Source organism: Brevundimonas sp. (assembly GCF_031412435.1).
Taxonomy (GTDB): domain Bacteria; phylum Pseudomonadota; class Alphaproteobacteria; order Caulobacterales; family Caulobacteraceae; genus Brevundimonas.
On record NZ_JANODA010000036.1, the window covers coordinates 1 to 57,385 of the forward strand.

A 57,385-nucleotide genomic window follows, 5' to 3' on the forward strand; every position below is an offset into this window, starting at 1 on the left:
CGGCGGCGGCCTTGGCCCCCACGACGACAGTGCCGGCGCGCTCGGCGCCTTCAGCCGTGCGTTTGACCGTGGCGGTGATCTCGTCCAGCGCAGCCGCCGTCTCTTCCAGCGTGGCGGCCTGCTGTTCGGTCCGGCGCGACAGGTCGTCAGAGGCCTGGGCGATCTCGCCGGCGCCCGAGCGGATGGCCGAGACGTTGCCGGCCACCACCGACATGACGTCCTTCAGCTGGCGGATGGCCGCGTTGAAGTCGTCCTTCAGCTTCGCATAGTCCTCGGGGAAGGACTGGCTGATGCTGAACGTCAGGTCTCCTCGCGTCAGGTGATCAAGGCCTTCACCCAGTGCCGAGACGATTGCCTGCTGTTCGCGAGCGGCGGCGTCGGCGGCGCGCTGGTTGCGGGCGCGCTCCTCGTCCGACTGACCGCGCAGGGCGGCGCCCTCGGCTTCCAGACGGACCTTCTCGATCAGGCCGTCGCGCCAGGCGACGACGGCGCGAGCCATCTCGCCGAACTCGTCCTTGCGCACCACGCAGGGCACTTCGAAGCCCGTGTCGCCGCCCAGGAGGCGACGCATGTGGCCGATCATCAGATTGGTCGGCCCGACGATGCCGCGGGTCAGGATGAAGGCCGCACCGCATGAGATCAACAGGGCGGCGACGAGACCGACGATCAGGGCGATCAGCGCCGTCTGGGTGGCTTTGGTCTGGGCTTCTTTCGTGGCCTGAAGCGCAGCAAGGTTCTGGGTGTTCAGGGTGTCCAGAGCCTCCTCGACGACATTGGTGAAGTTATCCGCCACACCGTCCCGGCCGACCATGGCGACGGCCTGGGCGCGGGTCGCCGGGTTGGCGGCCAGCGCGACGCCGACAGTTATGACGTTATCGTACCAGGCGTCAGCGCCTTCCTCGATCACATCGGCCAAACGGTCGGCTTCAGCACCGCCGTCCCGGCGCAGAGCCTCGAGTCCTTCCTTGAAGTCGGCGCGGTGGGAATCCAGCCGCTCCAGATAGTACCGGTCACCGGAAATCAGGAAGCCGCGATAGCTGTTCTCCTGACGCGCCATCTTGAACTCAAGTTCCGCCGTGTCGCGCACGAGGGCGTTGGTGGTGCTTCGCGCCTCACCGGCCTTGGACAGGGCCTGAAGGTTCAAGAAGATCGTGGCGCCCATGGCGCCGATGGCCAGAAGGACGGCGGCGAAAGCGATAACGAGCTTTTTGCCGATCGGGAGGTTGGTAAAGAACACGGCGGATTTCCTTGACGTACCGGAGGTGGAGGTCGGCGGGATATTCAGAGGGCGAGGCTGAGCGAGGCGACCAGACGGCCCTCGTAAGGTTCACCGAGGTCATGGGCGTCGGTGTCGTACCAGCGGAGGTCCAGAGAGACCTGGTCGGTCAGCTTGCGCTTCACGCCTGCATTCCAGGCCACATACTCCGCCCCGCCATCGGCGGAACGATCTGCGAGAGCGACACTGGCCTTGGTCCTGGAGTCCAGCGCGGTCGAACCCTGCAGTTCGATCCACCAGGCTTCCCGGGTCGCGGCGAAGCCGTCAGGCGTATAGTTGACGCGCAGACGGGTGCTGACGCGACCGAAGGCGCGCGTCGCGTCCGCCTGGTATTCGAAATAGTTGCTGTCGACACCGGCGCGGGTGCCGGGCAGGTCGCGGTTCAGGATGGCGAGATCGAGCTTGACGTCGCCGACGCTCGGCCGCCAGCCGAGGGTCGTGATGGTCTCGGCGTCGGCGCCCGAGGAGATTTCCGCCGTCGAGGCGAAGACGCTCGCGTAGACTTGGCCGGTGCTGACTTCGACCGAACCATACGGCGCGATCTCGCCGTTGCTCTTGCCTGCGCCCTTGCCCATGTATTCGCTGGCGACGCCGACGGTCCAGTTGATGTCCTGGGCGGAGGCGGTGTCGGGGACGGCCATGGCGAACAGACCGCCGACAGTCACAGCGACCGTGGCGAAATCGGTCCGACGCAGGCGGCTCCGAACAAGAGAGAACATGAAGGCGGCTCCTTGGATGATGTTCCAAGGATGGCCAGCGGCAGCGTATTATTGATGAATTTTTGTCTAGGTAGGAATACTTACACCCCGGACGGCCGGCGATCCGGGCCGGACCTCGCCACCCACGCAGACGGGTTATTCATCTTCTGATGAAATTTAACTTCCTAGGTTGACGCTGATAACTGCGGATCGCCGCCTCGAATCGACACAGAAGAATCGGACAGGGCTCGACTTCGCCCCAGGTTGATTGAGGCGGCATCATGTCGCGAGAGAACGCATTCGCGTTCATCCAGACCAGGACGGCGCAGCTGCTTTGCGCGCCGTGGGCCGGCTATACCCTCGCGATCGTCGCCGTGCTGGCCTGCATCGGCATCGGGGCCGCTCTGGAAGGGTTCGGCGCCTTCTACTATCTGCCCATGGTGCCCGCCGTCATGGTCGTGGCCCTGCTGGCCGGGCGGCGCGAAACGGCCTTCGCCATCGTCCTGGCGATCGCGGCGAATGTGACCCTGGTCTCCCGGGAAAGCCTGACGGACACGATCGCCAACGCACTGTTGTTCGCGGCTGTAGCCTGGTTGATTTCCGAGGGATTCGGGCGGCTGCGCGCCTCCCTCCGCCATGCCCGCGAACTGTCACGGCGGCTCGCCCGGGGCGACCACATGCTCCAGACCATTCTGGTGTCCGTTCCGGTCGTAATGCTGGATCGGCGGGGCGTCATCCGTTCGCTGACGCCGTCCGCCTCGGCCTTGCTGGCCGCGCCGGGCGCGCTCGCGATCGGCGAACCGTTCAACCTGTTCGTCGAGGATTTCGATGTTGAGACTTTCGCCCCCCGCGGCACGGGCGCGGCGGCGTCAGGGTCGTGGGTCGCGCGCCGGGGCGACGGCCAGCGGCTGCATCTCAGTATCCAGCTGGGCATCAACGGGGATGAGGGCGATCCCGACTACGCCATTCTGACGCTGACCGACCTGACCGCGTCCCATACTGCAGACGCCCAGGCCCGGGAACTCCACGCCCAGTTGAACCGCGTCTGGCGCCTGAACTCACTGGGGGAGATGGCGGCCTCACTCTCGCATGAACTGAACCAGCCGCTCAGCGCGGCCGCCACCTATCTGCATGCCGCCCAGACCGACATGAAGCGCGCGGGACCGGTGGCGGATAGCGCGGGCCGGACCGTCGACATGGCCAAGGCCCAGTTGCTGCGCGCCGGCGAAATCATCCGGCGGATGCGCGAGCTTCTGGCTCATGAAACCCGAGGGCTGGATGTCGAGCGCACCGGCAAGATGATCGACGACCTTCAAGGCGTGCTCGAGATGATCGGACGCACGGGCGGTGCGACGATCGAATTCCTGATCGACGAGGAGGACGACAGGGTCTGGGCCGAGCGGATCCAGTTCCAGCAGGCCATGGTCAACCTGGTGCGCAACGCCGTCGAGGCCCTCGAAGGGCGGCCGAACCCCCGCGTCATCGTGTCCGGCCGGGCGATCTCGGCGGAATGTTATGAGGTGCGCGTCGAAGACAATGGCGCGGGCATTGCGACAGCCGATATGGAAACTATCTTCCGCCCCCTTATGAGCACAAAGTCCGGCGGCATGGGCCTGGGTCTTTCCGTGACCCGGACCATCATCGAGAGTCATGGTGGCGTACTGAAGGTCGAGGCCAGCCCGTTTGGCGGGGCCGCCTTCTCGTTCTGTCTGATGCGCGAGCGGGAACTGGTGGACGCATGAATACGATCGCGGTCCTGATCGCCGAGGATGACGACGCCGTACGCGACGCCCTGGTCATCCTTCTTCGCAGCGAGGGCATCCGCGCTCGCGCCTTCGCGACCGGCGCTGATCTCCTGGCCAACCTGCCGGAAGTGGAGTCAGCCTGCGTGATCACCGATGTGCGCATGCCCGACATGGACGGCGCCGAAGTCGTTCGCCGCCTCAGGGGACTTAAAGGCGAGGCCTGGCCGATCATCGTGATCACCGGCCACGCCGACGTGTCGATGGCCGTTCAGATGATGAAGTCCGGCGTCGTCGACTTCATCGAGAAGCCGTTCGATCCCTATCGCCTTCTGGAAGCGGTGCGCGGCTGTCTGGGCCATCTGTCGAAACAGGAGGGCGAGCGCCAAAGCCGGCAGGAGCTCGCCGACCGGATCGCCCAGTTGAGCCCACGCGAACACCAGGTGTTCCGGGCCCTGGTCGAAGGGCGCTCCAACAAGGAGATCGCCACTGAACTGGCCATCAGCCCGCGCACCGTCGAGATTTTCCGCGCCAAGGTCATGAGCAAGATGCAGGCGAACAGCCTGTCGGCCCTGGTCCGGATGGGACTGGCGTCTCCCGCCGAATAGGGTTCAGGGCGCGAAGCCGATACGCCACGACAGGCTGGCGCGGTCTTCGATCTCTGCCCGACAGCGGATCACGGTCCGGAACGCGCCGACCGGGCTGGCGTAGGTGGCGGCGTCGAAATCCCCGGTCGGAGCGCAGGTCATGCCGGTCGCCTCGAACGAGGCCACCTCGCCCTGGGCGAAGCGGATGACGGAGCCGTCGACCGTGGCGCCGCGCGAGAAGACGGGGAACTCCAGATCGACCACGGCGTCGCCGTCAAGGACGATGTCGTCGTGGCGGGTGACGGCGCCGGGTTCGAGGACGTAACGGGTCTCGATCTGTGCGCGCTTATCCGGTCGGGGCGCCTCCTCCCCCATCCGATCCAGTTCGTCCTGGCGGTACGAGACCGTCGTTCGGGCTCCGTCCTCATCGACGACGACATTCTTGAAGTACGACAGCGGCATCAGCGTCGATCCGTCCGCCAGAGTCAGCCGGGGCGCCAGCTGGGGGAAGGTTTCGTCCGCCGCGCCGGACAGCACGCCGGGCGAGAAGGGGATCGGGAAGTAGGGAGTGTTCATATGCTGGGTCGGACCGCCGTTGATCAGCGGCAGGCCGATGACCCGGTCGCCGTCGCGATAAGTCACCAGCACCCGGTCATGGTCGCCCCGCGCGAACCAGGTCGTTCTCGACCTCGGGCGGCGGTCCAGCCAGGCCTCGAACCCGGCGTCCGGGGTCGCGTCCGTCAGACCCAGCCGGTTCCAGATCGCGTTGGTGTAGATCAACTGGTGCGCCAGGCTGAGGTTCTCGCCCAGGATCCGGTGCTTGCCGCGATAGGCGTCGGTCTTGCGCCCGTGATCCCACAGGTTGACCGAACCGGTCCCGCTATCCTGCCAGAAATCGACATAGCGGACCGCGACCCGCGACGAGAAGGCATAGGCCATGGCCTGCTCCTCATCGGTCAGGACGTCGAGCGCGGCGGCGGCGGTCAGGACTTCGAGGAAGGCCGTCTCGCCATAGACGCCGATGCTGCGCCCGTATTCGAACCCCTCGCCGCGCAGGTTCAGGCGCGGCAGCATCAGGTCGACCGACTTGCGCAGCCAGGTGCGGACCTCCGGCGGCGGCTCGACGCCCGTCTCGATGAAGCGCTGGGCGATCTCGCCGATCAGCAGGACCGAATAGCGGTCGAACCGACCCTCGCCCGAGGTCTCGTCGGCGAAGCCGTATTCGCCGGAATAGTCGCGGAAATGCTGGAGCGTCTTCGCCAGCAGCGCCTCGGAGGCGGAGGCGTCCTCCCACCCCAGCAGGAAGCGCAGCCGGGCGATGCTGAACGCCACGCCGTAGTAGTTGTTGGGCAGGTTGATCAGGGTCAGTTCGGGCTCGCGCACGAAGGCGCGCCAGTCCAGCCGCTCGCGCAGCCGCCCCAGGATTTCGGGGCTGACCGCCTCGTCCAGCAGGCCTGCGCTCTCAAGCGCGTGCAGGGCCGAAATATAATAGTAGATGCCCCAGCTGTCGTTCGTGTCCTCCAGCGTCAGCTCGGACAGGCGGCGGAAGGCCGCCAGCCGCTCGGCGAAGGCGGGGTCGTCGCGCGATGTGGCGACCAGGACGTGCGACATGCCGCTGGCGATCTTGCCGGGCAGGAACCTGTCCTGGGCCTCGAACACCTCAACGCCGTCCAGCGTGAAGTCGCGGCCCTCGGCCGCCAAGGTTTCCAGCAGGGCCTCGATCTGCGGGCGGACCCGGCCCTGGACCGTCTGGTTCATTGGCGGCGGGGCGAGATAGATCGCGCCCCTTTCCTGGGCGGAGGCTGCGCCGGGAAGGGCCGAGGCGCCGAGGATGAGCGCGGCCAGGGCGGAAACACGACGCATTGGGAACTCGCGAATAAAAAAGGGGGACGGCCAGCGGCCGCCCCCCGAGAAGGCGTCTGCCTTAGGAGAGCAGAAGGTGACGGTATGTTGGCCTGACCAGCACGTCAACTGGCCTTACCAGTCCCCACGCAGGGCGACTTCGGATGCGGCCATCAGCAGGGCGCCGACGCCGTACAGCTGGGTGTCGGTCGCCGCGACCTGATCCGGCGCATAGCCGACCTGCTGCACCCAGCCGAGCCGGCCGTGGGGCTGGACCGCGCGGTCGAGGGCGGCCCAGCCGGTCCGGATCGCGGGGCCGTAGGTCGCCTTGTCCAGCACGCCGTTGTTCACGCCCCAGGCCATGCCGTAGACGAAGAAGGCCGTGCCGCTCGTCTCTGGCGGGCCGCCCGGATCGAGCAGGGAGACCGGCCAGTAGCCTTCGGCGCCCTGCAGGCCGCGGATGCGTTCGGACATCTCGCGGAACAGGTCCACATAGCGGGCGCGCGACGGGTCGTCGGCCGGCAGCACCTCGAGAATCTTGGCGAGGCCCGCGTAGGACCAGCCGTTGCCCCGGCTCCAGAACACCTTCTTGCCGGTCGGCCCGGTGCGGCCGATGAAGCGGCTGTCGCGATAGAAAAGGTGGTCGTCGGCATCGTAGAGGGCCGCGATGGTCGCCTGCAGTTCGCGGTCGGCATGGCGCCAGTAGGCTGGTTCGCCCGTCGCCCCGGACAGGGACGCCCAGACCGGCGGGGCCATGAAGACAGCGTCGCTCCAGCACCAGCGGACCTGGCAGGCACGCTCGCCACGCTCCTCGCCGAAGATCATCGACACGTCGCTGGGGGCCGCGAGCACGGCGTCGAAGCGGGCGCGGATCGGTTCGAGTCGCCGCACCCGCGCCTCGCCATCGACCTTCGACGCGGCCCAGACCCATGTGTGACCGATGGCGTCCGCGTCAGCGTGCCGCGGCCGATCTCCGAACGCCCAGCCCGCCGCTTCCCCGTGTGCGATCACCGCGTCGGCGTAGCGGACATCGCCTGTCAGGTCGGCGAGGTCGGTCAGGCCGGCCCAGAAGGTCGCCTGGATCCAGTCGATGGGATCCTCCGTGTGGTCCCGGAACGTCGAGACGTAGTCGAACGAGCCCATGTGCGCGAGCTGCCAGTCCGCGACGCGCCGCGCCTGCTGGACGACCGCCGTATCCGCTGGAGCCGGCGTAGCGTGAGCGCAGCCTGCGATGACCAGAAGCACCGTCGCCTGCGCGATGACGAGCGCCTGTTTCAATCCGAACATTTTCATCTCCCAAAGCCCCATCGCGGTTGATCCGTGAAATTTTGGCCAGACCAATCTTGCCACCGGTGTCATATCTGGTCTAGCCTCTTCGCAAGGTCATCCGGGAAACGGGTGCGCGACGAAACGTCCTAGAGGGGAAACCAACATGACCACACTATCGCTCCTCGCGGGCCGCGTCCTGCTTATGTCGTCCGTCGCCGCGATGGCGATGGCGACGACCGCCTTCGCCCAAAGCACGTCCGGGACTGAGTCCGACACGCCGCCCGCGCCGCAGGATCAGGAGTCCTCGGTCGACGAGATCGTCGTCACCGGCATCCGCGCGACGCAGCGCAACTCCATCGCCGTAAAGCGCGAGACTGCCACGATCGTCGACGCCATCGTCAACGACGAGATCGGCTCCCTGCCCGACAACTCCGTCGGCGACACGCTGGAGCGGATCACGGGCGTCACCGCCGACCGGTTCAAGGGCAACGCCAACGAACTTTCCGTCCGGGGCCTGGGCCCGACCCTCTCCTTCTCGACCTTCAACGGCCGCGAGGTCTCGACCGCCGGTCCCGACCGCTCGGTCGCCTTCCAGCAGTTCCCGTCCGAGCTCGTCAACGGCGTCCTGGTCTACAAGACCCAATCCGCCGAGTTTCTGGACGGCGGCATCGCCGGGGTCATCGATCTGCGCTCCATTCGCCCGCTGGAAGCCACGCCCCGCCTGCAGGCCGAATGGCGGTCGGTCTTCCTGCCCAAGGACGCGGCCATCGAGGGCCGGGACGGCCTGGGTTACCGCGCCAACATCTCGGTGACCGAGCGGTGGGAAGACACCGGGCTGGGGGATTTCGGCCTGAGCATCGGCTATCAACGCCAGGACCAGGCGGCGCCTGAAGATTATTACATCACGAACTCATCCTTCATCCCCTGCTCGACCGCCGCCAACAACCCCGGCCTGATCACCGGCACGGCCGCGCAGCAGACCGCGGCCGGAACCAGTTTCAACTGCGCCCTGCGCCCGAACCTGAGCACCGCCAACCAGGCCGGAACGACCGAGACCCCACTCTATTTCGCCACCACGAACCGGGCCTTCCAGCAGAAGTCGACCAGCGAGATCCGCGACGGTCTGATCGGAGCGTTCCAGTGGCGTCCCAATGACCGGCTCGATTTCGTCCTGGACGCCCAGTATTCGAACCGCGAGAGCCTCGAGAGCCGCAACATGCTGGCGATCACCGAGGCCGCGCGGGGCATCCGGCCGGACATCATCGGCGGTCAGGGCAATGGCTACAGCGACGGCGCGCTGATCCGCTATTCGGGCAACTCCAATATCGAGGTCCAGCTGGAGGACCGTCTTCGTGAGGAGGAATACATCGGAGGCGGCCTGGCGGCCCGCTGGACCGGCGATCGGCTGATCGTGAATGCGGACCTGTCCTACTCCCAGTCGCACCGTACCGAGCTGCAGAAGGCGACCAACATGCGGTCGGGTCGGCGGGTGGCCTACACGCTGGACGCCACCCGCGACGAAGTACCGAGCATCGAGTTCGTCGGCTTCGACATCAACGACCCCGCCAACTTCCTGGTCGCGACGCCGGCTTCGAACACCAACTACGCCCGCTATCGCCTGACCACGGACCGGGAAGATGCGATCGCGGCGGCGCGTGTCGACGCAACCTACGATCTGGGAGAAGGGCTCTTCGAGCGCATCGCGTTCGGCGCTCGCTATTCGGAACACACCCGCACCAACGACGCGAACAACAACAGCGATGTCGCCATCCCGATCGCGCGAGACGGTCTGACCGCCGCGCAGATCACGGCGCGCGCCAATGTCGATTGCCGCACCCCGTTCCAGAGCGACGACTTCATGGGCGGCGCCGACACCAACATCCGGTCCTGGGCTCTCTTCAATAATGACTGCCTGTTCCGCGCCTACACCGGCCGGGACAGCAATCCCCTGCTGGCGGATTCCCGTGGACCGGAAGACACCGACGTCACCGAATCGATCGCGGCCCTCTATGGCGTCGCCAGCTTCCGCACCGAATGGAACGGCATACCCGTCAGCGGCAATGCCGGTCTCCGTTACGTGTCCACCCAGGTCGATGCGCGCGGCTATCGCTCCCAGGTCCTGGTCGTCCCGTCCACGGGCGGGGCGGCGGCGACCTTGACGGTCGTGCCCGGGACCATCAGCGAAATCACCGGGGAGGGCGAGTACGACTACTGGCTGCCCAGCCTGAACGTGAACTTCGACCTGAGCGAAACGACCCGGCTGCGCTTCGGCGCCTCGCGTTCCATCGCCCGGGTCGGGATCGAGGAGTTCAACGTCGGCATCACCCCGATCGTCGATGCGGACGCCACAACCGTCCAGGGCGTGCTGGCCAACTCCCAGACCGGCAATCCCCAGCTGAAGCCGCTCGAGGCGACCAACCTGGATGCATCGCTGGAGTTCTACCTCAACGCCGACACCATCTTCGCGTTCGCGACCTACTACAAATGGATCAAGAACGCCGCCTTCGACGCGGTGCAGCCCTTCACCACCTCCATCATCGCGAACGGGCAGCTGGTTTCGTTCAATGCCGTGGCCCCCGCCAACGACGCCGAAACCCGGCATCTGTTCGGCCTGGAGGTGACCGGAAGCTATGTCTTCAGCCAGTTGCCGGCTCCGTTCGACGGCATCGGCGTCACCGGCGGCTACAACTATGCCGAAGCCGATTTCGAATTCCCCGATCCGTCGGCGGCGGCGCCCTATGTCGATCCGGCCAACCTGCGGGGCCTGTCGAGACACAACGCCAACGGCTCCATCTACTGGGAGGGCGACCGGCTGCAGCTGCGGGCCTCCTACCGGTACCGCTCCTCGTATTCCAAGCCGAACAGCGGAACCAACCGAAGCGTGGCCGCGGCGGGTTATCTCAATCTGTCGGCCCAGTACGACCTGACCGAAAACGTCCAGCTGAAGGTGCAGGCGCTGAACGTGCTCGACGAACGTGACGTAATGTACAAGCCGGGCGAAGACGCCATCACCGAGGTCAGCGAGAGCGGTCCGCAATACTATGCGGGCGTCCGCTTCCGCTTCTGATGCGTAGGCTCGTCGTGGCCCCGCGCCGCGACGAGCCGTCCCCTCCTGGACCCTTCATCATCATGCCCAGACATCTGCTCGCATCCGGCGTCCTCGCCCTCCTGACCGCTTCCATGCCGGCCGCTTCGGCCGCCGCAGACTCCGGGACGCCGGTCTGCGAGGGGTCGATGGGTTACGCCTCGGCCTTCGACGGCCGGCGCACCTTCCTGTGGCGACCCGACTGGCTGGAGACGGTCAAGGCGAGACTCGCGACCGACCCGACACTGCAGCCCGCGCGCGTCGCGATGCTGGCCCGCGCCGACGGCGCCCTGACGCGCGGCCCCTACACCGTCGTCGACAAGACGCAGATGCCCGCCAGCGGCGACAGGCACGACTATATGAGCATGGGCCCCTACTGGTGGCCGGACCCCGCCCGGCCGGACGGCCTGCCCTATGTCCGGCGCGACGGTCAGTTCAATCCGGAGCGCGCCACCAACGCCTTCGATCTGTCCGACCTGGAGGCCATGAGCCAGGACGTCCAGGCCCTGTCGCTGGCGTACTACTTCACCGGCGACGAACGCTACGGGGCCCAGGCCGCCGCCTTCATCAAGACCTGGTTCCTCGCGCCCGAGACCCGGATGAACCCCAACTTCAATCACGGCCAGGCCGTGCCCGGCCGCGTGTCCGGCCGCGCCGAAGGGGTGATTGACGCCACCCGTCTGGTCCGGGTGGTCGAGTCCCTGGGTCTGCTGGATGCGTCGCCGGCCCTGACCGACGCGGAGCGCGCGGCGCTACGGGACTGGTTCGCCGCCCTGGTCGAATGGATGGCGACCAGTCCGATCGGGCGCGAGGAGAAAGCCGCAACCAACAATCACGGCGTCTACTACGACATGCTGATCTCGGAGTTCGCCCTTTACGCCGGCATGGACGAGGTCGCGCAGACGGTGGCCGAACGCTTCAAGCAGGCGCGTATCGCTCCCCAGGTGGCGCCGGACGGCAGCCTGCCGCTAGAGCTGACCCGCACCCGCTCGCTGCACTATTCGACCTGGACCCTGACGGCCGCCTTCGACCTGGCCCAGCTCGGCAGTTGCGTCGGCGTCGACCTGTGGAACTGGCAGAGCGCCGACGGGCGATCCTTGCGAAGTGCGACGCGATTCATGGCCGGCTGGGCGGGGCGCGAGACCGAATGGCCCTGGCCCGAACTCGACAAGACCGAAACGACGGGCCTGTACGAGGTCTTCCAGCGCGGAGCCTGGGCGTGGAACGACGCCGATCTGGCTGCGGATGCGGCCCTCTATCGCGAGCGGAACGCCGAACTCGACCTGAACCTGAGACTGCCGCCCTATGCGCCCTGAGCGATCAGATCGCCGAGCGGCGGGCCAGTTCCTGGCGTCGCGCCTCGACGTCCGAACGGGTGCGCGCCAGGGCGTCCATCTCGGTCGCCGTCAGCAGGCCTTCGATCACCCGTCCCAGATGGCTGTGCATCGCCGCGCGCGCCGCCTTCGGGTCGCGCCGGGCCAGGGCGTCCAGTATCTCGCGGTGATCCTCGATCAGAGGGCGCACCCCGACCTGACGCGCCTTGGCCAGCATGGCGGCGCACAGGGGCGAGCGGTAGCGCAGGTCCCACAGGTTCTCGACGACCATCACGATGGCGGAGTTGCGGGTCGCCTGGGCGATCAGGGTGTGGAAACGCCGGTCCGCCTGCTCGCCGATCGGCGTGGCCAGGGTGTTCTCCCCGACCATCTGGGCCAGGACGACTTCCAGCTCGGCCAGTTCCTCGTCAGTGATGGCGCTGGCCGCCAGGGCGCAGGCCTCCCCTTCGAACAGACGCCGCGCCTCGGTCAGTTCGAAGGCGCCGATGTCCAGCTCAGGCGCCGGACCCGTGGCCTGAACCTCGGTCACATAGATGCCGGAGCCCGGACGCGCCTCGACCAGGCCCCGGATCTCCAGCGCGATCATGGCCTCGCGCACCGTCGGGCGGCTGACGCCGAACTCCTCGGCCAGGTCCCGTTCGGACGGCAGGCGCGCACCCACGGTATAGCGCCCGGATGCGATCCCGGCCGCAACCGAGCTAGCGACCTGTTGATAGAGTTTGCGGGTGTCTGCGGTCGATGTGGTCATGCCGCTTTCGTTGTAATGTCCTTGTCCGGGTCAGACCAGTGCGACCGGACTGATCCCTGTTCTTTGAGTGCCCGATGATCGACCGATCCCTCGCCGCCGTCCCCTCGATGCCGCAACGCCCCGCCCGCGCGACAGCGACGATCACCGATGCCCGCGTCATTATGACCTGCCCGGGCCGCAACTTCGTCACCCTGAAGATCACCACGGCCGACGGGACCTATGGGTTGGGCGACGCGACCCTGAACGGGCGCGAGATGGCCGTTGTCGCCTATCTGGAAGAGCACATCGTTCCCCTGCTGATCGGCAAGGACGCGCACCGGATCGAGGACATGTGGCAGTTCCTCTATCGCGGCGCCTACTGGCGCGGCGGGCCGGTCGGGATGACGGCCATCGCCGCCGTCGACGTCGCCCTGTGGGATATCAAGGCGAAGATCGCGGGCCTGCCGCTGTACCAGCTGCTGGGCGGCGCCTGTCGCGACGGGGTCACCGTCTATGGCCACGCCAACGGGTCCAGCATCGAGGAGACCGTGGCCGAGGCCCTTCGCTATCGCGACCTCGGCTATCGCGCGATCCGGCTGCAGTCGGGGGTGCCGGGCCTCAAGAGCACCTACGGGGTGTCGCGCGACAAGATGTTCTACGAGCCCGCCGACGCTGATCTCCCCACCGAGACCGTCTGGTCGACCGAGCGCTATATGAAGACGGTGCCGGAACTGTTCGCCGCCGCGCGCGAGGCGCTGGGCTGGGACGTCCACCTGCTGCACGACGTGCATCACCGGCTGACGCCGATCGAGGCGGGGCGGCTGGGCAAGGATCTGGAGCCCTTCCGTCCCTTCTGGCTGGAAGACGCGGTCCCGGCCGAGAACCAGGCCGCCTTCCGCACCATCCGCCAGCACACCACGACGCCTCTGGCCGTCGGGGAGATCTTCTCCTCCATCTGGGACTGCAAGACCCTGATCGAGGAGGGGCTGATCGACTTCGTGCGGGCGACCGTGGTCCACGCGGGCGGCATCACCCACCTGAGACGGATCGCGGCCTTCGCCGACCTGCACCACGTCCGGACCGGCTGCCACGGCGCAACCGACCTGTCGCCGGTGACCATGGCGGCGGCCCTGCATTTCGGAATATCGATCCCGAACTTCGGCCTGCAGGAATACATGCGCCACACGCCGGAGACCGACGCCGTCTTCCCGCACGAATACGGCTTCCAGGACGGCATGCTGCATCCGGGCGATGCGCCGGGCCTGGGTGTGGACATCGACGAGGCGCTGGCCGCCACCCACCCCTATCGCCGGGCCTATCTGCCGGTGAACCGCCTCGAAGACGGGACCATGTTCAATTGGTAGGCCGGCCTCTTCTCGCGACCAGCGTCGCCGCCCTCGCCCTCCTCGCCGCGCCCGCCGTGGCCCAGGATTCGGCGGCCCACTGGCCGACGTCGCAGAGCCCGGCCGCCCTGACCGGTCCCGCGACCGAGGCCCGCGTCCGTGACCTGCTCGCGTCGATGACCATCGAGGAGAAGGTCGGTCAGCTGATCCAGGCCGACATCGGTTCGATCAGGCCCGAGGACCTCGCCGCCTACCCCATCGGTTCGATCCTCGCGGGCGGCAGTTCCTCCCCGAACGGCGACGAGCGGTCGGGGCCCCAGGCCTGGCTCGACCTGTCGCGCGCCTTCCGGGTCGCAGCCGCCGAACGGCCGGGCGCGCGCGTGCCCCTGCTGTTCGGGGTCGACGCCGTCCACGGCCACGCCAACATCGTCGGGGCGACCATCTTCCCCCACAACATCGGCCTGGGCGCCGCCCGCGACCCGGCCCTGGTCGAGGCCATCGCCCGCGCCACGGCCGAGGAAGTCGCCGCGACCGGCGTCGACTGGACCTTCGCCCCGACCCTGGCCGTGCCGCGCGACGACCGCTGGGGCCGGACCTACGAAGGCTTCTCCGAAGAGCCTCGCATTCCCCGCGACTACGCCGCCGCCCTCGTCCATGGCTTGCAAGGCGGGCTGCGCGACGGCGCCGGGCTTGCCAGCAGCCGCGTCATGGGATCGGCCAAGCATTTTCTCGCCGACGGCGGCACGACCGACGGCCGCGACCGGGGCGATGCGGCCATATCCGAACAGGAGCTGATCGACGTCCATCTGTCCGGCTACCGCGAGGCCATCAACGCGGGCGTCCTGTCGGTCATGGTCTCCTTCTCCAGCTGGAACGGCGCCAAGCACACGGGTAACCGGTCGCTGCTGACCGAGGTCCTGCGGGGGCCGCTCGGGTTCGACGGCCTGCTGGTCGGCGACTGGGACGCCCATGCCGCCCTGCCCGGCTGCCGGTCCGACAGCTGCCCCGACGCGATCAACGCCGGGCTCGACATGTTCATGGCCCCCAGCGTCTGGAAAGCGCTCTACGACAACACCTTGGCCCAGGCGCGGTCGGGCGAGATTTCGGCGGCGCGGCTGGACGAGGCGGTCGCCCGCATCCTGCGCGTCAAGATCGCAGCGGGCGTGTTCGACCCGGCCGATCCGATCGAGGGCCGGTTCGAGGTCATCGGCTCGGCCGATCACCGGGCGCTGGCCCGTCAGGCCGTGCGCCAGTCCCTGGTCCTGTTGAAGAACGAGAGCGACGCCCTGCCCATCCGCCCCGGCGCGCGGGTGCTGGTCGTGGGCGAGGCCGCCGACGACATCGGTCGGGCGGCCGGCGGCTGGACCATCGGCTGGCAGGGCGTCGGCAACACCAACACCGATTTCCCCGGCGGGACCTCGATCTGGGCCGGCCTGCGCGACGCCGTCTCCGGGGCGGGCGGCGAGGCCACCCTGTCTCCCGACGGCGCCTGGGAGACCAGACCCGACGTCGCCATCGTCGTCTTCGGCGAGACGCCCTACGCCGAATACTACGGCGATCAGGACACGCTCGATTTCGCCCCGACCGGGCCGCTGGAGACCCTGCGTCGGCTGAAGGCGCAGGGCGTGCCGACCGTCGCCGTCTTCCTGTCCGGCCGTCCGTTGTGGACCAACCCCGAGATCAACGCCGCCGACGCCTTCGTCGCCGCCTGGCTGCCGGGCAGCGAGGGTGACGGCGTCGCCGACGTGCTGGTCGCCGGCGCCGACGGCGAACCCCGCCACGACTTCACCGGAACCCTGAGCTTCTCCTGGCCCCGCAGCGCCGCCCAGGCGCCCCAGAATGTCGGCGCGCCCGGCTACGACCCGCAGTTCGCCTTCGGCTACGGCCTGACCTATGCGCGACCCGCCGCGACGCCGACGCTCAGCGAGGACGAAGGCCTGCCCGACGACGCCACGCCCCTGCCCCGGTTCTTCGCTTCTGGCCGGTTCGTCGCGCCGTGGTCGGTGACCCTGCGCGACGCCTCGGGCAACCACCGCGTCGAAAGCCCGGGCGCAGCCGCCAGCCCCTCGGGCGGCGTCGCCATGGCGCCCATAGATGGCGCCGCCCAGGAGTCCGCCCGTCGCTTCCGCTTCACAGCCGACGGCTCCATGGCCGTCATCGGCGGTCCGCCGACCCCAAGCGACCCCGCACTGGCCGTGTCGATCCGTTACCGCGCCGACGCCCCGATCCGGGTCGCCGTCGGCCCGGGCGCCGTCGGCCTGCCCGCAGTTTCAGACTGGACCACGACCGCCGTTCCGCTGCGCTGCTTCCAGGGCGCCGAACCGGGGCGCCTGTCCCAGTTCCAGATCACCGCCCCGACCGGTTTGGAAGTGTCGATCGAAGACCTGCGACTGGTCACCTCGACCAGCGACGTCTGCCCGACGCCGTAGCCATGAGATAAGAATTTATTCTGATCTCACCTTGCGTCTTCCCCGCAGCGCCTCCATCTGCCGTCTGGGTCTTTGACAAGTCCGTTGCCTTCAACGCCACGAGCGGCGCGACTCTGTCGACTCTGTCGAGTCTATTTTTGGAGTCCCATGAAGCGTCCGGGGACTTGGCGGCGCGCCAGCATGTGTCATGGTCCCGCATGGCCACGACGATCACCCTGCCCTGCCGGCCCGAGCCCCTTGAGATCGACCCGACCAAGACCGCGGTCATCGTCATCGACATGCAGAACGCCTACGCCTCTCCTGGCGGCTATCTCGATCTCGCGGGCTTCGACATCTCCGGGGCGGCCAGGGTCATCGAGAACACCAAAGGCGTTCTTGAGGTCGCGCGGCGCGCCGGCGTCCAGGTCATCTATTTCCAGAATGGCTGGGACCCCGACTATGTCGAGGCGGGCGGGCCCGGCAGCCCCAACTTCCATAAGTCCAATGCGCTCAAGACCATGCGCGCCCGCCCCGAACTTGCGGGGACCCTGCTGGCGCGCGGCACCTGGGACTACGAACTGGTCGATGCGCTGAAGCCCCGGCCCGGCGACATCCAGCTGCACAAGACGCGCTATTCCGGCTTCTTCAACTCCCAGCTCGACAGCGTCCTGCGCTCGCGCGGCATCCGCAACCTGGTCTTCGTCGGCATCGCGACGAACGTCTGCGTGGAATCCACGCTCCGGGACGGTTTCTTCCTCGAATATTTCGGGATCGTGCTGGAGGACGCCACCCATCAGGCCGGGCCGGAGTTCGTCCAGCAGGCCGCGATCTACAATATCGAAACATTCTTCGGCTGGGTCTCAAGCGTCGCCGACTTCAAGGGCGTCGTCGGTCAGATCGCGCCAGATACACAGGAGGCCTGAATGCCCAAGACCGTCATCACCCCGCCCGGAACCCGGACGCCGATCGCCCCCTTCTCGCCCGGCGCCCTGGCCGACGGGGTGGTCTATGTCTCCGGCACCCTGGCCTTCGACAAGGACAACAACGTCGCCTGCGTCGGCGACGCCGAGGGCCAGACGCGCATCGTGCTGGAGACCATCAAGTCGGTGATCGAGACCGCCGGCGGGACCATGGACGACGTGACCATGAACCACATCTTCCTGTCGGACTGGTCGCACTACGCCGCGCTGAACAAGGTCTATGCGGAGTATTTCCCGGGCGACAAGCCGGCCCGGTTCTGCATCCAGTGCGGCCTCGTCCGCCCCGACTTCCTCGTCGAGATCGCCACCATCGCCCACATCGGCAAGCGGTGACGACAGGCGTCGCCGACGGCCTCTGGCACGAGGTCCACGAGGGGCCTGCGGGCGCGGCGACGGTCCTGCTGTCCGCCGGCCTCGGCGGTTCGGCCGCCTTCTGGTCGCCGCAGATGGAGGCTCTGACCGGACATTTCCGCGTCATCCTCTACGACCATCGCGGCACCGGCCGCAGCGACCGATCGCTCAAGCCCGACCACTCCGTCGCCGCGATGGCCGAAGACATGGTCGCGGTCCTAGACGCCACGGGCACGGCGAAGGCCCACATCGTCGGTCACGCGGCGGGCGGCAACGCCGGGCTGCAACTCGCCCTCGACCATCCGGAGCGGCTCGACCGGCTGGTCGTCGTCAACGGCTGGTCGCGGCCTGACCCGCATGTCGCTCGCTGCTTCACAGCCCGGACCCGGCTGCTCGAAGCCTTCGGCCCGATCGCCTATGTCGAGGCCCAGGCGCTGTTCCTGTTTCCGCCCGACTGGATCAGCCAGAACGACGCCCTGCTGAAGACGCAGGAGCGCCACCACATCCAGACCTTCCCGCGCATCGACGTCATGCTGGCCCGGATCGGCGCGCTACTTGCCTTCGACATCGACAACAAGCTCGGCGAAATTCCGCATCCGGTCCTGGTCGCGGCCTCGGCCGACGACATGCTGGTCCCACCCCTCTTGTCACGCCGTCTGGCCGAGGGTTTGCCGAACGCGACGCTCGATGTCGTTCCCTGGGGCGGTCACGCCTTTACGGCGACGGTTTCCGGTGCGTTCAATGTGCGTCTGGTCGCCTTTCTGAACGGCGACGGCTGAGGGGCGATCATCATGGAAGTCGGCGTCTTCGTACCGATCAACAACAACGGCTGGCTGATTTCCGAGACCGCGCCGCAGTACATGCCGTCGTTCGATCTGAACAAGCGCATCGCCCAGCGGGCCGAGCACTATGGTCTCGATTTCCTGCTCTCGATGATCAAGCTGCGCGGGTTCGGCGGCAAGACCGAGTTCTGGGAGTACGGGCTCGAGAGCTTCACCCTGATGGCCGGGCTCGCGGCCGTCACCGAGAAGATCAAGATCTACGCGACCTGCCCGACCCTGGTCATCCCGCCGGCCTTCGCCGCGCGGATGTGCAACACGATCGACTCGATCAGCCACGGCCGCTTCGGCCTCAACCTGATCACCGGCTGGCAGAAGCCGGAATACTCCCAGATGGGCCTGTGGCCGGGCGAGGAGCATTTCCGCAACCGCTACCAGATGCTCGACGAATACGCCCGCATCCTGCGCGAGCTGTGGCAAGCTGGGCGAAGCGATTTCAAGGGCGACTACTACACGATGGACGACTGTCTGGTCCGGCCCCAACCGTCGACCGACATGAAGATCATCTGCGCCGGCTCGTCGGACGAGGGCCTCGCCTTCTCGGCCCAGTGGGCGGACTACGCCTTCTGCCTGGGCAAGGGGGTGAACACGCCCAAGGCCTTCGCCTTCAACAACGAGCGCCTTGCCGCGGCGACCAAAAAGACCGGGCGCGACGTGAAGATGTTCGTCCTCGTCATGGTCATCGCCGCCGACACCGACGAAGAGGCCATGGCCAAGTGGAAGCTCTACAACGACGGCGTCGATGTCGATGCGATCAGCTGGCTCAAGGACCAGGGCGCCGCCGACACCGTCAACGCCACGACCAACGTCCGCCAGCTCGCCGCGCCCGAGGGGGCGGTGAACATCAACATGGGCACCCTGGTCGGGTCCTATGCAAGCGTCGCGCGGATGCTGGACGAGATGAGTGAGGTTCCGGGCACCGGCGGGGTCCTGCTGACCTTCGACGACTTCGAGAAGGGCATCGAGGACTTCGGCCAGAAGATCCAGCCGCTGATGACCTGCCGCGCCGACGTGAAAGCCGCCTGAACCCATGCCCAGCTTCGAGATCACCCGCGACGGTCCGGTCGCGCATCTGCGCCTGACCCGGCCCGAGGCCTCCAACGCCCTCGACATGGATTTCTGGCGCCGCTTCGGGCCGGAGCTGAAGGCGCTCGACGCAACGGGCGAGGTCCGCGCCCTGGTCCTGTCCGGTGACGGCAAGAACTTCTGCGCCGGCATGGACATCTCCGTCTTCTCGGGCGGCGCGATCCTGAACACCGACAAGGCCAGCGACCGCCAGGCCTTCCACCAGACCGCCCGAGACTTGCAGGAAACCCTGACCACGCTGGAAAAGGTGCGGTTCCCCGTCATCGCCGCCATCCAGGGCGCCTGCGTCGGAGGCGGGCTCGACCTGATCGCGGCCTGCGACATCCGGCTGGCCAGCGCGGACGCCTATTTCCGCATCGAGGAAATCAACATCGGCATGATGGCCGATATCGGCAGCCTGCAACGCCTGCCGAAGCTCATGCCCGAGGGCGTGGTGCGGGAACTGGCCTATACGGGCGCCACCTTGACGGTCGATCGCGCCGAACGGCTGGGCTTGATCAACGGCGTCCTGCCCGACGCCGAGGCGGTCGTTACGGCGGCGCTCGACATGGCGAAACGGATCGCGACCAAGGCGCCGCTGGCGATCTCCGGATCCAAGGCCGCCCTCAACCACGCCCGCGACCACACCGTAGCCGAGGGGCTGGAATGGATCGCCGTCATGCAGGGCTCGCTGTGGAGCCCGGCCGATGTCATGGCCGCGATTCAGGCGCGCATGGCGCGGACGGAGGGCGAATTCGCCCCGCTCTCGCCGCTGCGGCCGTTTGACCCGGCGGTCTGAAAGCCCGCCAGCACTGGGGTCGGCGTGAAGATTTCGTAATGATCAGCCGGAATGGCTCCGATCGTTTGACCTGTGTCATCCGCCTGTCAAAGATGCGGCCCGCGTGACGAGGGGGCTCTGTACGATGCCCGCTCAACACCGCCTGTACGCCCCCGCGACAGGCCATTCGGGTGGAGAGAAGCCTTGGATAGACGTTCATTCCTCGCCGCTTGCGGCATCGGCGCGGGGGGGCTTCTGCTGCCCGGGTTCGCCGGACGCGCCATCGCGGAATCCCAGCTGGTCGAGACCATCGACATCGCGGTCAAGAAACGCCTGGCCGACGCCGGCCTGAGCGCCGCATCGGCTGCCGGAGCCAGCTACTGCGACGTTCGCGTCGGCCGCTACCTGCGCCAGTTCGTGATCACCCGCGAAGCCAACGTCCAGAACATCGTCAACACCGAGTCGATCGGCACGGGCGTGCGCGTCATCGCTGACGGCGCCTGGGGCTTCGCAGCCACCAATGACATGACGGCCGAAGCCGTCGCCGGCGCCGCCCGTCTGGCCACCGCCATCGCCAAGGCCAATGCGAAGAACCAGACCCAGCCGGTTCAGCTGGCGCCCACGCCGGGCGTCGGGGAAGTCAGCTGGAAGACCCCGATCCGCCGCAACGCGATGGAAGTGCCGATCGCCGAGAAGGTCGAACTGCTGCTGGGCGTCAACGCCGCGGCGATGGAAGCCGGCGCCAACTTCGTCAACTCGCAGCTCTTCCTCGTCAACGAGCAAAAGTATTTCGCCAGCTCGGACGGCTCCTACATCGACCAGGACGTGCACCGCATCTGGGCCCCGATGTCGGTCACGGTCATCGACCAGACGACCGGCAAGTTCCGCTCGCGTCAGGGCCTCTCGGCTCCGATGGGCCTCGGCTACGAGTATCTGGAAGGCCGCGCCGGGGACAAGCTCGAGTCGGCCAACGGCGCCGTGATCAGCTACGGCATGTCCTACGACATGCGCGAGGACGCGGTCGCGGCCGCCCGCCAGGCGCGCGAGAAGCTGACCGCCAAGTCGGTGGAGCCGGGCCAGTACGATCTGGTTCTGGACCCCGATCACCTGGGTCTGACCATCCACGAATCCGTCGGTCACCCGCTCGAGCTGGACCGCGTGCTGGGCTATGAGGCCAACTACGCCGGCACCAGCTTCGCCACGCTCGACAAGCGCGAGAGCCGCTTCCAGTACGGCTCCGAGATCGTCAACCTGTTCGCCGACAAGACCCAGCCGGGAAGCCTTGGCGCGGTCGAGTATGACGACGAGGGCGTCAAGACGAAGCAGTGGGATCTGGTCAAGGACGGCAAGCTGGTCGATTACCAGGCGACCCGCGACCAGGTGCACATCCTGGGCAAGACCGCCTCGGACGGCTGCTCCTACGCCGACAGCTGGTCCGCGGTCCAGTTCCAGCGCATGGCCAATGTCTCGCTGAAGCCGGGCACGACGCCGATGACCCGGAACGACATGATCTCCAACGTCGAGAACGGCATCTACATCCTCGGTCGCGGCTCTTTCTCGATCGACCAGCAACGCTACAACGCCCAGTTCGGCGGCACCCTGTTCTACGAGATCAAGAACGGGGAGATCACCCAGCCGCTCGAGGACGTCGCCTATCAGATGCGCACGCCCGAGTTCTGGAACGCCTGTTCGGCCATCTGCGACGAGAGCGACTACCGCATGTTCGGTTCGTTCTTCGACGGCAAGGGCCAGCCCAGCCAGGTGTCGGCGGTGAGCCACGGCTCGTCCTCGACCCGCTTCGACAAGATCAACGTCATCAACACCGCGCGTTCGCTCGGTTGATCGGACCCAAGGGAAAAATCACATGAGCATCATGACGGAAGCCGAGGCCAAGACGATCCTCGACAAGGTGATCGCACTGTCGACCGCCGACGAATGCACCGCCCAGCTGGACGGGACGATCGATGGAAACATCCGCTTCGCCCTGAACAACGTCTCCACCAGCGGGGTCATCTCCAACATCGACCTGGGCGTACAGGTTGCGTTCGGGAAGCGCGTGGGCACCGCGACGATCAACGAGTTCTCCGACGCCGCGCTGGAACGCGTCGTGCGCCGGGCCGAAGACCTGGCCAAATTGGCGCCGGAGAACCCTGAGTTCATGCCGGCGGTCGGGCCCCAGACCTATCGCGCCACCGACACCTTCAGCGCAGCGACGGCGGCCATCACACCCGAGAACCGCGCCGAGATCGCCCGCGCGTCGATCGAACCCTGCAAATCCCAGAACCTGATCGCTGCCGGCTTCCTGAACGACAACCAGAGTTTCACCGCCTTCGCCAACTCGAACGGCGCCTTCGGTTATCAACGCTCCACCGAGATGGACTACACCTGCACGGTGCGGACCGAGGACGGCACGGGCTCGGGCTGGGTCGCCCGAAACCTTCAGGACGCGAGCACCTTCAACGTCGACACCGACATCCAGATCGCGATGCGCAAGGCCAGCGCCTCGCGCGACGCCCAGGCGCTGGAGCCCGGCAAGTATACGGTGATCCTGGAACCGGCTGCGGCGGCCGGCCTGATCTCCTTCATGTTCAACTTCTTCGACGCCCGGTCGGCAGACGAGGGCCGCAGCTTCCTGTCCAAACCGGGCGGCGGAAACAAGATCGGCGAACAGGTCTTCGACCCGCGCGTCAACATCTACTCCGATCCCGGCCACCGCGAGACGCCCGCCCTGCCCTGGGACGGGGACGGCCTGCCACGCAGCCGGGTCAACGTCATTGAGAACGGCATCGTCAGGAACCTGGGCTATTCGCGCTTCTGGGCCGACAAACAGGGCAAGCCGCCTCAGGCCCAGCCGGGCAACATCATCATGGAGGGCGGCACAAAGTCGACGTCCGACCTGGTGCGGGAGACCGAACGCGGCATCCTGGTGACCCGCACCTGGTACATCCGCATGGTGGACCCACAGACGGTGCTGCTCACCGGCCTGACCCGCGACGGCACCTTCTACATCGAGAACGGCGAGCTGAAGTATCCGCTGAAGAACTTCCGCTTCAACGAGTCGCCCGTGATCATGCTCAACAATATCGACGAGCTGGGCCGTCCGGTCCGGGTCGGCGATGACGGACCGACCATGATGATCCCGCCGATGCGCCTGCGCGACTTCACCTTCACCTCCCTGTCCGACGCCGTCTGACTTCGGAGGGCGTGTGTCGAGTACGAGTATGACACGCGCCGAGGCCTTGCGACTGCTGACCGGCGGCGCGCTGGGGGCCCTGCTTGCAGGGTTTCCTCGCGCCGCCGAGGCGCAGGCGACCTATGATTTCTGGTTCACCCGGCTGCGCTACGATTCCGGCGACTGGGATGTCGATCAGCGGATGCCGGCCAACATCCTGACCTCCCTGGTCGACTACACCAACCTGCGGGTCGATCCGGACGAACGGGTCGTGGCCCTGGCCGATCCGGCCATGCTGACCGCCCCCTTCTGCTACCTCGCCGGCCACAAGCTGGTGGAGTTCAACGCCGCCGAGGCCCGCAATTTCGAACGCTATGTCCGCAATGGCGGCTTCGTCCTGGTGGACGACTGCAACCACGACATCGACGGCCTGTTCGCCACCTCGTTCGAACGCCAGATGGCGTCGATCTTCGGCCCCGACGCGCTGAAGAAACTGCCCAACGACCACGACCTCTATTCCAGCTTCTTCAAGTTCGACGACGGCCCGCCGGCGACCAGCTTCGAGCTGAACGGCTGGGGCGACGACCTCATCCACGACTACCTCAAGGGCATCGAGATCGATGGCCGGCTCGGGGTCCTGTATTCCAACAAGGATTACGGCTGCGGGTGGGACTACGACTGGCGCAACAAACGCTTCCTGGCCGAGGACAACACCAAGTTCGCGGTCAACATCATCCTCTACGCCCTCACCGCCTGACCTGTTCGCCTTCCTCCTCCCCGGAGCCACGATGACCACGCCCACCCAATCCGAGATCGACGCCCGGCTGGCCCAACTCGGCAAGCTGAAGGCCGCCATCGGCCAGGCCATCGTGGGTCAGAACGAGGTTGTCGAGCAGCTGCTGATCGGCCTCCTCGCCGGCGGTCACTGCCTGATCGAGGGCGTCCCCGGCCTCGGCAAGACCCTGCTCGTCCGCACCCTCGGCCAGGCCCTGCATCTGGAGTTCCGCCGCGTCCAGTTCACCCCCGACCTGATGCCGTCCGACATCCTCGGCACCGAGGTGCTGGAGGAGGATCACGGCACCGGCCATCGCAGCTTCCGCTTCCAGCCCGGCCCGGTCTTCACCAACCTGTTCCTCGCCGACGAGCTGAACCGCACCCCGCCCAAGACCCAGGCCGCCCTGCTCGAGGCCATGCAGGAGCATACGGTCAGTTACGCCGGCGTGACCCATAAGCTCAACGAGCCCTTCTTCGTCCTGGCCACCCAGAACCCGCTCGAACAGGCCGGCACCTACCCCCTGCCCGAGGCCCAGCTCGACCGCTTCCTGCTCAACATCCGGGTCGGCTATCCGACGGCGGAAGAGGAGCGCGCCATCCTGGTCGCGACCACGGGCGCAGGCGTCGGAGCCGTGCCCCAGGTCATGGTCGGCGAGGACATCGTCGCCCTGCAGAAATGGGTTCGCGACATCTATGTCGGCGAGGCCCTGCTGACCTGGATCACCTCCCTCGTCCGCGCCACCCGCCCCTCGCCCGAGGCGCCCAAGGCGGTGCAGGACTACGTCCGCTGGGGCGCCGGCCCGCGCGCCGGTCAGGCCCTGGTCCTCGCCGCCAAGGCCCGCGCCCTGCTGCACGGCCGTCTCGCCGCCACGCGTGAGGACGTGATCGCCCTGGCGGCCCCGGTCCTGCGCCACCGCATCCTGCTGTCCTTCGCCGCGGAGGCGGAACGCAAGACGGCCGATGACGTCGTCGCCGCCCTGGTCGCCGCCCTGCCCGCGCCCAAGCCCGACTGATCAGGCATGTCGCCGCTCGACCTGCCCCCGGAGTTGCGCAGTCGCCTTCGTCGTCTGTCCATCGTCCCGCGCCGCGCGGCGGTGCTGGCGAGCGCAGGCATGCACGACAGCCGCAACAAGGGCGGCGGGCTCGAGTTCGCCCAGTACCGGGCCTATGAGCGCGGCGACGACCTGCGCGCCATCGACTGGAAGCTCTACGCCCGGTCCGACAGGTTCTTCGTCCGCGACGCCGAGCGCGAGAGTCCGGTCGCCATCTGGATCGTCCTGGACGCCAGCGCCTCCATGGCCCAGGCCGACCTCGCCCGCCCTGACTGGTCCCGCTTCGACGCCGCCCGCCGCGTCGCCGCCAGCCTGATGGAGATCGCCCTCTATCAGGGTGACCGTTTCGGCGTCGTGGTCGAGCGCGCCGAAGGGCCCATGGTCCTCACGCCCCACGCGGGCGGACGGCACCGCGACCGTGTCCTGATGACCCTCGCCCCGCTGAAGGCTTCGGGCGCCGCCGACTGGACCCGCGACGTCGGCGTCTTCGGCGAACAGCTCGGCGCCCGCGACGTCATCGTCATCCTGACCGACGGCTTCGACGAGGGCTGTATCGCCACCGCCGAACGTCTCGCCGCCTCCGGCCGCGACATCTGTCTGATCCAGATCCTGACCGGGGACGAGCGCGACTTCCCGTTCGACCAGGGCTATCGCTTCCGCGACGCGGAGACGGGCGCGGACCTGATCGGCGACGGCCGGACGCTTCGCGCCGACTTCCTCACCCGTTTCGCCGCCGCCCGTGCGGCCCTGGCCGCCCGGCTGGAGACACGCGGCATCCGCCACGTCGAACACTTCATCGACGAGGGGGCGGACATCCCGATCCGCACCCTGTTCCGCGCGACCGGCCGCGGATGAGCCCGGCCCTGCTCTTCCCCGCAGGCCTGGCCGCTCTGCTGGCCCTGACGATCCCGGTCGTCATCCATATCGCTCGCCGGACCGAGAGCCGATCCATCGACTTCGCCGCCCTGCGCTGGCTGGACGCGGCGCCCAGGCCGCGCCGCAGCCTGATGATCGACGAGCGGCTGCTGCTCGCCGCCCGCCTTCTGTTGCTGGCCCTGATCGCCCTGTGGCTGGCCGCGCCCGTGCTGTGGAACGCCGCGGATGATCGCCCGGTCGTCGCCGTCGCACCAGGCGCCGATGCCGCGACCATCGCCGCCGCCGTCGAACAGGGGAATCATGTCGTCTGGCTCGCAACCGGCTTCCCGGATCACGGAGCCCTCGCCCCGGCCGCGCCCGACGACCTCGTCAGCCTGATCCGCCAGCTTGACGCCGAACTGCCGCCGGGCGCCCCGGTCAAACTGGTGGTCCCCGGCACCCTCGACGGAGTGGACGCCGAACGGCCGAAACTGTCCCGCCGCGTCGAATGGACGGTCGGAGCCGAAGCTCCCGCCCGCCGCGTCGCCTCACCCGCGCCGCCTACCCTGACGGTCCGATACGCCCCCGATGCCGAGGACGCCGTCCGCTATTTCCGTGCCGCCGCGACGGCCTGGAGCGCGGCCGACGGCGATCCGGCCTTCGCCGCCGAGCCCCTTGACCGCGCCGTCTCAGGCAACGCCCGCCACCTGATCTGGCTGGCGTCAGGCCCCGTCTCCGCCCCGGTCGAGACCTGGGTCCGCAACGGCGGCGTGATCCTGACCGCGCTCGAGGCCCGCATCCCCGTCGAGGGCGAAACCGTACCCGTCTGGCGCGGCACGGCCGGTGAACCGCTCGCCGTCGCCGGTCGTCTCGGACGCGGCCGCGTCATCCGAATGACCCGCGCGCTGGAGCCCGCCGCCATCCCGCAACTGGTCGAGGCAAGCTTCCCCGACGCCCTTCTGACCCTGCTCGATCCGCGCCCGGCCCCTGCCCGCGTCGCCGCCATCGACCATGCCCCCCTCACCGGCGCCGCTCCCTATGACCAGCCGCCGCTGGACCTCCGTCCCTGGCTGGCCCTGCTGATCGCTCTGATGTTGGCCGGAGAGCGCTGGCTGGCCACCCGCCGCACGAGGGCGGTCGCGCCATGACCGCCGTACCCGTCCTGCTGAACCACCAGAGCGCCGCCCGCACCCGCGCCGGTCTCGACACGGTCGCCCTCGGCCTTCCCGCTGTCCTCATCGTCGTCGCGCTGGGCTGGCGACTGGTCGGGATGACAGGCGCGGTCATCGCCACCGTCTTCGGTCTCGCCGCCCTCGCCGCCATCGCCGTCTGGCGCTCGCGTCGGTTTGATCAGCGCTGGCTGATCGGCGAACTCGATTCCCGCATTCCCCGCTTCGAAGACAGCACCACCCTCCTGTTCCGCGACCGCTCGGCCCTCGCCGGCCTCACCGCCCTGCAACGCGACCGGCTTGAGAGTCGCGTCCACGAGGCTGCGGCCGTCGACCTCCGTCCCGGCTGGTCACGGCGCCCCATCCTGATCGCCTGGGCCGTCGCCGTCGTCCTGATCGCCGCCATCCTGCTCTGGCCCGCCGCCAACGACTCCAGGACCAAGGCCGCCGCGCCCTCCGGCGCCACCGCCGGAGCGACGGCGCCTGTCCTGACCGGGGCCCGCCTGCGCATCACCCCGCCCGCCTACACCGGCCTGCCCGTCCGCGAGCAGACCGCGCTGGACGCCCGGGCGCCCGAGGGATCCCGCGTGGAATGGCTGATCGATTTCGCCCCCCAACCGTCCTCGGCCGGACTGGAGTTCCCCGAGAGCACGCCGGTTTCCCTGATCCGGGACGGTCAGCGCTGGACCGGCGCCCGCATCCTCGACCGCCCCCTGCTCTACCGGATCGAGGCGGCGGGTCTGGCGCAGCAGCGCCTCAACCGCCTCGACGCCATCGCCGACGCCGAGCCCGTCGTCCGCCTGGTCGAACCCGAGAGCCAGCTGGTCCAGCTCACGCCCGGACAGACGACCTGGACGCCGGTGTTCGAGGCCAGCGACGACTACGGCGTCATCGAGACCGCGACCCTGCGCATCACCGTGACCAAGGGCGACGGCGAGAACATCACCTTCGAGCAGCGGACAATGCCCCTGCGCGGACAGGGCTCAGCGAAGCAGCTGCGTTTCTCGACCCCCCTGGACCTGGCCCGCGAAGGCATGGCGGCGGGCAGCGACCTGATCGTCCAGCTGGTCGTCACCGACAATCGCGCGCCTGAAAGGCAGGAGGTCGAAGGCCCCAGTGTCATCCTGCGCTGGCCTACAAGCCTCGCGATGGCCGACGGGCTGGACGGAATGGCCATGCGCGTCATGCCCGCCTATTTCGCCAGCCAGCGCCAGATCATCATCAACGCCGAGGCCCTGATCGCCGAGCGACGCCGGCTGGAGCCGCGCGCTGTCATGGACCGCTCCAACGTCATCGGCGAGGAGCAGGCCGCGCTGCGTCTGCGCTACGGCCAGTTCATGGGCGAGGAGGCCGAAGGCGGCGGGGGCAGCGGCATCATCCTGCCCACGAGCGACGCCCCGCCTGCGCGTGCGCCCCTGCCGACGAGCGACACTCCGGCGCCGACGGCTGCGCCTGCCCACGACGATCATGACGACCACGACCATGGCGATGAGGCCGCCGGCGGCGCCATGGGCTCCGAGGTCGATGTGCTGAACGAGTTCGGCCACGCCCACGACACCGGCGAGGCCGCGACCCTGTTTGCGCCGCAAACCCGATCCGCCCTCGCGCGGGCGCTGGACGCCATGTGGAGTTCGGAGCGCGAACTGCGTCAGGGTCGGCCGGAACAGGCCCTGCCCCATGCCAACGAGGCGCTCGAACTTCTGAAAGAAGCCCAGCGCGCGACACGCGTCTTTCTCCCACGGCTCGGCAATGACCTGCCGCCGGTCGACTTCGCCCGCCGCCTGACCGGCAAGCGCGAGGACATCGTCGCCGAGAATCCCGAACGCCCGGAACGCAGTCCCGCCGACGCCGTCGCCGCCGACGCCTGGCGCGCGCTGGAGGAACGACCAGGCTCGACGGCCGCGCCGCTGGCGCTCGGCGCGCTGGACCGCTGGGCGCGGGAGAACGGCGGGCGGCTGGCGGACCCGCTGGCGCTGAGAGCGGCCATCGACACGGTCAGGAACGAGCCCGCCTGCCTCGACTGCCGCCGTCGCCTGCGCGCCCTCCTGTGGACCGCCCTCCAACGACCGGCCCCGTCGCCCGGGCGTCGCGAGGCGCCCGGCCAACGCGGCCAGCGCTATCTGGACGCCCTGCGATGAGCCTCTCCAGCCCCACGCTCTGGACGGCGCTGGTGATCGTCGCAGCGGTCGTTCTCGGCATCGTCCGCCTGGTCCTGTGGCAGCGATCCGCACCCGGATCCGGCCCCCCCCGCTGGCGGATCGCGACCCTGATCGGCCTTCAGGTGATCGCCGGCGCCCTGCTCTGGTTCACGCTCAACCCGCCCGCCTCCGTCATCCGCACCGGCACGCTGATCGTCGCCACGGCAGGGTCGCCCGCCGTGATCGAAACCGGCCCCGGCGACATCCTCGTCGCCCTGCCCGAGGCGGGCCCGGTCACGGATGCGACCCGCGTCCCCGACCTCGCCACAGCGCTGCGTCGCTACCCGACACCCGCCCGCATTCGGGTGCTGGGTCAGGGTCTGATCCCGCGCGACCAGTCGCCCCTGCCGGTCCCCGTCGAGTTCACCGCACCGCCCCTGCCGCCCGGCCTGACAGACCTCGCCCTGCCCGAACCGACAGCGCCCGGCGCGACCTTCGTCGTCGGCGGACAGGTCGGGACGATGGCCGCCGGAACCGTCGAACTGGTCGATCCGGCCGATGTCGTCGTGGACCGCGCCCGCATCGGCCCCGGCGAACGGTTCGCCCTGATGGCCGCCGCCCGCGCGCCCGGCCTCGCCCTGTTCGACCTCAGGCTCCGCGATCCCGCCGGCGCCGTCGTCGAGCGCATCGTCATCCCGGTCGAGACGATCGCCACGACGCCGCCGCGCGTCCTCGTCCTCGCCGGCGCCCCGACCGCCGAGACCAAATACCTGAAGCGCTGGGCCGAGGATTCCGGCGTCGAACTGATCCTCGACATCGACATCGGCGCAGGGGTGCGGCTCGGGGACCCGCCGGTGTCGCTCAACGCCGCGAACCTGAACGCGCTCGACCTCGTCGTCCTCGATGACCGCCGCTGGGAAGCCTTGGGCGGCGGCCAGCGCGGCGCCCTGACGGCGGCGGTGAACGATGGCATGGGCCTCCTGCTGCGACCGACCGGCCCTCTCTCGGGGGCGACGCGCCGCGACTGGGCTGGACTGGGTCTGAGCCTCAGCGGCGGCGACGAGGCCGTGCCCCTGCGCCTCGATCCGCCCTCCGATGACGCTGTTGCCGACGCCGAAGCCCCCGCCGAACTGGCTGAAGAAACCGAAGCCCTGCCCGAACTGGCCCGCCGCGATCTGACCGTCGAGGGCTCCGGCGCCGTCGCCCTGTTGCGCGACGCGGACGGTGTCGCCCTGGCGAGCTGGAGGACGCGCGGCCGCGGCCGGGTCGGCGTCTGGACCGTGACCGACAGCTACGCCCTGGTCCTGACCGGCCGTCCGGATCGCTACGGCGAGATGTGGAGCACGCTCTTCTCCGAGGTCGGCCGGGCCGGCGACGACAGCCGCGCCGATGTTGACGGTGTCGCCCGCGTCGGCGCCCGCATCGCCCTGTGCCGTCTTGCCGGTCAGGCCAGCGTTCTCGGTCGGGACGGCCGCGCCCACGCTCTACGCGTCGATCCCGCCGCCGGCGACCGCGCCTGCGCCGCCTACTGGCCGGAACAGCCGGGCTGGCAGGTCATCCGCGACGGCGAGGACCGCCAGACAGCCTTCTACGTCCAGCCCGCCGACGCCGCGCCGTCGCTGGTCATGGCCGCCAACCGTTCGGCCACCCTGGCGCTGGCCGGCACGGCCCCGACCCGCGCCGCGCCGGCCTCGACCTCGCACGCCCCCGGGTCGTCCTGGCCGTGGTTCGCCGGGCTGCTGGTCGTGCTGTCAGGCCTGTGGTGGTTCGAGAGAAACCGGGACGTCGGCGGGCTCGTCGCGTCGCTGCAAGCCCGCCTCCGCCGCTAGTTCGAACCGGCCGCCGGAGCGGTCGGGGTCTTGATGGTCTGGTCCAGCCAGCGGGTCATCTCCCACAGGGTGTGACCGACCGATTCCCGCGCCCGATAGCCATGCGCCTCCAGCGGCAGGACGACATAGCGGACCGTCGCGCCATTGCCCTTCAGCGCGGCATAGAAGCGCTCAGACTGGATCGGGAAGGTGCCCTGGTTGTCGTCGGCCTCGCCGTGGATCAGCAGGATCGGCTCGTTAACCTTGTCGGCATAGGCGAAGGGCGACATCTCGTTATAGGTCTCCGGCGCCTGCCAGTAGGTCCGCTGCTCGGCCTGGAAACCGAACGGTGTCAGGGTCCGGTTGTAGGCGCCCGACCGGGCGATGCCGGTGGCGAAGAGATCGGTATGGGCCAGCAGGTTCGCGGTCATGAAGGCGCCGTAGCTGTGGCCCCCGACGGCGATCCGCCCGCGCTCGGCCACACCCATGCCGACCACCGCATCGACCGCCGCCTTCGCCGAGGCGCTCAGCTGCTCGATATAGGTGTCATTCGGCTCGACCCCGTCCCTCCCCACGATCGGCATCGAGGGATTGTCCAGGATGGCGTAGCCCTGGGTCAGCAGGAACAGGTGGCTTGACCCGCCCGGACGCACGAAGCGGTTGGCCGTGTCCACGACCTGACCGGCCACGGCCGCGTCGGTGAACTCCGCCGGATAGGCCCACATCAGGAGCGGCAGCGGCCCGTCGCGGTCCTTGTCGTAGCCGGCCGGCAGATACAGCGTCCCCGACAACTGCACTCCGTCATCGCGGGTGTAGGTGATCAGCTGCTGCGTCACCCCCGCCAGTTGCGGCGCCGGATCGGGGAAGTTCGTCAGCGGCGTCACGTCGCCGTCGAGGTCGCGGACGCGCAGATTGGCAGGCTCGGTGCGGCTCTCGCGCACAGTCACCAGACGACGGCCGTCCTCGTCCAGCAGACCGATGACGCTCTCATACTCGCCGCTGGCCGACTGCCAGATCCGCTCTGTCTGGCCGGTGGCGAGATCCAGCGTGCCGAGGAAGGGATACTCCCCCTCCCGCGTGGCCCCGTCGCCCTCGACAAAGACGCGCGACCCATCCGGGGTGAATTGGATCACCTGACGGCCGGCGGCGTTGGCCTCCGTCGCGATCGAGCCCGGGTCGTTGTAGCGGTCCTGATAGTTACGATCGACGATGATGCGACCGGTCCCCGGGTTCGACGGATCGACGACCGAGCGGGTCTCGTGCCGGGTGTTGAACCACTGGGTGTTCACGACGGCCACATCCGACCGTCCCCAGGTCACGCCGGCATAGCGTTCCGGCAGGTCGATCAGGGTCGTGGCCTCGCCGTTGAAGGGCGCGTCCAGCATGAACACCCGGTCGCGAACCGCAGCGGGCGTCCTCGAATCCCCGCCGTCCTGGGCCTCGACCCAGACCAGGGTCGACGGCGTATCCGCGCGCCACTGGGCCTGGCGCGGCCCCGTCTCGACCGCATCGAAAGGTGGTGGGATGTTGTCGCGAAGGGGCAGGTCGGCGACACTGTGCACCACACGACCCTCCCAGTCCGTCACCTCGACCGTCCCGGGGAACAGGCCCGCCGGAACGACATAGGAATAAGGCCGCTTCACGCGCGTCTGCAGCAGATAACGCCCGTCGGGCGACACCGAGGCGTTGAGCACGACCCCGGCCCCTCCGCCGACCGCGCGCGCCTCTCCCGCCAGCGGAACCACCATCAGCTGGGAGGTGAAATAGTGGGCGAACAGGGCTTCATCGCCGGGCCCCTTCAGCAGGTCCTGATAGGTCCGGACCGCCGCGGCCCGCCCGCCGCTCTCGGCGACGGTGGGACCGGCCGGTGCGGCCGTGACGTCCGGTGCCGCGCCACGCCCTTCCGGCACGGCCCGGACCAGAAGGCCCGAACTGTCGGGCAGCCAGCTCATGCCGGCGCCGGTCGCGGCGTTGACCCGCGCGCCGAAGATCTCGCGCGCCGTGGCCGTCGCGACATCCGCAACCCACAGGGCCATCCCCTCGGGCCGGTCCATCAGGAAGGCCACCGACTGGCCGTCCGGCGACCAGGCCGCACCCGTGAAGCGCGATCCCTGCGGCAGGGCGACGGGCCGCGCCGCGCCGCCCTCGACCGACTGGAAGCTCAGGCCCGTGACCCAGGCGATGCGGCTGTTGGCCGGCCCGTTGTTGCGCGGGTTGATCCGGTAGCCGGCGAGACGGAGCATCGGCTCGGCCAGTTCGGCGATCGTCGGCAGGTTCGAGCGCTGGAACAGAACCAGGGTCTTCTGGTCGGGACTGACGCTGGCCCCCGGGGTCGGACGGGCGTCGAGAATGTCGGCGATCGGGGCGGGCGGCTGCTGATAGGTCAGCGCCCCCGGAGTCTGCCCCCCAGTCGTCTGGGCCAGAACCGGCGTGGCGAACAGCATCAGCACAGCCGGCGCCACATGGCGCATCAGTCGCAGTTTCATTGGGAACTCCCAGCCAGACAGGTCAAGGACGAGCCCCTCCGGCGCGCCGGGCCGGACAGTAACCGCGCTTTTCTCCCCGGTCACCAAGGCAAAGTTCCCTTCCCGTGCGACCAAAGAGTTTCTAAAAGCGCGTCAGTCTTTCTGGAGGCGCCTCCCCGTGCCGATCGCATCCGATGTCCTGTGCCTGATCGGCTCTACGCCGATGATCCGCCTGCGCGCCGCGTCGGAGGCGACCGGCTGCGAGATCCTCGGCAAGGCAGAGTTTCTCAATCCGGGCGGGTCGGTGAAGGACCGCACCGCGCGGGGCCTGATCCTCGACGCGAAAGCCTCGGGCGCCCTGCGACCCGGCGGCACGATCGTGGAGGGGACGGCCGGCAACACCGGCATCGGCCTGGCCCTCGTCGGCGCGGCGCTCGGTCATCCCGTCGTCATCGTCATGCCGCGCAGTCAGACCGAGGAGAAGAAGCTGGCCGTTCGCCTGCACGGCGCCCGCCTGGTCGAGGTCGATCCGGCTCCCTTCTCCAGCCCCAACCATTTCGTCCATTTCTCGCGCCGCCTCGCCGCAGAGCTGAACGACAGCGAACCGAACGGGGCCTTCTACGCCGACCAGTTCGACAACACCGCCAACCGTCGCGCCCATTTCGAGACCACGGGCCCGGAGATCTGGGACCAGACAGACGGCCGCATCGACGGCTTCGTCTGCGCCGCCGGCACCGGGGGCACCCTGGCCGGCACGTCCGCCTTCCTGCGCTCGAAGAGCCCCGCCGTCCGCATCGCCCTCGCCGACCCGCCCGGCGCCGCCCTGCATGCCTGGTTCACCGAAGGCGAGCTGAAGGCCGAGGGCTCGTCGGTGACCGAGGGCATCGGCGTCAATCGCATCACCGGCAACCTGGAAGGCGTCTCGGTCGATCATTCGTTCCGCATCGAGGACTCCGAGGCCCTGTCGATCATCTTCGAACTGGCCAAGCACGAGGGCCTGACCCTCGGCCCATCCAGCGGCGTGAACATCGCCGGCGCCATCCGCCTGGCCCGTGAACTGGGTCCGGGCCACACGATCGCGACCATCCTGTGCGATCCCGGCCAGCGCTACGCCGGCAAGATCTACAATCCCGCCTTCCTGCGTTCGAAGGGCTTCGAGGTTCCGGCTTGGCTGGAGGGGGTATGAGCGAGGCCGAAGACAACGGACGCCGCCTCCCGCCCCTGAATTCGCTGAAGGCCTTCGAGGCCGCAGGACGTCGCCTCAGCATCTCGCTCGCGGCCCGCGAGCTCGGTGTCACGCCGGGCGCCGTCAGCCAGCAGATCAAGGTGCTGGAGGATCACGCCGGCGGTCCCCTGTTCCGCCGCGACGGCGGGGCGGTGGCCCTGACCGAGCTCGGGGCCCGGCTCCAGCCCGTGCTGCGCGACGCCTTCGAACAGCTGAAGCGCGCCGCCGACATCGTCTACGGCCCGGTCGGCAGACGGTCGCTGGCCGTCAGCGTGCCGCCCTCCTTCGCTGCCCGCTGGCTGGCGCCCCGGATGGTCCGTTTCTCAGCCGCCCATCCGGAGATCGAGGTCTGGATCTCCGCCGACATGAAGCTGGCTGACGTCGCCGGCGGCCGGGTCGATGTGGCCGTCCGCTACGGCGTCGGCGGCTATCCCGGCGTACGCTCGGAACTCCTGTTCGAGGCCGGGGTCGTCCCCGTCTGCAGCCCTGCCCTGCTGACCGGACGCTCGCCGCTGCAGAAACCCGCCGACCTCGCCCGCCACACCCTGATCCATGTCGGCGACGGCCATGTCGAGGAGCCCCGTCCCGACTGGGCCGCGTGGCTGAAAGCCCGCAACATCACCGGCGTCGACGCCTCGGCGGGCTCCCGCTACGACCAGACCGCCTTCGCCATCGAGGACGCCGCCAACGGCCGGGGCGTCGCCCTGGCCCCCCGCGCCTTCGTCGCCGCCGACCTGGCCTCGGGGCGTCTGGTCACCCCCTTCGCCGACGGCTACCTGCCGACCGACATGGCCTATCACGTGCTGACCCGCCGCAACGGCGGCCGCGAAGAGGCCCGCACCTTCGTCGCCTGGCTGAAACGCGAGACCGAGGCTGACGACGGCACGGTCGATGAGCTGTAAGGGACCCGCATGACTGTTCCGGATCGAGGCGTCGTCATCGTCGGCGCGGGCCACGCAGGCGGCACGGCCGCCGCCCTGCTGCGCCAGTATGGCTATGACAAACCCATCGTCCTGATCGGCGAGGAGCCGCTGATCCCCTATCAGCGCCCGCCCCTGTCCAAGGCCTGGTTGAAGGGCGAGGCGGACGGCGACAGTCTGGCCCTGCGTCCGCTGGAATTCTACGCCGAACAGGACATCGATCTGCGGCTGGGCGTCGAGGTCACCGGCATCGACCGGTCGGCCCGGTCCGTCAGCCTCTCGGACGGCTCGACCCTGGCTTACGACCATCTGATCCTGGCGACCGGGGCCCGGGCCCGCCTGCTCGACGTCCCGGGCGCGGACCTCGTGGGGGTCCACGTCCTGCGCACCGCCGCCGACGCCGAGGCGATCAAGGCGGAGCTCGGCCAGGGCCGCACCCTGGCCGTGGTCGGCGGCGGCTATGTCGGGCTGGAGGTCGCCGCCTCCGCCCGCGCCCTGGGCGCGGAGGTCGTGGTGCTGGAGCGCGAGCCGCGCCTTCTGGCCCGCGTCGCCTGCGATGTCCTGTCGACCTTCTTCCAGACCTATCATCAGGATCGCGGCGTCCGCTTCGAACTGGCCGCCGAGGTCACGGGCTTCGTCGGCGACGGCCCCAGCGTCGCGGGCGTGACCTTGGCCGACGGCCGCACCGTGCCTTGCGACAGCGCCGTCGTCGGCGTCGGCGCCATCCCCAACGACGCACTGGCGGTCGCGGCCGGGCTGGAGGTCGAGGGCGGCATCCTGGTCGATCTGGAGGCCCGCACCTCCGACCCCGCCATCTTCGCCATCGGCGACGCCACCCGCCGCCCCATGCCGATCTACGGCCGGCTGTTCCGCATGGAGAGCGTCCCCAACGCCCTGGAACAGGCCAAACAGGCCGCCGCCGCGATCACCGGCCGCCCCGCCCCCGCCGGCGAAACGCCCTGGCAGTGGTCGGACCAGTACGACCTGAAACTCCAGATCGCCGGCTACCCCTTCGACAGCGACCGCATCGTCGTCCGCGGCGACCCCGCCACCGCCAGCTTCGCCGTCTTCCACCTGTCCGGCGACAAGCTCCAGGCCGTCGAGGCCATCAACGCCCCGCCCGAGTTCATGATGGGCAAGAAGCTGATCGGCGAGCGGCGGGCGGTGGACGTAGCGAAGCTGGCGGACAGGGCGGTGTCGATGAAGGAGGTGGGGGTCTAGCCGCCTTTTGCGACACAACTTATCCGTGTTATGTGGACCGCATGCCCACCATCTCATGGTTTTACGGGATCGCGATCCGTATGTACGTCAGCGATCACCCGCCGCCGCACTTCCACGCCTACTACGAGTCAAGCGTTGCCCTCGTCTTGATCGAAACAGGCGAGATCACGGTGGGTCGATTGCCACCCCGGATCGCGCGATTGGTCGAAGAATGGAGACTGAAGTATACTGCCGAACTGAGGGGCGTCTGGGCCGTCGCTGAACGCGGCGAAACCAATTCCCTGGGTCGTATTCCGGGTCTGGGTGAAAAGAAATGAGAGAAGTCGTTCACGTCCGCCGATACCGCATCACCGGCCCATATCGGCTTTGGCTCCAGTTCACCGACGGCCTCGCGGGCGAGTGGGACTTCTCGCATCTCGCGACGAGCGACAAGCCGGTCACCCTGCCCTTCCACGACCCTGCCTTCTTCAACGAGGTCTTCCTCGACTTCGGCGCCCTGACCTGGCCCAACGGCTATGACTGGAGCCCGGAGGCGCTGCATGCCGACATGCAGGCGGCGGGTGTGCTGAAATTTGAGAGCGCGGCTGCCTGATGCTTGACCTTCGGATCGAACACGACGGTAACGGCGCGCCATACATCGAGTGGGAACAGCGTCCGGGCGGGATTAAGCGGGCATGGGTTCAACGCAAGGACCCGATGTCCGACAAGAATTGGGCGGAAGTAGAGGACGGCAGGTATCTGAACGTCGTCCCGTGCACCGATTGGGGGCGCACCGGTGGCAACGCCACCGACTTTCCAATCTTCTCCGCCATGCCTGACGAGCAGATTTTACTGGCGTTCGTGATGGCGGTGTCGGCGATTACGGGTTGTCCGGTCACCGGACGCCCCGCCTAAAGCCCCTTCACAATCCCCTCGACCATCTTCTTTGCGTCGGCGAACAGCATCATCGTGTTGTCGCGGAAGAACAGCTCGTTCTCGACACCCGCATAGCCCGCCGCCATGCCGCGCTTGATGAACAGGACGGTGCCGGCCTTCTCCACGTCCAGGATCGGCATGCCGTAGATGGCGGAGGTCGGATCGGTCTTGGCCGCCGGGTTGGTCACGTCGTTGGCGCCGATGACGAAGGCGACGTCGGCGGAGGCGAACTCGGCGTTGATGTCCTCCAACTCGAACACCTCGTCATAGGGAACGTTGGCCTCGGCCAGCAGGACGTTCATGTGACCCGGCATCCGGCCCGCGACGGGGTGGATGGCGTATTTCACCTCGACGCCTTCTTCCTTCAGCTTGTCGGCCATCTCGCGCAGCGCGTGCTGGGCCTGGGCCACGGCCATGCCGTAGCCGGGGACGATGATGACCTTGGAGGCGTTCTTGAGGATGAAGGCGGCGTCGTCGGCCGAGCCCTGTTTGACCGGCCGGGTCTCGACCCGCGCCTCGCCCGCCGGCCCGGCGTCGCCGCCGAACCCGCCCAGGATGACCGAGATGAAGCTGCGGTTCATGCCCTTGCACATGATGTAGCTGAGGATCGCGCCCGACGAGCCCACGAGGGCGCCGGTGATGATCAGGGCGATGTTCTCCAGCGTGAAACCGAGCGCCGCCGCCGCCCAGCCGGAATAGGAGTTCAGCATCGACACCACGACGGGCATATCCGCCCCGCCAATAGGGATGATCAGGGTCGCCCCCAGGATCAAGGCGATGGCGAACACGCCCCAGAAGGCCCAGACCGCCGTGCCGCCCGTACCGATCAGGATGCCGATCAGGAAGACCAGCCCCAGGGCCAGGCCGATGTTGATCAGGTGCCGCGCCGGCAGGATGATCGGCGCGCCGCTCATGTTGCCGTTCAGCTTGGCGAAGGCGATGACCGAGCCGGTGAAGGTGATCGCCCCGATGGCGACGCCCAGGCTCAGTTCGATGATCGAGATGGTCTTGATGCCCACGCCATCGGCGTTGAGGATGCCGAAGGCCTCGGGCGCATAGATGGCTCCGATGGCGACCAGACAGGCGGCCATGCCGACGAGGCTGTGGAAGGCCGCAACGAGCTGGGGCATGTCGGTCATGGCGACGCGTTTGGCGATCAGCGCCCCGCCGCCGCCGCCCACGATCACGCCGCCGGCCAGAAGGGCCAGGGTCACCGGATCGAGCGCACCCGAGGTCCCCAGGGTCAACAGGGTGATCCCGACCGCCAGCGCCATGCCGATCATGCCGAAGGTATTGCCCTGACGGCTGGTCTCCGGGCTCGACAGGCCGCGCAGCGACAGGATGAACAGGACGCCCGACGCCAGATAGGCCAGCGCCGCGATGGATGCGTTCATGTCGTTTCCCCCGAAATCGTATTCGTCAGTCGTGTCATCACAGGAACCCCACCGCCGCCGGCCGGGTCCTATCGTTGGTCGCGTCGGACTGGACCTCGCCGTCCTTGACCATGGCGATCGCGACCGGTCCCGGTCCGCCGGTCTTGGTCACGGCGCAGCGCCCGTCCTGATGCGGCAGCCGGCCCCGGGCCGCGCCCGTCCCGGTCGTGGCGATCTTGTTTGTCCAGTGGCGCCGGTCCCACTGGCTGGCCTCATAGGTCACCGGTGCGAACCGGCAGACCAAGGACCAGCTCGCCCCCTGCGGGGCCGCGACCGACCAGGGCAGGCCTCCCTCGACATTGCGGCCGACATGGATCTGGGCCGACGCGACGGGCGCAACCGCCATGGCGGCGATGATCAGAAGCCCGGCGAACCCGCGCATCACAGAGGCTCCGTCCCGGCGGCGCTGGCCGTGCGGGCGAGTCGCCACAGGGCGGCGGCGATGAACAGGGGGCCGAGGAAGACCATGGCCCAGTCCACGGCCATCATCGGCCGGTCCTGCACCACGATCCGCGCCAGAATGCCCGAGAACAACAGCACCACGCCGCAGTCGCGCAGGCGCAGTTTCTGGATCGGATTCTTCTCGCCGACCCAGCTCCAGACCCACATCCCCAGACCGATGCCCGTGGCGATCCACGAGCCGGTCCAGGCGATGCTGTCGGGTGCGAGGTTCAGGTCGGCGAATGACATCAGGCCTTGGCCGCCTCGGCGGGCTTCGCGGGCCGTTCCTTCTTCTTGTACATGGCCAGCATCCGTCGGGTGACCATGAAGCCGCCGAAGATGTTGACGCTGGCCAGGGTCACGGCCGCGACGCCGGCGCCCTTGGCGATCCAGGCGTTCGGCCCGGTCGCCTCGCCGGACACAGCAGCCGCCGCGATCAGACCGCCGACGACGATGACGCTGGAGATGGCGTTGGTCACGGCCATCAGGGGCGTGTGCAGCGCCGGCGTCACCGACCAGACGACATAGTAGCCGACGAAGATCGCCAGTACGAAGATGGCCAGGCGAAAGACAGTGGGATCGACGTGTTCCATGGTCAGGCTTTCTGTTCCAGCCGCTGATCAATGCGACAAAGGACTATCAGTCCGCCACCCACGGCCATGTCGAAAAAGGCTTGCGGGAGGCTGGTAGCGAAGGATTTCAGCAAGGCCGTGCGAGCCATCTGACTTTCGAGGTCGATCTGCAGCGTTGAAGCCTCCCAAATCGCCAACAGGAACTGCCATGGGATGCTCGCCACAAGCATGACGAAGCCTAAGGCCGTAAGGATGCGTCTCAGCGAAGGCCTCACCCCCGCACCCCTTCGTGCACCACGGCCCCGCCGTTGGTGACCACCGACGCCTTGAGGATCTCGTCCTCCAGATCGACCGTCAGCGCGCCATCCTTGATCAGCAGCCCGGCGAAGGCAACGAGGTTCTTGGCGTAGAGGCTCGACGCATCCGACGGGATCCGTCCCGGCAGGTTGGTATAGCCGACGATGCTCACGCCGCTCGCCGTCGTCACGACCTCGCCGGGCTTCGATCCCGCGACATTGCCGCCCGCCTCGACCGCAAGATCGATCAGCACACTGCCCGGCTTCATCAAGGCGACTTGCTCCGCGCTGACCAGCACCGGCGCGGCGCGACCGGGGATCAGGGCGGTAGTGATGACGATGTCCTGCTTCTTGATGTGTTCGCCGGTCAGGGCCGCCTGTTTGGCCTGATACTCGGGCGACATGGCCTTGGCGTAGCCGCCGGCCGTCTGGGCGTTCCTGAACTCCTCGTCCTCGACGGCGAGGAACTTTGCTCCGAGAGATTCGACCTGTTCCTTGGTCGCCGGCCGCACGTCGGTGGCCGTGACGACCGCGCCCAGACGCCGCGCCGTGGCGATGGCCTGCAGGCCCGCGACGCCGACGCCCATGATGAAGACCTTGGCCGGGGCGACTGTGCCCGCCGCCGTCATCATCATCGGGAAGCCTTTCCCGTAAGCATAGGCCCCCTCGATCACGGCCCGGTATCCGGCCAGGTTGGCCTGGGACGACAGGGCGTCCATGACCTGGGCCCGGGTGATCCGGGGCACGAACTCCATCGCGAAGGCGGTGACATTGGCGCCGGCCATGGCCGCGACCGTGTCCTTCTCGCGATACGCATCCAGCAGGGCGACCACGATCGCGCCCGGCTTCATCGCCGACACTTCCTGCGCCGTCGGCCCGCGGACCTTCAGCACCAGATCGGCACCCTCCAGCACCGCGCGGGTGTCCGGCTTCACCGAGGCGCCCGCCTCGACATAGTCGGTGTCAGGGATGGACGAGCCCAGTCCGGTCCCGGCCTCGACCGTCACGGTCGCCCCCATGCCGACGAATTTCTTCACGGTCTCCGGGGTGACGGCGCAGCGGGTCTCACCCTCACGGCGTTCCCGGGTCACGGCGATGGCGACGGCCAAGCGAATCTCCCCATCCAGCTCTGGATCGGAGAACGTTAGGCGCTGGGAGACTGTGGCGTCAAAGGTGCAAACGACCGTTTCGCCATCAAATACGGCGACATCCGCGCAATATCTCGCCTTTCATATCCCAATGCGCGCAAGCAGCGACCGCAGAGGGGTGAGCGAGAGCGGCCTGTTTAGTGGTTTTTGCCGCTCTTCAGGAAGGCGAACCCGGCGACAGCCAGAACGCCGCCGCCGATGGCGCCGGCGACGAAGCTTCCGCCCGGCTGGAACCACAGCGTCAGGAACAGCAGCAGGGCGGCGATGACCAGCGAGCCCCACTTGGCCAGGTTCATGAACAGGCTGTAGGTCGCCGACTGTTCCTCGACCGTCATCGTGCCGTGGACGTAGGCGTCCGCGTCGTGATCAGCGTGTTCGGTCGGGGAGTTATGGTCGGCCATGAGTCTGCGTCCGTCGGAGAGGCGTTTGGGCGGTCTTATAGCGATGCGGGGGTAAGGCTCAAGGTGCTGGAACAAATCCTCCCCCGATGGGGGAGGGGGACCGCGAAGCGGTGGAGGGGGCCAGATCCACACACCGCGTGCGCGATGAGCCCCCACCGTCTCTTCGCTGCGCTTCGAGCCCCCTCCCCCGACGGGGGAGGATTTATCCCAGCGCCTCGAACTGATCGATCAGTCGTTCCAGCCGTTTCGTTCCGATGGTCCAGAAGGCCGGATCGCGGGGGTTGAGGCCGAACGGCTCCAGCGCCTCGACGTAGGTCTTGGTCCCGCCCGCCGCGAGCAGGGCGCGATACAGGGGCGCGAAGCCGTCCGGATCGGCCCGCCGCGTCTCCATCAGCGCCGCCACCAGCAGGTCGCCGAATGAATAGGCATAGACGTAGAAGGGCGAGTGGACGAAGTGGCTGACATAGCTCCACCAGGCCTCGTAGCCGGGGTTCAGGGTCACCGCCGGCCCCAACGACGCCCCCATCTCCTCGACGAACAGTTCGCCCAGCCGGTCGGCCGACACCTCGCCCCTGACCCGTTCGTCATGGAACCGCGTCTCGAAACGGTGGAAGGCGATCTGGCGGACAACGGTGTTCAGTCCGTCCTCGATCCGCCCGGCCAGCAGGCCGCGCTGTTCGGCCCTGGGCGCCGTCGCCAGCAGTCGGTCGAAGGTCAGCCCCTCGGCGAATATCGACGCCGTCTCGGCGAGCGTCAGAGGCGTATCGGCCAGCAGCGTGCCCTTCTCGGCCGCCAGGGTCTGGTGCACCCCGTGCCCCAGTTCGTGGGCCAGGGTCAGGACATCGCGCCGTTCGCCCATCCAGTTCAGGAAGACATAGGGGTGACGATCCGCCGTCACCGGATGGGCATAGGCGCCCGACTGCTTCCCGGCCCGCGCCCGGCCGTCGATCCACGGCCTGTCGAAGAACCGCCCGGCGCGTTCGGCGAACTCGCCGCCCAGATCGCCGAAGCTTTCCAGCACCAGCTCACGCCCCTGGTTCCAGTCGAACCCGCGCGGCGCCGTCGTCTCCAGCGGCGCGTTGCGGTCCCACTGGTCCAGCTTCGCCTTGCCGAGGGCTTTTGCCTTCAGCGCATAGTAGCGGTGCGACAGTTTCGGATAGGCTGCGGCGACCGCATCGGCCATCGCGTCCACGGACTCGCCGTCGACCTCATTGGCCAGGTGGCGGCTGTCGGCCGGACGTTTGAACCCGCGCCAGCGATCCTCCATCGCCTTGTCGGCCGCGACCGTGTTCAGCACCAGGGCCAGGGTCGAGGTCCGCGCCGCCAGCGCCGTGTTGAGTCCCTCGGCCGCCGAACGCCGCCTCGCTTCCCTGGGGTCGGACAGCTGGTTCAGCGCCTCGGCCAGGGTCAGGCTCTCCTTGCCGCTCTCGACCCGCAACGCCGCCAGGGTCTCGTCGAACAGACGGGGCCACTGGGCCGCGATCGGCATCCGTTCGGCGATGAAGGTCTCCAGCTCGCCCGACAGCTCGTGCGGCTTCATCGCCCGCACCCGCCGCAGCCAGGGCTTCCACTTCGCAGCGCCCGCATCGGCCGCCAGCGCGGCCTCGATCTCGGCCTCTTCCAGCTGGTTGATCTCCAGCGTCAGCCAGACGGTCGGGGTGGCGATGGCCGTGATCTTCTCGCGCAGATCGGCCTCAAACCCCTGCGCCCCCGCATCGGCCCGGTTGGTCGAGGCGGCCAGGAAGGCGTAGGCCCCGAGCGCGCCGAGTTTCTCCGACGCCTGCTCATACAGGGTGATGGCCCGGTCCAGCGTGGCACCGAGCGCCTTCGCGTCGGCCCGCTCGGCGACGAACCGGCCCTGCAAGCCGTTCAGCTCGGCGACCGCCGTCCGCGCAGCCTCCAGGTCGGAAGCGATCCGCGCGTCCTCACGCGACGCATAGAGATCGGACAGGTCCCACAGGGGCGGTTCGGCCGGATCAACGGGGTGGGGCGGGGCTTTGAAGGGCGCGTTCATGCCTCCCGTTGTGGGGTGGCCGGGGCCGTGGCGCAACGGCCGAAACCCGCCAGACGCGCCGCGCGGTTCGTCGCATCTCTCCCTGCCAACACGGAGAGACACCCATGACCTACCGCATCGAAGCCCTGCCGCTGGAACCCTTCACCGGCTATTTCACCATGACCGACGCCGAACTGGCCGCGATCGGCGCCCGCCGCTGGGTCGCCGACGCGCCGGGCCGCGCCCCCTGCCGCGTCAGCCTGCGGGACGCCGATGCCGGCGAGGCCCTTGTCCTCGTCAACCACGCCCACCTGACCGATCCCGCCTCCCCCTATCGCGCCTCGGGCCCGATATTCGTGCGCGAGGCCGCCGTCAGGGCCGGGCCTCTCGCCGAGGCGCCCGAGATGCTGCGCAAACGGCCCCTGTCCCTGCGGGTCTACGACCGGCGAAACATGATGATCGAGGGACAGGTCATCGATGGCTCAGAGCTCGACGACCGGCTGGCGCACTGGTTCGAGAACCCGGCGGTCGAACAGGCCCACATCCATTTCGCGCCGCGCGGCTGCTACCTCGCCCGCGCCGTTCGTCAGGAAACATAGCTTCCCGGACGCCGCGCCCCGGTTCATTGTCACGCTTCGGGGAGACAAGCGCCATGACCACGACCACCGATTCCGCCGGCCGCAGCGACCTGGGCCAGAACGACCGCACCGTCGGTCTGGTCCGGCTGGTGATCGGCCTGGCCCAGGGGATCGCCCTCTATCTGCTGGTCCGCGCCTCCGAGGGCGAGGGCGTGACCTGGTCCTCGCGCTTCCCTGAGACCTTCGGCCCCCTGGTTCTGGTCGCACTCTTCCTGCCGCCGCCCCTGCTGGCCGGGGTCGGGCGTCTGCGCTGGCCGACCCTGGCGATCTGGGGCGCCGTCGCGGCGGCGGCCCTGGCCTTCCTCGCCTGGCACGACGTGGCGCGTCAGGCCGGCGACGCCGGCCGCCAGATGACCTTCCCCCTGTTCGCCTTCTCGGCGGCGGCCCTGTTCATCGCCCACCATTTGATCGTCCCGGCCGATCGCGAGCGGAAGCTGATCGCCTCCTTCCCCGCCTATTTCGACGCCGCCTGGATGGCGGGAGTGCAACTGGTCCTGTCGATCGCCTTCGCGGGCGCCTTCTGGCTCCTGCTGTTCCTCGGCGCCGCCTTGTTCAACATCATCGGCCTCAGCTTCCTCGGCGACCTGATCGAGGAGGGCTGGTTCTCCCTGCCCCTGACAGGCCTCGCCTTCGCCACGGCCGTCCATCTGACCGACGTCCGCGACGGCCTTATCCGGGGCATCCGCACCGTCGCCCTGATGCTGCTGTCCTGGCTGCTGCTGGTCCTGACCGTCCTCGTCGGAGGCTTCCTCGCCGCCCTGCCCTTCACCGGTCTCGAAGGCCTGTGGGAGACCGGCAGCGCCACCGCCCTGGTCCTGTCGGCGGCGGGCGGTCTGATCATCCTCATCAACGCAGCGTATCAGGACGGGCGCGCCGACAATCTGCCCCCGGCCGTGCTCAGGGTCGCCGTCCGCGTCGCCTCGGTCCTGCTGACACCCCTGGTGCTGATCGCCTTCTGGGGTCTGAGCCTGCGCATCGGCCAGCACGGCCTGACGCCGGACCGGATCATCGCCGTGGCCTGCGCCCTCGTCGGTCTGGCCTATGCGATCGGCTATGGCCTGGGCGCGATCATCCCTCTCATCCGCAAGGGTTCGCCCTGGATGAAGGCGCTGGAGATGACCAATATCGTCACCGCCGTCCTCGTGGTCGCCGTCATCCTCGCCCTGTTCACGCCGCTGGCCGATCCTGCGCGCCTGTCGGTGGCGGATCAGGTCGCCCGTCTGGAGAGCGGCAAGGTGGCGCCGGACAAGTTCGACTACGCCTTCCTCCAGAACAGCAGCGGCAAGAGCGGACGCGCCGCTCTCGCCAGTCTCGCCGCCTCGGATGACGCCGACGTCGCCGCCCGCGCCAGGGAAGCCCAGGCCGGCATCTTCACCGCCGACACCCCGGCCGACGAGGAATTCAAACCGACGATCGCCACGCTCCCCGGCGCCCCCGCCCTGCCCGAAGTCTTCTTCCAGCCGGTCGCCGATGACGATGCCCGCCGCGAGTGCCTCGCCGAGGGTGACTGTCTGGCGACCGTCGGCGAGGCGATCGGCTTCGATGCGAACACCGTCCTTCTGGTCCAGTCCTACCGCGTGACCATCTATGGCGAAGACGCCGAGTTCGGGACCTACATCCCGCTCGGGACCTACGTCCCGGTCCGGTGCGGCGACGAGACCGCAGCCCCGGACGCTCGCGACCTGCTGCGTCAGGGCAAGCTCAAGGCCGGCTACGCCGACAATCTGCCCGACCTCGACACCGGCGGGCAGCGTCAGTCGCCGCTGTCGCCCGCCGCGCCTTTCGCCTGTCCGCCCGCCCGTTAACCCTGCGCACACCACGCCCTCTCACCCGATCTTCACCGCATCGGGCCTAAAACCGTCCCGAAACGAGCCAGTCCCGCCTCCACAAGGACCGGCCGATCCGTGATGACAGAGGGTGTCCGCAACCATGGCCAAGACCGTTCTGGTGGTCGATGACGATCCGACCCAGCGCCGCCTCGTCCAGGCGGTTCTGGATCGCGAGGGCTATATCGTCGTCCACGCCGAGTCCGGCGGCGAGGCCATCGACCGCCTGACCAAGGGCGGCGGCGCCGACGTGGTCCTGCTCGACCTCGTCATGCCCGGCATGAGCGGGATGGAGGCCCTGGCCGAGATCCGCACCGCCGGCGTCACCACCCCCGTCATCGTCCTGACCGCCAACGGCGGCATCGAGACCGTGGTCAAGGCCATGCAGGCCGGGGCCCAGGACTTCTTCATCAAGCCCGCCAGCCCGGAGCGCATTCTGGTCGGCATTCGCAATGCGCTCCAGCTGACCCAGCTGACCGCCGAGGTCGGCCGTCTGAAGAAGCACGTCGCCGGCCGCGTCACCTTCGCCGACCTGGTCGGCGACAGCCGTCCGATGCAGATGGTCAAACAGCTCGGCGCCCGCGCGGCGAAGTCGTCAATCCCGGTCCTGATCACCGGTGAGAGCGGCGTCGGCAAGGAGGTCATCGCCCGCGCCCTGCACGGCGCTTCCGACCGCGTCGGCAAGCCGTTCGTCGCCGTCAACTGCGGCGCCCTGCCCGCCAACCTGGTCGAGTCGATCCTGTTCGGTCACGAGAAGGGGAGCTTCACCGGCGCCTCCGACAAACACCTCGGCAAGTTCATGGAGGCCAACGGCGGCACGCTTTTCCTCGACGAGATCGGCGAGCTGCCGCTGGACATGCAGGTCAAGCTGCTGCGCGCCCTCCAGGAAGGCGAGATCGACCCCGTGGGCTCGAAGCGCGCGGTCAAGGTCGACGTCCGCATCGTCTCGGCGACCAACCGCGACCTGTCGAGCGCCGTCGCCGAGGGCCGGTTCCGCGAGGACCTCTTCTATCGCCTCAACGTCTTCCCGATCGAGGCCCCGTCCCTGCGCGAACGCCGCGAGGACGTCCCGGCCCTGATCGACCACTTCATCGGTCGCTTCAACGTCGAGGAGGGCAAGCGGATCGCCGGCGCCTCGCCCGAGACCCTGGCACTGCTGACCGCCTTCGACTGGCCCGGCAATGTGCGCCAGCTGGAGAACACCATCTATCGCGCCATCGTTCTGGCCGACGCCCCCTTCCTCCAGCCGCACGACTTCCCGGCCATCTCGGGCGTCGCCATGCCGCTGGAGAGCGAGCCGTCGCATCCCTCGGCCGCGGTGATGAACTACGCCGACCTGCCGCCCCTGCCCGACCAGCCGATCAAGATCCTCGACGAGCGCGGCCATCTGCGCACGCTCGAGGACATCGAACGCGACCTGATCCAGCACGCGATCGAGGTCTACGCCGGCCACATGTCCGAGATCGCCCGCCGCCTCGGCATCGGCCGCTCGACCCTGTACCGCAAGGTCCGCGAACAGGGTCTGGAAGGCATTCTCAAAGAAGCAGGGTGACCTTACGGCCACACCTTTCCGTCTCGACGCAAGGTTGAAACAAAGCGCCACAATGGCGCCGCGACGGATCGTGATGAGTGCGACGTATAACAAGGCCGTCGGATCGTTCGCGTCATTGCGCGTGTGGGTACCGGCGGGCGTCTCCCCACGCCTCGTTCGGAATGTTGCATGACCATCGCCGCCGCCTTGCTCTACGCCCTCGCCTCGGGCGCCCTCCAGACTGCGCCGGTGGTCCAGACGACGGTTCCCGCCGCCCCGGCGACGCCTGCGGGCGCAGCCGAGGCCACGCAGGATGACGATCAGGACCTCCCCACCGGCGCCCCCGCCGGAGACGAGGACATCGTCGAGGACGTCGTGGTCGACGGAACTCGCCTGCGCGGCGCCGTCCAGGGCGACATTCCGCCCGACCTCAGCCTCGACGCCGACCAGCTGCGCGCCTACGGGGCCTCCAACATCGCCGAACTGCTGACGGCGCTGGAGCCCCTGACCCGCAGCTCGCGCAGCTCCTCAGGCCCCGTCATCCTCCTGAATGGTCGCCGCACCTCGGGCTTCCAGGAAATCCGCAACATCCCGTTCGAGGCCATCGAGCGTACCGACATCCTGCCCGAACAGGTCGCCCTGACCTACGGCTACACGGCCGACCAGCGGGTCGTGAACATCGTCCTGAAGGCCCAGTTCCGCCAGGCGACGGCCGAGATTTCCAACCGCGCCCCGACCCAGGGCGGCCGCAACTCCACCGAGGTCGAGACCGGCTATTTCAGCATCGTCGACGGCACCCGTATCAACGTCAGCCTCGAGCATCAGCACGACACCGCCCTGTTCGAGTCAGAGCGCGACATCACCCGCGATCCGGGCTCCCAGCCCTTCGACCTGATCGGCAACGTCGCCGGCATCCCCTACGGGACCCAGATCGACCCCGCACTGGCCGCTGTGGTCGCCGCCAACCCCGGCGTGGCCAATCCTACGCTGGCCCAGTTCGCCGCCGGGGCCAACGCCCCGCGCACCGGAAACCTCAGCGACTACCGCACCCTGCTGCCGCGCGGCGATACGACAACGCTGAACGCCTCCATCGCGCGCGACCTGAACTCGACGACCAAGGGCACGGTCAGCCTGAATCTGATCGAGGGCTCCAGCTTCTCCATGGGCGGCCTGCCCGGCGTGACCCTGATCGCACCGGCCGGCCGCAATGGTTCGCCCTTCAGCCGCGACGTCGCCGTCTACCGATTCCTCGACGACGCCGGCGCTCTGACCCGCGACACCGACACCTCGACCGCAAACCTCGGCATGCTGCTGGACGGCTTCATCGGCGACGACTGGCGGTGGACCCTGTCGGGCGCCTACGACCGGGTCGAGACCGACACGACGACCGGTCGCGGCTACAGCGCCCTGGCGGCCCAGGCGGCCGTCACCGCCGGGACCCTGAACCCCTTCGGCGCCCTGTCGCCCTCCAGCTTCACCCGACAGGTCGACACCGCGAACTCGGTCGCCAGCGGCGGCCTGCTGGAAGCGGTCTTCATGGGCGACCTCTTCCAGGCGCCCGCCGGCGGTCTGAACTCGACCTTCAAGGTCGGGGTCGACACCCGCGACCTGAGCTCGCAGAGCACCCTGTCGGGCGTCTTCTCGGAGCGCGCCATCGGCCGGGACCGCGTCTATGGCACGGCGAACTTCTCCCTGCCGATCGCCAGCCGCCGCCAGGAGGTGCTGAGCCGTTTCGGCGACCTCTCGGTCAGCGCCAACGCCGGCTATGACGAGGCCTCCGACATCGGCGGCCTGGTGACCTTGGGCGCCGCGGCCAACTGGTCGCCGATCGAACCCCTGTCCTTCAGCGTCAGTTACAAGGACGAGGAGGGCGCTCCGACGATCCAGCAGCTCAACGACCCGACCATCTCGACGCCCAACGCCTCGGTCTTCGATTTCCGCACCGGCCGGACGGTCCAGATCACCCGCGTCAGCGGCGGCAACCCGAACCTGAACCCCGAGGACCGTCAGGTCCTGGCGCTCGGCTTCAACTTCCGTCCATGGTCGGAACGCGACTTCTCGCTCAGCTCCAACTACACGCGCACGATCGTAAACGACGCAATCATCGCCTTCCCGACCATCACCGCCGACCTTGAGGCCGCCCTGCCGGGACGATTCACCCGCGACGCGGCCGGCAACCTGACCGCCCTGGACGCCCGGCCGCTGAACTTCGCGCGCACCGAGCGGGCGGAACTGCGCACCGGCTTCAACTTCTCGCGCGCCTTCGGCACGCCCACCCCGGCTGCGGCGATGGCCGGCGGGCGAGGCGGCCTGCCGGGCGGCGGCATGATGATGATGGGCGGCGGCCGTCCCGGCGGCGGCGGCGGCCAGCAGATCCGCATGGGCGGAGGCCCCGGCGGCGGCGGACGGGGCGGCGGCATGCAGCCGGGCCAGGGCCGTTTCAACCTGTCAGTCTATCACACGGTCCGGTTCACCGACACGGTCAGCATCCGCGACAGCCTGCCTGAGCTCGACCTGCTGGACGGGGACGCCACGGGCGCCCGCGGCGGCACGCCACGCAACGAGATCCAGGTCCAGGGCGGCGTCTTCCGCAATGGCTTCGGCTCGTTCCTGAACGCCAACTGGCGTGAGTCGACCCGCGTCGACGGCGGCGCGGGCGGCTCGGACCTGGCGTTCAGCGACCAGACAACTGTCAACCTGAACGTCTTCGCCGACCTGACCCAGCGGACCGCCTGGGTCGAGAAATTCCCGATCCTGAAAGGTACGCGCCTGAACTTCGGCATCCAGAACCTGTTCGACACCCGCACCGAGGTGACGTCCTCCACCGGCACGGTCCCGCTGAACTACCAGCCCGACTTCCTTGATCCCCAGGGCCGCGTCTTCTCGATCAGCCTGAGGAAGATCCTGTTCTAGAGCCCATCGGCTGAGGTGGAATCGCTTCGATATTCCGCTGAGGCCGTGAATCAGGCTCCAGATCTCAGTGAATCATGCTCCAGGCCTGCGGGCTTCCTGCACTCCGGCCAAGGTCGGGGTGCACCGTTTCGATTGGCGCCGCAAACCGTGTGCGTCGGAGCGGACGCTCCAGTCCTCTAGCCGCATCATCGAAAACGGTCAGGCTTGGCGACCGGCCCGGTGGGACGGACCTTCCTGCGCCAGAATAGCCAGGCTAGATCGTACCCCGGTGAACCATGTCGAGCCCGACAACCGCCGCAGCGACGAGGCTGGACACCATGTAAGCCAGAACGTTGACCCTCCACGACAAACGTAGATGCCGGCTCGCGACGATAGTGGGTATCAACAGAACAAGGATGACTACGCCCGGCAACACCCACGGCCCCAAGCCCAGCATGTCACTGATCCGCGCCTCGTCATTCAGGTTGAAAATGCTGACTCCCGCTGCCACCGCCCGCATGAACAATGCGAAATACAGAGCCGCATATGCGATCAGGCTTTGCCGGCGCATAACCCATGCAAAGGCAACCAGCGCGATGAGAACGGTCACGGCGGGACCCGCTGCAGACATCAGGATGTGGTCGGTCACGGTCATCGGCGAGCCGGGGATGACGCTGTTGATGCCGTAGGACACCCGGTAGCCGAGCGCGGCCCCAACGAGCCAGTGCGCCGCCTCGTGGATCAAATAGGTGGCCACCGCAACGACCGCGAACAAACCGTAGAAAGTCGCTCCAACACGCCTGTTGTTTTGCATTATTTCTTCTCCCTCAGCGCCGCCTATGGCCGAGCGCCGGGCGCGATGTCGAGTTACGGTTCAGTCATCCGGCGAGCGTGCAAGATTGACCATCTCGCCGGACCTCGAAACCAGCCGTAGCCAACCGCGCTGGATTGCGGGCGATAGGAATTCATTCGCAGAATGTCCTTACGGCCGGTAGACCCGCTAGCCATCCGGTCCCCGGGGCTTTGACGATCAGCCGACGAGAGTGGGCAAACGCCCGGCTCCCTTTCGAGCGGACGAAACAGCTATCGCGTCAGAACTCTGAATCGAAACGAACTCTCTCGTTTCGTCCGTGTCGTCACCCTGTTTTTGGTCCGGACATTCCGGACGTTTCGACTACGCTTCGTCGGCCGGCGGCTTCCGGCGGCCCCAACGGCGCTTCGGCTCCTCGCCGTTGGCCTTGGCGGTGATCTCCTTCAACTTGCGGCCCTGCATCGAGGACAGGGCCTGTCCCGGCGCGCCCTTCTCGGGGTCGCCGAAGGCGCGGCCATAGGTCTTGATCCGCTCCGAGACGCCCTCGATGAACTCCCCCTCCCATTCGGACAGGGCGATCCCCGCCTTGTCGGCGGCGCGCTTGGCGCGTTTGAGGGCGTTCAGCGCCTTGCGACGCGCAGCCTCGCGCTCAGCCTCGAAGGGGCTGGGCGCAGGCTTGTCTTTTGTCTTGAAGCCCGAGCCCGGCTTGAACCCGGTCGAGCGCTTGAGCGACCCCCCGGAACGGTCTTGAGAGGGGTCTTTCGGACCGCCCGAGAGGGGCGTCCGCTTCAGGATCAGATCTCGCCGAGCGCCGACAGGTACAGGTCCAGGATCGCGTCCTCTTCCTGGCGCTTGGCCTTGTCCTGCTTGCGGATGCGGATGACCTTGCGGAGGATCTTGACGTCGTAGCCCTCCCCCTTCGCTTCGAGGAAGACCTCTTTCATGTCCGCCATGATCGCGGCCTTGTCCTCTTCGAGACGCTCGATGCGCTCGATGATGGTCCGCAGACGGCCCTGGGCCGTGGCGTTCAGGACGTCCGGCGAGGCGTCGAAAGTGGCGTCGTCGGCCATGGGAGGTCTCCGGGGAAGGCGAACAGAATAAGAGGCGGACGCTAACCATGCGGGGGCGAAACGCTCAACCGCAGGCACGAAAAAGGTCGCGGACTAAAGCCCGCGACCTGTGGGTAGTTCTGAGCTCAGTCAGTTCGCGACGAGGTCGCGAGCGAGCGTCAGAAATCCTTTAGCCCTGCTTCGCCTTGAAGCGCGGGTCCGTCTTGTTGATCACGAAGACGACGCCCTTGCGACGCACGACCTTGCAGTCGCGGTGGCGGGTCTTGAGCGACTTGAGCGAGCTGCGGACCTTCATGGTCTGAAATCCTTGGTGGCGCTGACGCTTGCCGCTCGGCGGCTCGCTGCTTCAGCGCAGGCTAGGGGCAAATAGAAATAGAAAAGCCGCGCGGAAGCCCGGCGGCGGAGGCGTGCGTATAGCCAGACACCCCCGGGACGTCAACCCGAGTCGGGTCTTCAGTCCCCGCTGATGAAGTCCTGGGCGAACTCGGGCTGATCGCCCTCCTCGATCGGGTCTTCCTCCTCCGGACCGGATCGCGACGGATCCGGAACCTCGAACCCGACGGGCAGCGACAGGTCCAGCAGGCCGGCGGCCTTCATCTCAGCCGCGCCCGGCAGATCATAGAGGCTGGCCAGGCCGAAATGCTCGAGGAACCGGTCCGCCGTCGCATAGGTGACCGGCCGCCCCGGCGTCCGTCGGCGACCCCGCAACCGCACGAACCCCATCTCCAGCAGCAGGTCCAGCGTGCCCCGGGAGATCGAAACCCCCCGCACGCTCTCGATCTCGGCCCGGGTAACGGGCTGGTGGTAGGCGATGATGGCCAGGGTCTCCAGCGCCGCCTTGGACAACCGGCGCGGCTCCTCCCGTTCCTCGGTCATCAGGAAGCCGAGGTCGCCCGCCGTGCGGAAGCTCCAGCGGTCGGCGACGCAGACCAGCTCGACCCCCCGACCCTCGTAGCGCGCCCGCAAGCCCGCGATGGCCGGCCCGACCTCGGCCCCCTCCGGCAGCCGCCGGGCGATATCCGCCGCCGACAGCGGCCCGGCGGCAGCGAACAGCAGAGCCTCGACCCGCCGTTCGATCTCGCCCTCATCGGGCGCGAACTGGATCCCGCTCATGGCGTCAGCTCCAGCGGCTGGCCCTGGCCCCGGCGCTTTAGCCAGACCTCGTCGAACGCCTTCTCCTGACGCACGTCCATCGCCCCTTCCTTGACCAGTTCCAGGCTCGCCGACAGCGTCGAGGCCGTCAGGCTGGCCTGGCTCGGCCCTTCCCCGTTCCGCTGAGGCGCGACCCGCTCCAGCGGCGTCCAGTCGGCCATGCGCGGCATGATTTCCCGCAGCCAGTCCCGCGCAGCCTCCAGCGGATAGGCCTCGACGCGCTGGCCGGGATTGTAGTGCCGCGCCTGTTCCCGGCGACGCTGACCGACGTAGGCCGCCATCAGCTCGTACAGGCTGGCGTCGATCCGGTCGGACGGGACGATCACCGTCGCTTGCGGGTCGCCGCGCGTGAAGACGTCCCGCTTCAGCTGCGGCCTGGCCAGCAGGGTCTCCGAGGCCTTCCGCATCGCCTCCAGCTTCTGCAGCCGGAAGGCCAGGGCCGCGGCCATCTCTTCGGCGGGCGGTTCGTCGCCCTTGCCCTTCTCGGTGCGCGGCAGCAGCAGCCGCGACTTCAGATAGGCCAGCCACGACGCCATCACGAGATAGTCGGCCGCCAGCGAGAAGTTCCTCCGCCGCGCCTCGTGCACGAAGGCCAGATACTGTTCCGCCAGACGGGTGATCGACAGCTTCAGCAGATCGACCTTCTGCGTCCGCGCGAGCGCCAGCAGCACATGCAGCGGCCCCTCGTAACCGTCCAGATCAACCACGAGTACGTCGCGCGCGTCGACCTCCTGCGCGGTCGTGAAGTCCAGGTTGGGCTGGAACGCCTCCGACATCCTAGTGGCCTACCGCGCTTTCGCGCTGCTTGAGGCGGGTCACGCCTGCGCCTCGCCCACGTCAGGCCCTTTCGACGCGTCGAGCCGACCCGCCAGCATCGCGTCGAACCGGTCCCGCGCCTCGCGGACGTCCAGCGGCTCGGGCGTGTGGACGATCCGGGCGAGCGCCGTCTGCGCCCGCCTCGCGGCGCCACCCTTCAGCCTGTGCACGCCTTCGGCCACCTGACGCATCTCGCCCATGTCGCCGGTCCAGTGGATGACGAGGTCGCAGCCCGCCTTCAGGGATCTCTCCGCCCGTTCGGTCAGGGTCCCGGACAGGGCGTTCATGCAGAGATCGTCGGACAGCAGCAGACCACCGAAGCCCAGATGCTCCCGGATCATCTTGATCGCCTTCTTCGACTGGGTCGCCGGACGCTTCCTGTCGATCGCCGTGAAGACGATGTGGGCCGTCATCCCGATGGGCATATCTGACAGGGCCTTGAACGGCGCGAAGTCCCAGTTGTCCAGGGCGTCGAGATCCGCGTGGACGGTCGGCAGTTCCTTGTGGCTGTCGGCGAACGCGCGGCCGTGGCCGGGCATGTGCTTGATCACCGGAAGAACGCCTCCCGCCAGCAGACCCTCCGCCACCGCCCGACCCAGTTGGGCGACCGTCGCCGGATCCCTGGCGTAGGCGCGGTCGCCGATGATGTCGTGGGCGCCCGGCGTCGGCACGTCCAGAACGGGCGCACAGTCGATATTGATGCCCACCGCCTTCAGGTCGTGGGCCATCAGCCGCCCTCCAAGCCGGGCCAGCTCCCGCGCCGCCAGAGGATCGTTGGTCGCCTTCAGAAAGGCGTCACCCGGGGGATATTTGCACCAGTGTGGCGGGCCCAGGCGCTGGACCCGGCCGCCCTCCTGATCGACCAGCACCGGCGCGTCCCAGCCCACGGCGTCGCGCAGATCACTGGTCAGCTTCAGCACCTGCTCGGGGCTCTCCACGTTCCGGCGGAACAGGATGAAGCCCCACGGCCGCACATCGGCGAAGAAGGCGCGCTCCTCCGCCGTCAGCACGGGGCCCGAGCAACCGTAAATGGCGGCGCTGTTCAAACTCCTATCGCACCAGGCAGTCGCCGCCGCCCGACTCGATGGCAGAGCAGAAGGCGCGGGCGTCTTCGCGGCTGAGGCCCGTGAAGGTGGTGCGGTAGACGGTGGAGCCGTTCGACGCGGTCACCTCCTGCACCCGCTTGGTGGCGTTGCGGGCGAACTGCGGGAAGCGGGCGGCGACGGAGGCATACTCCCGGTCGGCGATAGCCGTGGACGAGAAGGCGCCGATCTGGACCGCCGCGGCTCCGCCGGCGCCGTTGGCGACCGGAGCGGGGGTCGTGGCGGCCGGCGTCGTCGGACGGGCGGGCGCCGGGATTGCAGGACGAGCCGGCGGCGTGGCCTCGGCGGTCTCGATCGGACGAGGCGCGGGTCGGGGCAGCGGGGTTTCCGGCGGGGCGGTGAACTCGGGCGCTGCGGCCGTATCCTCCGCCTGGTCGTAAAGACCGACCCCGGCTTCCGGATCGACGGGCTGGGCCTCCAGCGGCGCCTCGACCTTCAGCTGGGCGATGGGCGTACCGACGGCGGGCGGCGCATCGGTCGAGGCGCGCAGGCCTGAGCGATAGAACAGGACGACGGCGATGATCAGGACCAGCAGGACGCCGGCGCTGACGATCAGGGTGACCGGCGGGGCCTTGGCGGGCGGGCCGCGGCGCGCGTCGAAGCCGCCGCGATTGAACGGCAGGTCGTCGTCGGTCGGCGGCGTGTAGGCGCCGCGATCGCGGGGGCGTTGGTCGTCGTCATAGGACATGGTCGTCGCCTTCTCGGGGACCGGCGTGCGAATCGACGCCCCGGCCTGACAGTCTAGCCCCTCAAGCCGTTCTTTCGAATCACAGATCGAGCGCGAGGTCGAGGTTGAACAGCTTCCTGTGCTCCTCGATCGCATAGCGGTCCGTCATGCCAGCGATGTAGTCGCAGACGACGCGGGCCCGCTTGTGTTGATCCGAGGTCGCGGCCAGCACGCCCCATTCTGTCGGCATGACTTCCGGCTCCGCCATGAACAGTTGGAACATGTCAGCCAGAATCCGCCGGGCCTGGCTGCGGGTCCGGTTGACCCGATAATGGCGATACATCCGGTCGAAAAGGAAGCGGCGCAGGACGCCGAGGTCCGCCAGCATCGGATCGGAGAACTGGATCAGGGTGCGACGGGCCGTGCGGACGTCCTCGACAGAGCGGATGTCGTCGTCGACGAGGCGGCGTTCCGTCTCGGCCAGCACGTCCTCGACCATGACCCCGATCATGCGTCGCACAGCCTCCAGCCGGGTCATTCGCTCATTGAGGTCGGGC

The 57,385-nt window shown here is 68.3% G+C and carries 51 protein-coding genes (1 of these 51 cut by a window edge); 29 read left to right on the plus strand and 22 right to left on the minus strand.

Going from position 1 to position 57,385, the window contains the following annotated elements:
- A partial coding sequence (locus tag RMO01_RS06475; protein WP_309628225.1) for a CHASE3 domain-containing protein occupies positions 1-1,237 on the minus strand: 1,237 nt, incomplete at its 3' end.
- Positions 1,238-1,281: 44 nt separating this feature from the next.
- Entirely contained in the window at positions 1,282-1,995 is a 714-nt protein-coding gene (locus RMO01_RS06480; protein ID WP_309628226.1) for a TorF family putative porin, read from the minus strand.
- Between the two features lie 260 nt (positions 1,996-2,255).
- Between RMO01_RS06480 and RMO01_RS06485 the strand changes: the two genes are divergently transcribed.
- Together RMO01_RS06485 and RMO01_RS06490 are read left to right on the plus strand one after the other, a co-directional pair.
- A complete protein-coding gene (locus RMO01_RS06485) occupies positions 2,256-3,716 on the plus strand; it encodes an ATP-binding protein (RefSeq protein WP_309628227.1) in 1,461 nt (486 codons plus the stop codon).
- The gene (locus RMO01_RS06490) at positions 3,713-4,324 is read left to right on the plus strand and encodes a response regulator (protein ID WP_309628228.1); all 612 of its coding nucleotides are present in this window, start codon (positions 3,713-3,715) and stop codon (positions 4,322-4,324) included. The genes RMO01_RS06485 and RMO01_RS06490 overlap by 4 nt, the downstream gene beginning before the upstream one ends.
- 3 nt (positions 4,325-4,327) lie before the next feature.
- Here the strand turns inward: RMO01_RS06490 and RMO01_RS06495 are convergent, their stop codons facing one another.
- Complete coding sequence (locus RMO01_RS06495; protein ID WP_309628229.1) at positions 4,328-6,166, minus strand: hypothetical protein; 1,839 nt, start codon at positions 6,164-6,166, stop codon at positions 4,328-4,330.
- Positions 6,167-6,280: 114 nt separating this feature from the next.
- Positions 6,281-7,432: a glycoside hydrolase family 88 protein gene (locus tag RMO01_RS06500; RefSeq protein ID WP_309628230.1), complete on the minus strand. Its 1,152-nt coding sequence runs from the start codon at positions 7,430-7,432 to the stop codon at positions 6,281-6,283.
- Between the two features lie 145 nt (positions 7,433-7,577).
- Between RMO01_RS06500 and RMO01_RS06505 the strand changes: the two genes are divergently transcribed.
- Both RMO01_RS06505 and RMO01_RS06510 read left to right on the plus strand, forming a co-directional pair.
- Entirely contained in the window at positions 7,578-10,481 is a 2,904-nt protein-coding gene (locus tag RMO01_RS06505) for a TonB-dependent receptor (RefSeq protein WP_309628231.1), read from the plus strand.
- A 62-nt stretch (positions 10,482-10,543) separates the two neighbouring features.
- A complete protein-coding gene (locus RMO01_RS06510) occupies positions 10,544-11,815 on the plus strand; it encodes an alginate lyase family protein (protein WP_309628232.1) in 1,272 nt (423 codons plus the stop codon).
- A gap of 4 nt (positions 11,816-11,819) precedes the next feature.
- Here RMO01_RS06510 and RMO01_RS06515 read toward each other — a convergent pair whose 3' ends face one another.
- Positions 11,820-12,581, minus strand: a complete 762-nt coding sequence (locus RMO01_RS06515) for a FadR/GntR family transcriptional regulator (protein WP_309628233.1) — start codon at positions 12,579-12,581, stop codon at positions 11,820-11,822.
- A gap of 107 nt (positions 12,582-12,688) precedes the next feature.
- Between RMO01_RS06515 and manD the strand changes: the two genes are divergently transcribed.
- The 15 genes from manD (at position 12,689) to RMO01_RS06590 (ending at position 31,313) form a co-directional block, all read left to right on the plus strand.
- Positions 12,689-13,924 (plus strand): D-mannonate dehydratase ManD, encoded by a 1,236-nt coding sequence (gene manD, locus RMO01_RS06520; RefSeq protein ID WP_309628288.1) that lies wholly within the window; start codon positions 12,689-12,691, stop codon positions 13,922-13,924.
- The gene (locus tag RMO01_RS06525) at positions 13,918-16,332 is read left to right on the plus strand and encodes a glycoside hydrolase family 3 N-terminal domain-containing protein (RefSeq protein ID WP_309628234.1); all 2,415 of its coding nucleotides are present in this window, start codon (positions 13,918-13,920) and stop codon (positions 16,330-16,332) included. The genes manD and RMO01_RS06525 overlap by 7 nt, the downstream gene beginning before the upstream one ends.
- Before the next feature lie 197 nt (positions 16,333-16,529).
- On the plus strand, positions 16,530-17,234 hold the full coding sequence (gene rutB, locus RMO01_RS06530; protein WP_309628235.1) for a pyrimidine utilization protein B: 705 nt from the start codon (positions 16,530-16,532) through the stop codon (positions 17,232-17,234).
- Complete coding sequence (gene rutC / locus RMO01_RS06535) at positions 17,235-17,624, plus strand: pyrimidine utilization protein C (RefSeq protein WP_309628236.1); 390 nt, start codon at positions 17,235-17,237, stop codon at positions 17,622-17,624.
- On the plus strand, positions 17,621-18,421 hold the full coding sequence (gene rutD, locus RMO01_RS06540; protein WP_309628237.1) for a pyrimidine utilization protein D: 801 nt from the start codon (positions 17,621-17,623) through the stop codon (positions 18,419-18,421). Before rutC ends, rutD begins: the two co-directional genes overlap by 4 nt.
- A gap of 12 nt (positions 18,422-18,433) precedes the next feature.
- Entirely contained in the window at positions 18,434-19,507 is a 1,074-nt protein-coding gene (rutA, locus tag RMO01_RS06545; RefSeq protein WP_309628238.1) for a pyrimidine utilization protein A, read from the plus strand.
- 4 nt (positions 19,508-19,511) lie between these two features.
- Positions 19,512-20,345, plus strand: a complete 834-nt coding sequence (locus RMO01_RS06550; protein WP_309628239.1) for an enoyl-CoA hydratase-related protein — start codon at positions 19,512-19,514, stop codon at positions 20,343-20,345.
- Positions 20,346-20,528: 183 nt separating this feature from the next.
- Positions 20,529-22,166: a TldD/PmbA family protein gene (locus tag RMO01_RS06555; RefSeq protein ID WP_309628240.1), complete on the plus strand. Its 1,638-nt coding sequence runs from the start codon at positions 20,529-20,531 to the stop codon at positions 22,164-22,166.
- Between the two features lie 22 nt (positions 22,167-22,188).
- Complete coding sequence (locus RMO01_RS06560) at positions 22,189-23,517, plus strand: TldD/PmbA family protein (RefSeq protein WP_309628241.1); 1,329 nt, start codon at positions 22,189-22,191, stop codon at positions 23,515-23,517.
- A 28-nt stretch (positions 23,518-23,545) separates the two neighbouring features.
- Positions 23,546-24,253 (plus strand): DUF4159 domain-containing protein, encoded by a 708-nt coding sequence (locus RMO01_RS06565; RefSeq protein ID WP_409013055.1) that lies wholly within the window; start codon positions 23,546-23,548, stop codon positions 24,251-24,253.
- 31 nt (positions 24,254-24,284) lie between these two features.
- Positions 24,285-25,283, plus strand: a complete 999-nt coding sequence (locus RMO01_RS06570; protein ID WP_309628243.1) for a MoxR family ATPase — start codon at positions 24,285-24,287, stop codon at positions 25,281-25,283.
- A gap of 6 nt (positions 25,284-25,289) precedes the next feature.
- Positions 25,290-26,177 (plus strand): DUF58 domain-containing protein, encoded by an 888-nt coding sequence (locus RMO01_RS06575; protein ID WP_309628244.1) that lies wholly within the window; start codon positions 25,290-25,292, stop codon positions 26,175-26,177.
- Positions 26,174-27,325: a BatA domain-containing protein gene (locus RMO01_RS06580; RefSeq protein ID WP_309628245.1), complete on the plus strand. Its 1,152-nt coding sequence runs from the start codon at positions 26,174-26,176 to the stop codon at positions 27,323-27,325. The genes RMO01_RS06575 and RMO01_RS06580 overlap by 4 nt, the downstream gene beginning before the upstream one ends.
- Positions 27,322-29,484: a DUF4175 family protein gene (locus RMO01_RS06585; protein WP_309628246.1), complete on the plus strand. Its 2,163-nt coding sequence runs from the start codon at positions 27,322-27,324 to the stop codon at positions 29,482-29,484. Before RMO01_RS06580 ends, RMO01_RS06585 begins: the two co-directional genes overlap by 4 nt.
- The gene (locus tag RMO01_RS06590) at positions 29,481-31,313 is read left to right on the plus strand and encodes a hypothetical protein (protein ID WP_309628247.1); all 1,833 of its coding nucleotides are present in this window, start codon (positions 29,481-29,483) and stop codon (positions 31,311-31,313) included. Before RMO01_RS06585 ends, RMO01_RS06590 begins: the two co-directional genes overlap by 4 nt.
- Here RMO01_RS06590 and RMO01_RS06595 read toward each other — a convergent pair.
- On the minus strand, positions 31,310-33,778 hold the full coding sequence (locus tag RMO01_RS06595; protein ID WP_309628248.1) for a prolyl oligopeptidase family serine peptidase: 2,469 nt from the start codon (positions 33,776-33,778) through the stop codon (positions 31,310-31,312). The two genes, RMO01_RS06590 and RMO01_RS06595, sit on opposite strands and share 4 nt — an antisense overlap.
- Positions 33,779-33,935: 157 nt before the next feature.
- On the opposite strand from RMO01_RS06595, the gene RMO01_RS06600 reads away from it, so the two are divergent.
- From RMO01_RS06600 to RMO01_RS06625, 6 genes are read left to right on the plus strand one after another with little or no spacing between them, the layout of a single operon-like run.
- Positions 33,936-34,943, plus strand: a complete 1,008-nt coding sequence (locus RMO01_RS06600; protein WP_309628249.1) for a cysteine synthase A — start codon at positions 33,936-33,938, stop codon at positions 34,941-34,943.
- A complete protein-coding gene (gene gcvA / locus RMO01_RS06605) occupies positions 34,940-35,884 on the plus strand; it encodes a transcriptional regulator GcvA (protein ID WP_309628250.1) in 945 nt (314 codons plus the stop codon). Before RMO01_RS06600 ends, gcvA begins: the two co-directional genes overlap by 4 nt.
- Before the next feature lie 9 nt (positions 35,885-35,893).
- Positions 35,894-37,123, plus strand: a complete 1,230-nt coding sequence (locus RMO01_RS06610; protein WP_309628251.1) for an FAD-dependent oxidoreductase — start codon at positions 35,894-35,896, stop codon at positions 37,121-37,123.
- Between the two features lie 41 nt (positions 37,124-37,164).
- Positions 37,165-37,440, plus strand: a complete 276-nt coding sequence (locus RMO01_RS06615) for a DUF4160 domain-containing protein (protein WP_309628252.1) — start codon at positions 37,165-37,167, stop codon at positions 37,438-37,440.
- Entirely contained in the window at positions 37,437-37,715 is a 279-nt protein-coding gene (locus RMO01_RS06620; protein ID WP_309628253.1) for a DUF2442 domain-containing protein, read from the plus strand. Before RMO01_RS06615 ends, RMO01_RS06620 begins: the two co-directional genes overlap by 4 nt.
- Positions 37,715-38,017 carry a hypothetical protein gene (locus tag RMO01_RS06625; protein WP_309628254.1) on the plus strand — a complete coding sequence of 101 codons (303 nt, stop codon included), beginning with the start codon at positions 37,715-37,717 and terminating at the stop codon, positions 38,015-38,017. The genes RMO01_RS06620 and RMO01_RS06625 overlap by 1 nt, the downstream gene beginning before the upstream one ends.
- On the opposite strand, the gene RMO01_RS06630 is transcribed toward RMO01_RS06625, so the two are convergent.
- The 8 genes from RMO01_RS06630 to RMO01_RS06665 all read right to left on the minus strand — a co-directional run bounded on the left by RMO01_RS06630 (position 38,014) and on the right by RMO01_RS06665 (position 44,343).
- Positions 38,014-39,432 (minus strand): NAD(P)(+) transhydrogenase (Re/Si-specific) subunit beta, encoded by a 1,419-nt coding sequence (locus tag RMO01_RS06630; protein ID WP_309628255.1) that lies wholly within the window; start codon positions 39,430-39,432, stop codon positions 38,014-38,016. The two genes, RMO01_RS06625 and RMO01_RS06630, sit on opposite strands and share 4 nt — an antisense overlap.
- 37 nt (positions 39,433-39,469) lie before the next feature.
- Complete coding sequence (locus RMO01_RS06635; protein ID WP_309628256.1) at positions 39,470-39,853, minus strand: hypothetical protein; 384 nt, start codon at positions 39,851-39,853, stop codon at positions 39,470-39,472.
- Positions 39,853-40,161, minus strand: coding sequence for a hypothetical protein (locus RMO01_RS06640; RefSeq protein WP_309628257.1), 309 nt, complete (start codon positions 40,159-40,161; stop codon positions 39,853-39,855). The genes RMO01_RS06635 and RMO01_RS06640 overlap by 1 nt, the downstream gene beginning before the upstream one ends.
- Positions 40,161-40,505, minus strand: coding sequence for an NAD(P) transhydrogenase subunit alpha (locus RMO01_RS06645; protein WP_309628258.1), 345 nt, complete (start codon positions 40,503-40,505; stop codon positions 40,161-40,163). Before RMO01_RS06645 ends, RMO01_RS06640 begins: the two co-directional genes overlap by 1 nt.
- Before the next feature lie 2 nt (positions 40,506-40,507).
- Positions 40,508-40,714 (minus strand): hypothetical protein, encoded by a 207-nt coding sequence (locus RMO01_RS06650; protein WP_309628259.1) that lies wholly within the window; start codon positions 40,712-40,714, stop codon positions 40,508-40,510.
- A 41-nt stretch (positions 40,715-40,755) separates the two neighbouring features.
- On the minus strand, positions 40,756-41,889 hold the full coding sequence (locus RMO01_RS06655; protein WP_309628260.1) for a Re/Si-specific NAD(P)(+) transhydrogenase subunit alpha: 1,134 nt from the start codon (positions 41,887-41,889) through the stop codon (positions 40,756-40,758).
- Positions 41,890-42,065: 176 nt separating this feature from the next.
- Positions 42,066-42,329 carry an aa3-type cytochrome c oxidase subunit IV gene (locus RMO01_RS06660; RefSeq protein ID WP_309628261.1) on the minus strand — a complete coding sequence of 88 codons (264 nt, stop codon included), beginning with the start codon at positions 42,327-42,329 and terminating at the stop codon, positions 42,066-42,068.
- Positions 42,330-42,531: 202 nt separating this feature from the next.
- Positions 42,532-44,343 (minus strand): M3 family oligoendopeptidase, encoded by a 1,812-nt coding sequence (locus tag RMO01_RS06665; RefSeq protein ID WP_309628262.1) that lies wholly within the window; start codon positions 44,341-44,343, stop codon positions 42,532-42,534.
- A 104-nt stretch (positions 44,344-44,447) separates the two neighbouring features.
- On the opposite strand from RMO01_RS06665, the gene RMO01_RS06670 reads away from it, so the two are divergent.
- From RMO01_RS06670 to RMO01_RS06685, 4 genes are all read left to right on the plus strand, one after another.
- Positions 44,448-44,921, plus strand: coding sequence for a DUF1203 domain-containing protein (locus RMO01_RS06670; protein WP_309628263.1), 474 nt, complete (start codon positions 44,448-44,450; stop codon positions 44,919-44,921).
- A 53-nt stretch (positions 44,922-44,974) separates the two neighbouring features.
- The gene (locus tag RMO01_RS06675; protein WP_309628264.1) at positions 44,975-46,765 is read left to right on the plus strand and encodes a DUF4153 domain-containing protein; all 1,791 of its coding nucleotides are present in this window, start codon (positions 44,975-44,977) and stop codon (positions 46,763-46,765) included.
- 124 nt (positions 46,766-46,889) lie between these two features.
- Entirely contained in the window at positions 46,890-48,338 is a 1,449-nt protein-coding gene (locus tag RMO01_RS06680; protein WP_309628265.1) for a sigma-54 dependent transcriptional regulator, read from the plus strand.
- Positions 48,339-48,506: 168 nt separating this feature from the next.
- Entirely contained in the window at positions 48,507-51,230 is a 2,724-nt protein-coding gene (locus RMO01_RS06685) for a TonB-dependent receptor (RefSeq protein ID WP_309628266.1), read from the plus strand.
- A 253-nt stretch (positions 51,231-51,483) separates the two neighbouring features.
- On the opposite strand, the gene RMO01_RS06690 is transcribed toward RMO01_RS06685, so the two are convergent.
- From RMO01_RS06690 to RMO01_RS06730, 8 genes are all read right to left on the minus strand, one after another.
- A complete protein-coding gene (locus RMO01_RS06690; RefSeq protein WP_309628267.1) occupies positions 51,484-52,023 on the minus strand; it encodes a hypothetical protein in 540 nt (179 codons plus the stop codon).
- A 791-nt stretch (positions 52,024-52,814) separates the two neighbouring features.
- Positions 52,815-53,090, minus strand: coding sequence for a DUF2312 domain-containing protein (locus RMO01_RS06700; RefSeq protein ID WP_309628268.1), 276 nt, complete (start codon positions 53,088-53,090; stop codon positions 52,815-52,817).
- A gap of 169 nt (positions 53,091-53,259) precedes the next feature.
- Complete coding sequence (ykgO, locus tag RMO01_RS06705) at positions 53,260-53,385, minus strand: type B 50S ribosomal protein L36 (protein WP_008263184.1); 126 nt, start codon at positions 53,383-53,385, stop codon at positions 53,260-53,262.
- Between the two features lie 158 nt (positions 53,386-53,543).
- A complete protein-coding gene (gene scpB / locus RMO01_RS06710) occupies positions 53,544-54,203 on the minus strand; it encodes an SMC-Scp complex subunit ScpB (RefSeq protein WP_309628269.1) in 660 nt (219 codons plus the stop codon).
- Positions 54,200-55,018, minus strand: a complete 819-nt coding sequence (locus RMO01_RS06715) for a ScpA family protein (protein WP_309628270.1) — start codon at positions 55,016-55,018, stop codon at positions 54,200-54,202. Before RMO01_RS06715 ends, scpB begins: the two co-directional genes overlap by 4 nt.
- Positions 55,019-55,057: 39 nt before the next feature.
- On the minus strand, positions 55,058-56,104 hold the full coding sequence (gene nagZ, locus RMO01_RS06720; RefSeq protein WP_309628271.1) for a beta-N-acetylhexosaminidase: 1,047 nt from the start codon (positions 56,102-56,104) through the stop codon (positions 55,058-55,060).
- Between the two features lie 4 nt (positions 56,105-56,108).
- The gene (locus tag RMO01_RS06725) at positions 56,109-56,849 is read right to left on the minus strand and encodes an SPOR domain-containing protein (RefSeq protein ID WP_309628272.1); all 741 of its coding nucleotides are present in this window, start codon (positions 56,847-56,849) and stop codon (positions 56,109-56,111) included.
- Positions 56,850-56,928: 79 nt separating this feature from the next.
- Positions 56,929-57,385, minus strand: the final stretch of a protein-coding gene (locus RMO01_RS06730) for a deoxyguanosinetriphosphate triphosphohydrolase (protein ID WP_309628273.1). It continues 725 nt past the right edge of the window; only the last 457 of its 1,182 coding nucleotides appear in the window; its start codon lies beyond the right edge, outside the window; it ends in the stop codon at positions 56,929-56,931.

Excerpts from the sequence above, each read along its gene's own strand:
- RMO01_RS06480 (WP_309628226.1), bottom strand. The coding sequence starts at position 1,995 with ATGTTCTCTCTTGTTCGGAGCCGCCTGCGTCGGACCGATTTCGCCACG.
- RMO01_RS06485 (WP_309628227.1), top strand. The coding sequence starts at position 2,256 with ATGTCGCGAGAGAACGCATTCGCGTTCATCCAGACCAGGACGGCGCAG.
- RMO01_RS06490 (WP_309628228.1), top strand. The coding sequence starts at position 3,713 with ATGAATACGATCGCGGTCCTGATCGCCGAGGATGACGACGCCGTACGC.
- RMO01_RS06495 (WP_309628229.1), bottom strand. The coding sequence starts at position 6,166 with ATGCGTCGTGTTTCCGCCCTGGCCGCGCTCATCCTCGGCGCCTCGGCC.
- RMO01_RS06500 (WP_309628230.1), bottom strand. The coding sequence starts at position 7,432 with ATGTTCGGATTGAAACAGGCGCTCGTCATCGCGCAGGCGACGGTGCTT.
- RMO01_RS06505 (WP_309628231.1), top strand. The coding sequence starts at position 7,578 with ATGACCACACTATCGCTCCTCGCGGGCCGCGTCCTGCTTATGTCGTCC.
- RMO01_RS06510 (WP_309628232.1), top strand. The coding sequence starts at position 10,544 with ATGCCCAGACATCTGCTCGCATCCGGCGTCCTCGCCCTCCTGACCGCT.
- RMO01_RS06515 (WP_309628233.1), bottom strand. The coding sequence starts at position 12,581 with ATGACCACATCGACCGCAGACACCCGCAAACTCTATCAACAGGTCGCT.
- manD (WP_309628288.1), top strand. The coding sequence starts at position 12,689 with ATGCCGCAACGCCCCGCCCGCGCGACAGCGACGATCACCGATGCCCGC.
- rutB (WP_309628235.1), top strand. The coding sequence starts at position 16,530 with ATGGCCACGACGATCACCCTGCCCTGCCGGCCCGAGCCCCTTGAGATC.
- rutC (WP_309628236.1), top strand. The coding sequence starts at position 17,235 with ATGCCCAAGACCGTCATCACCCCGCCCGGAACCCGGACGCCGATCGCC.
- rutA (WP_309628238.1), top strand. The coding sequence starts at position 18,434 with ATGGAAGTCGGCGTCTTCGTACCGATCAACAACAACGGCTGGCTGATT.
- RMO01_RS06550 (WP_309628239.1), top strand. The coding sequence starts at position 19,512 with ATGCCCAGCTTCGAGATCACCCGCGACGGTCCGGTCGCGCATCTGCGC.
- RMO01_RS06560 (WP_309628241.1), top strand. The coding sequence starts at position 22,189 with ATGAGCATCATGACGGAAGCCGAGGCCAAGACGATCCTCGACAAGGTG.
- RMO01_RS06565 (WP_409013055.1), top strand. The coding sequence starts at position 23,546 with ATGACACGCGCCGAGGCCTTGCGACTGCTGACCGGCGGCGCGCTGGGG.
- RMO01_RS06570 (WP_309628243.1), top strand. The coding sequence starts at position 24,285 with ATGACCACGCCCACCCAATCCGAGATCGACGCCCGGCTGGCCCAACTC.
- RMO01_RS06575 (WP_309628244.1), top strand. The coding sequence starts at position 25,290 with ATGTCGCCGCTCGACCTGCCCCCGGAGTTGCGCAGTCGCCTTCGTCGT.
- RMO01_RS06580 (WP_309628245.1), top strand. The coding sequence starts at position 26,174 with ATGAGCCCGGCCCTGCTCTTCCCCGCAGGCCTGGCCGCTCTGCTGGCC.
- RMO01_RS06585 (WP_309628246.1), top strand. The coding sequence starts at position 27,322 with ATGACCGCCGTACCCGTCCTGCTGAACCACCAGAGCGCCGCCCGCACC.
- RMO01_RS06590 (WP_309628247.1), top strand. The coding sequence starts at position 29,481 with ATGAGCCTCTCCAGCCCCACGCTCTGGACGGCGCTGGTGATCGTCGCA.
- RMO01_RS06595 (WP_309628248.1), bottom strand. The coding sequence starts at position 33,778 with ATGAAACTGCGACTGATGCGCCATGTGGCGCCGGCTGTGCTGATGCTG.
- gcvA (WP_309628250.1), top strand. The coding sequence starts at position 34,940 with ATGAGCGAGGCCGAAGACAACGGACGCCGCCTCCCGCCCCTGAATTCG.
- RMO01_RS06610 (WP_309628251.1), top strand. The coding sequence starts at position 35,894 with ATGACTGTTCCGGATCGAGGCGTCGTCATCGTCGGCGCGGGCCACGCA.
- RMO01_RS06615 (WP_309628252.1), top strand. The coding sequence starts at position 37,165 with ATGCCCACCATCTCATGGTTTTACGGGATCGCGATCCGTATGTACGTC.
- RMO01_RS06620 (WP_309628253.1), top strand. The coding sequence starts at position 37,437 with ATGAGAGAAGTCGTTCACGTCCGCCGATACCGCATCACCGGCCCATAT.
- RMO01_RS06625 (WP_309628254.1), top strand. The coding sequence starts at position 37,715 with ATGCTTGACCTTCGGATCGAACACGACGGTAACGGCGCGCCATACATC.
- RMO01_RS06630 (WP_309628255.1), bottom strand. The coding sequence starts at position 39,432 with ATGAACGCATCCATCGCGGCGCTGGCCTATCTGGCGTCGGGCGTCCTG.
- RMO01_RS06635 (WP_309628256.1), bottom strand. The coding sequence starts at position 39,853 with ATGCGCGGGTTCGCCGGGCTTCTGATCATCGCCGCCATGGCGGTTGCG.
- RMO01_RS06640 (WP_309628257.1), bottom strand. The coding sequence starts at position 40,161 with ATGTCATTCGCCGACCTGAACCTCGCACCCGACAGCATCGCCTGGACC.
- RMO01_RS06645 (WP_309628258.1), bottom strand. The coding sequence starts at position 40,505 with ATGGAACACGTCGATCCCACTGTCTTTCGCCTGGCCATCTTCGTACTG.
- RMO01_RS06650 (WP_309628259.1), bottom strand. The coding sequence starts at position 40,714 with ATGCTTGTGGCGAGCATCCCATGGCAGTTCCTGTTGGCGATTTGGGAG.
- RMO01_RS06660 (WP_309628261.1), bottom strand. The coding sequence starts at position 42,329 with ATGGCCGACCATAACTCCCCGACCGAACACGCTGATCACGACGCGGAC.
- RMO01_RS06665 (WP_309628262.1), bottom strand. The coding sequence starts at position 44,343 with ATGAACGCGCCCTTCAAAGCCCCGCCCCACCCCGTTGATCCGGCCGAA.
- RMO01_RS06670 (WP_309628263.1), top strand. The coding sequence starts at position 44,448 with ATGACCTACCGCATCGAAGCCCTGCCGCTGGAACCCTTCACCGGCTAT.
- RMO01_RS06675 (WP_309628264.1), top strand. The coding sequence starts at position 44,975 with ATGACCACGACCACCGATTCCGCCGGCCGCAGCGACCTGGGCCAGAAC.
- RMO01_RS06680 (WP_309628265.1), top strand. The coding sequence starts at position 46,890 with ATGGCCAAGACCGTTCTGGTGGTCGATGACGATCCGACCCAGCGCCGC.
- RMO01_RS06685 (WP_309628266.1), top strand. The coding sequence starts at position 48,507 with ATGACCATCGCCGCCGCCTTGCTCTACGCCCTCGCCTCGGGCGCCCTC.
- RMO01_RS06690 (WP_309628267.1), bottom strand. The coding sequence starts at position 52,023 with ATGCAAAACAACAGGCGTGTTGGAGCGACTTTCTACGGTTTGTTCGCG.
- RMO01_RS06700 (WP_309628268.1), bottom strand. The coding sequence starts at position 53,090 with ATGGCCGACGACGCCACTTTCGACGCCTCGCCGGACGTCCTGAACGCC.
- ykgO (WP_008263184.1), bottom strand. The coding sequence starts at position 53,385 with ATGAAGGTCCGCAGCTCGCTCAAGTCGCTCAAGACCCGCCACCGCGAC.
- scpB (WP_309628269.1), bottom strand. The coding sequence starts at position 54,203 with ATGAGCGGGATCCAGTTCGCGCCCGATGAGGGCGAGATCGAACGGCGG.
- RMO01_RS06715 (WP_309628270.1), bottom strand. The coding sequence starts at position 55,018 with ATGTCGGAGGCGTTCCAGCCCAACCTGGACTTCACGACCGCGCAGGAG.
- RMO01_RS06725 (WP_309628272.1), bottom strand. The coding sequence starts at position 56,849 with ATGTCCTATGACGACGACCAACGCCCCCGCGATCGCGGCGCCTACACG.